Annotated in this window: 50 protein-coding genes (2 of these 50 running past the window's edge); 37 read left to right on the top strand and 13 right to left on the bottom strand. The window is 70.7% G+C overall.

Going from position 1 to position 57,671, the window contains the following annotated elements; translation table 11 throughout:
• From ACFY23_RS27700 to ACFY23_RS27680, 5 genes are all read right to left on the bottom strand, one after another.
• Positions 1-881, bottom strand: partial view of a hypothetical protein gene (locus ACFY23_RS27700; RefSeq protein ID WP_350682226.1) — the 5' portion only. The gene continues 64 nt to the left of window position 1, outside the view; only the first 881 of its 945 coding nucleotides appear in the window; it begins with the start codon at positions 879-881; its stop codon lies beyond the left edge, outside the window.
• The gene (locus ACFY23_RS27695; RefSeq protein WP_350682223.1) at positions 878-1,975 is read right to left on the bottom strand and encodes a hypothetical protein; all 1,098 of its coding nucleotides are present in this window, start codon (positions 1,973-1,975) and stop codon (positions 878-880) included. Before ACFY23_RS27695 ends, ACFY23_RS27700 begins: the two co-directional genes overlap by 4 nt.
• A gap of 11 nt (positions 1,976-1,986) precedes the next feature.
• Positions 1,987-2,433, bottom strand: coding sequence for a DUF4188 domain-containing protein (locus ACFY23_RS27690; protein WP_350682221.1), 447 nt, complete (start codon positions 2,431-2,433; stop codon positions 1,987-1,989).
• The gene (locus tag ACFY23_RS27685) at positions 2,430-3,968 is read right to left on the bottom strand and encodes a phenylacetate--CoA ligase family protein (RefSeq protein ID WP_350682259.1); all 1,539 of its coding nucleotides are present in this window, start codon (positions 3,966-3,968) and stop codon (positions 2,430-2,432) included. The genes ACFY23_RS27690 and ACFY23_RS27685 overlap by 4 nt, the downstream gene beginning before the upstream one ends.
• 244 nt (positions 3,969-4,212) lie before the next feature.
• Positions 4,213-5,424: an enolase C-terminal domain-like protein gene (locus ACFY23_RS27680; RefSeq protein WP_350682219.1), complete on the bottom strand. Its 1,212-nt coding sequence runs from the start codon at positions 5,422-5,424 to the stop codon at positions 4,213-4,215.
• A 162-nt stretch (positions 5,425-5,586) separates the two neighbouring features.
• On the opposite strand from ACFY23_RS27680, the gene ACFY23_RS27675 reads away from it, so the two are divergent.
• From ACFY23_RS27675 to ACFY23_RS27645, 7 genes are all read left to right on the top strand, one after another.
• Positions 5,587-6,699, top strand: coding sequence for a substrate-binding domain-containing protein (locus tag ACFY23_RS27675; protein ID WP_350682217.1), 1,113 nt, complete (start codon positions 5,587-5,589; stop codon positions 6,697-6,699).
• A 96-nt stretch (positions 6,700-6,795) separates the two neighbouring features.
• Entirely contained in the window at positions 6,796-8,115 is a 1,320-nt protein-coding gene (locus tag ACFY23_RS27670) for a sugar ABC transporter substrate-binding protein (RefSeq protein WP_350682215.1), read from the top strand.
• Between the two features lie 37 nt (positions 8,116-8,152).
• Positions 8,153-9,121: a sugar ABC transporter permease gene (locus ACFY23_RS27665; protein WP_350682213.1), complete on the top strand. Its 969-nt coding sequence runs from the start codon at positions 8,153-8,155 to the stop codon at positions 9,119-9,121.
• Positions 9,114-9,974, top strand: a complete 861-nt coding sequence (locus tag ACFY23_RS27660) for a carbohydrate ABC transporter permease (protein ID WP_350682211.1) — start codon at positions 9,114-9,116, stop codon at positions 9,972-9,974. Before ACFY23_RS27665 ends, ACFY23_RS27660 begins: the two co-directional genes overlap by 8 nt.
• Positions 9,975-10,082: 108 nt before the next feature.
• Positions 10,083-11,111: a Gfo/Idh/MocA family oxidoreductase gene (locus ACFY23_RS27655; protein ID WP_350682209.1), complete on the top strand. Its 1,029-nt coding sequence runs from the start codon at positions 10,083-10,085 to the stop codon at positions 11,109-11,111.
• Complete coding sequence (locus ACFY23_RS27650) at positions 11,108-11,923, top strand: sugar phosphate isomerase/epimerase family protein (protein ID WP_350682207.1); 816 nt, start codon at positions 11,108-11,110, stop codon at positions 11,921-11,923. The genes ACFY23_RS27655 and ACFY23_RS27650 overlap by 4 nt, the downstream gene beginning before the upstream one ends.
• Before the next feature lie 199 nt (positions 11,924-12,122).
• Positions 12,123-14,882, top strand: a complete 2,760-nt coding sequence (locus tag ACFY23_RS27645; protein ID WP_350819327.1) for a DNRLRE domain-containing protein — start codon at positions 12,123-12,125, stop codon at positions 14,880-14,882.
• Positions 14,883-15,265: 383 nt separating this feature from the next.
• Here the strand turns inward: ACFY23_RS27645 and ACFY23_RS27640 are convergent, their stop codons facing one another.
• Complete coding sequence (locus tag ACFY23_RS27640) at positions 15,266-15,586, bottom strand: hypothetical protein (protein WP_350680141.1); 321 nt, start codon at positions 15,584-15,586, stop codon at positions 15,266-15,268.
• 344 nt (positions 15,587-15,930) lie between these two features.
• Positions 15,931-16,647: an SDR family oxidoreductase gene (locus ACFY23_RS27635; RefSeq protein ID WP_350680143.1), complete on the bottom strand. Its 717-nt coding sequence runs from the start codon at positions 16,645-16,647 to the stop codon at positions 15,931-15,933.
• 306 nt (positions 16,648-16,953) lie between these two features.
• Here ACFY23_RS27635 and ACFY23_RS27630 point away from each other — a divergent pair, with 306 nt between their 5' ends.
• The 4 genes from ACFY23_RS27630 to ACFY23_RS27615 all read left to right on the top strand — a co-directional run bounded on the left by ACFY23_RS27630 (position 16,954) and on the right by ACFY23_RS27615 (position 20,675).
• On the top strand, positions 16,954-17,661 hold the full coding sequence (locus tag ACFY23_RS27630) for a hypothetical protein (protein ID WP_350680145.1): 708 nt from the start codon (positions 16,954-16,956) through the stop codon (positions 17,659-17,661).
• A 372-nt stretch (positions 17,662-18,033) separates the two neighbouring features.
• On the top strand, positions 18,034-18,912 hold the full coding sequence (locus tag ACFY23_RS27625; protein ID WP_350819328.1) for a LysR family transcriptional regulator: 879 nt from the start codon (positions 18,034-18,036) through the stop codon (positions 18,910-18,912).
• Positions 18,913-19,029: 117 nt separating this feature from the next.
• Entirely contained in the window at positions 19,030-19,182 is a 153-nt protein-coding gene (locus ACFY23_RS27620; protein ID WP_350680151.1) for a hypothetical protein, read from the top strand.
• Between the two features lie 197 nt (positions 19,183-19,379).
• Entirely contained in the window at positions 19,380-20,675 is a 1,296-nt protein-coding gene (locus ACFY23_RS27615) for an MFS transporter (RefSeq protein WP_350680153.1), read from the top strand.
• Between the two features lie 136 nt (positions 20,676-20,811).
• Here the strand turns inward: ACFY23_RS27615 and ACFY23_RS27610 are convergent, their stop codons facing one another.
• On the bottom strand, positions 20,812-22,032 hold the full coding sequence (locus ACFY23_RS27610; protein WP_350680155.1) for a MalY/PatB family protein: 1,221 nt from the start codon (positions 22,030-22,032) through the stop codon (positions 20,812-20,814).
• Positions 22,033-22,343: 311 nt separating this feature from the next.
• On the opposite strand from ACFY23_RS27610, the gene ACFY23_RS27605 reads away from it, so the two are divergent.
• Positions 22,344-22,751 (top strand): YciI family protein, encoded by a 408-nt coding sequence (locus tag ACFY23_RS27605; protein ID WP_350680157.1) that lies wholly within the window; start codon positions 22,344-22,346, stop codon positions 22,749-22,751.
• Between the two features lie 4 nt (positions 22,752-22,755).
• A complete protein-coding gene (locus ACFY23_RS27600) occupies positions 22,756-23,901 on the top strand; it encodes a DUF6596 domain-containing protein (protein ID WP_350680159.1) in 1,146 nt (381 codons plus the stop codon).
• A gap of 301 nt (positions 23,902-24,202) precedes the next feature.
• On the opposite strand, the gene ACFY23_RS27595 is transcribed toward ACFY23_RS27600, so the two are convergent.
• Both ACFY23_RS27595 and ACFY23_RS27590 read right to left on the bottom strand, forming a co-directional pair.
• Positions 24,203-24,532, bottom strand: a complete 330-nt coding sequence (locus ACFY23_RS27595) for a hypothetical protein (RefSeq protein WP_350680161.1) — start codon at positions 24,530-24,532, stop codon at positions 24,203-24,205.
• An 845-nt stretch (positions 24,533-25,377) separates the two neighbouring features.
• The gene (locus ACFY23_RS27590; protein ID WP_350680163.1) at positions 25,378-25,833 is read right to left on the bottom strand and encodes a hypothetical protein; all 456 of its coding nucleotides are present in this window, start codon (positions 25,831-25,833) and stop codon (positions 25,378-25,380) included.
• Between the two features lie 334 nt (positions 25,834-26,167).
• On the opposite strand from ACFY23_RS27590, the gene abc-f reads away from it, so the two are divergent.
• From abc-f to ACFY23_RS27575, 3 genes are all read left to right on the top strand, one after another.
• Positions 26,168-27,805 (top strand): ribosomal protection-like ABC-F family protein, encoded by a 1,638-nt coding sequence (gene abc-f / locus ACFY23_RS27585; protein WP_350680165.1) that lies wholly within the window; start codon positions 26,168-26,170, stop codon positions 27,803-27,805.
• Positions 27,806-27,878: 73 nt separating this feature from the next.
• Positions 27,879-29,498: an ABC-F family ATP-binding cassette domain-containing protein gene (locus ACFY23_RS27580; protein WP_350680167.1), complete on the top strand. Its 1,620-nt coding sequence runs from the start codon at positions 27,879-27,881 to the stop codon at positions 29,496-29,498.
• Positions 29,499-29,736: 238 nt separating this feature from the next.
• Positions 29,737-30,942, top strand: coding sequence for a hypothetical protein (locus ACFY23_RS27575; protein WP_350819329.1), 1,206 nt, complete (start codon positions 29,737-29,739; stop codon positions 30,940-30,942).
• 112 nt (positions 30,943-31,054) lie between these two features.
• On the opposite strand, the gene ACFY23_RS27570 is transcribed toward ACFY23_RS27575, so the two are convergent.
• Positions 31,055-31,717, bottom strand: coding sequence for a response regulator transcription factor (locus ACFY23_RS27570; RefSeq protein WP_350680171.1), 663 nt, complete (start codon positions 31,715-31,717; stop codon positions 31,055-31,057).
• A gap of 76 nt (positions 31,718-31,793) precedes the next feature.
• A complete protein-coding gene (locus ACFY23_RS27565) occupies positions 31,794-32,921 on the bottom strand; it encodes a sensor histidine kinase (protein ID WP_350680173.1) in 1,128 nt (375 codons plus the stop codon).
• Positions 32,922-33,064: 143 nt separating this feature from the next.
• Between ACFY23_RS27565 and ACFY23_RS27560 the strand changes: the two genes are divergently transcribed.
• The 4 genes from ACFY23_RS27560 to ACFY23_RS27545 all read left to right on the top strand — a co-directional run bounded on the left by ACFY23_RS27560 (position 33,065) and on the right by ACFY23_RS27545 (position 37,552).
• Entirely contained in the window at positions 33,065-34,054 is a 990-nt protein-coding gene (locus ACFY23_RS27560) for a carboxymuconolactone decarboxylase family protein (RefSeq protein WP_350680175.1), read from the top strand.
• Positions 34,055-34,063: 9 nt separating this feature from the next.
• Positions 34,064-34,516 (top strand): DUF6220 domain-containing protein, encoded by a 453-nt coding sequence (locus ACFY23_RS27555; protein ID WP_350680177.1) that lies wholly within the window; start codon positions 34,064-34,066, stop codon positions 34,514-34,516.
• A complete protein-coding gene (locus ACFY23_RS27550; protein ID WP_350819331.1) occupies positions 34,513-36,252 on the top strand; it encodes a multicopper oxidase family protein in 1,740 nt (579 codons plus the stop codon). Before ACFY23_RS27555 ends, ACFY23_RS27550 begins: the two co-directional genes overlap by 4 nt.
• A gap of 271 nt (positions 36,253-36,523) precedes the next feature.
• Positions 36,524-37,552, top strand: coding sequence for a LuxR C-terminal-related transcriptional regulator (locus ACFY23_RS27545; RefSeq protein ID WP_350680181.1), 1,029 nt, complete (start codon positions 36,524-36,526; stop codon positions 37,550-37,552).
• A gap of 59 nt (positions 37,553-37,611) precedes the next feature.
• Here ACFY23_RS27545 and ACFY23_RS27540 read toward each other — a convergent pair whose 3' ends face one another.
• Positions 37,612-38,703 carry a hypothetical protein gene (locus ACFY23_RS27540; protein WP_350680183.1) on the bottom strand — a complete coding sequence of 364 codons (1,092 nt, stop codon included), beginning with the start codon at positions 38,701-38,703 and terminating at the stop codon, positions 37,612-37,614.
• A gap of 402 nt (positions 38,704-39,105) precedes the next feature.
• Between ACFY23_RS27540 and ACFY23_RS27535 the strand changes: the two genes are divergently transcribed.
• The 17 genes from ACFY23_RS27535 to ACFY23_RS27455 all read left to right on the top strand — a co-directional run.
• Complete coding sequence (locus tag ACFY23_RS27535) at positions 39,106-40,029, top strand: 2OG-Fe dioxygenase family protein (RefSeq protein WP_350680185.1); 924 nt, start codon at positions 39,106-39,108, stop codon at positions 40,027-40,029.
• Between the two features lie 104 nt (positions 40,030-40,133).
• Positions 40,134-40,367, top strand: coding sequence for a phosphopantetheine-binding protein (locus tag ACFY23_RS27530; protein ID WP_350680187.1), 234 nt, complete (start codon positions 40,134-40,136; stop codon positions 40,365-40,367).
• A 5-nt stretch (positions 40,368-40,372) separates the two neighbouring features.
• Positions 40,373-41,485, top strand: a complete 1,113-nt coding sequence (locus ACFY23_RS27525; RefSeq protein WP_350680189.1) for an aminoacyl--tRNA ligase-related protein — start codon at positions 40,373-40,375, stop codon at positions 41,483-41,485.
• Complete coding sequence (locus ACFY23_RS27520) at positions 41,482-42,279, top strand: hypothetical protein (RefSeq protein WP_350680191.1); 798 nt, start codon at positions 41,482-41,484, stop codon at positions 42,277-42,279. The genes ACFY23_RS27525 and ACFY23_RS27520 overlap by 4 nt, the downstream gene beginning before the upstream one ends.
• A complete protein-coding gene (locus ACFY23_RS27515) occupies positions 42,276-43,013 on the top strand; it encodes a hypothetical protein (protein ID WP_350680193.1) in 738 nt (245 codons plus the stop codon). Before ACFY23_RS27520 ends, ACFY23_RS27515 begins: the two co-directional genes overlap by 4 nt.
• A complete protein-coding gene (locus ACFY23_RS27510; RefSeq protein WP_350680195.1) occupies positions 43,010-44,182 on the top strand; it encodes a beta-ketoacyl-[acyl-carrier-protein] synthase family protein in 1,173 nt (390 codons plus the stop codon). Before ACFY23_RS27515 ends, ACFY23_RS27510 begins: the two co-directional genes overlap by 4 nt.
• 1 nt (position 44,183) lies before the next feature.
• Positions 44,184-45,938 carry a carbamoyltransferase C-terminal domain-containing protein gene (locus tag ACFY23_RS27505; RefSeq protein WP_350680197.1) on the top strand — a complete coding sequence of 585 codons (1,755 nt, stop codon included), beginning with the start codon at positions 44,184-44,186 and terminating at the stop codon, positions 45,936-45,938.
• Positions 45,923-46,174, top strand: a complete 252-nt coding sequence (locus ACFY23_RS27500; RefSeq protein WP_350680199.1) for a hypothetical protein — start codon at positions 45,923-45,925, stop codon at positions 46,172-46,174. Before ACFY23_RS27505 ends, ACFY23_RS27500 begins: the two co-directional genes overlap by 16 nt.
• Entirely contained in the window at positions 46,171-47,049 is an 879-nt protein-coding gene (locus ACFY23_RS27495; RefSeq protein WP_350680201.1) for a hypothetical protein, read from the top strand. The genes ACFY23_RS27500 and ACFY23_RS27495 overlap by 4 nt, the downstream gene beginning before the upstream one ends.
• The gene (locus tag ACFY23_RS27490) at positions 47,046-48,572 is read left to right on the top strand and encodes an MATE family efflux transporter (protein WP_350680203.1); all 1,527 of its coding nucleotides are present in this window, start codon (positions 47,046-47,048) and stop codon (positions 48,570-48,572) included. Before ACFY23_RS27495 ends, ACFY23_RS27490 begins: the two co-directional genes overlap by 4 nt.
• Positions 48,572-49,582: a hypothetical protein gene (locus tag ACFY23_RS27485; protein ID WP_350680205.1), complete on the top strand. Its 1,011-nt coding sequence runs from the start codon at positions 48,572-48,574 to the stop codon at positions 49,580-49,582. Before ACFY23_RS27490 ends, ACFY23_RS27485 begins: the two co-directional genes overlap by 1 nt.
• Positions 49,579-50,796 (top strand): ATP-grasp domain-containing protein, encoded by a 1,218-nt coding sequence (locus ACFY23_RS27480; RefSeq protein ID WP_350680207.1) that lies wholly within the window; start codon positions 49,579-49,581, stop codon positions 50,794-50,796. The genes ACFY23_RS27485 and ACFY23_RS27480 overlap by 4 nt, the downstream gene beginning before the upstream one ends.
• Positions 50,793-52,058: a glutamate-1-semialdehyde 2,1-aminomutase gene (locus tag ACFY23_RS27475; RefSeq protein WP_350680209.1), complete on the top strand. Its 1,266-nt coding sequence runs from the start codon at positions 50,793-50,795 to the stop codon at positions 52,056-52,058. Before ACFY23_RS27480 ends, ACFY23_RS27475 begins: the two co-directional genes overlap by 4 nt.
• Positions 52,055-52,582: a hypothetical protein gene (locus tag ACFY23_RS27470; RefSeq protein WP_350680211.1), complete on the top strand. Its 528-nt coding sequence runs from the start codon at positions 52,055-52,057 to the stop codon at positions 52,580-52,582. Before ACFY23_RS27475 ends, ACFY23_RS27470 begins: the two co-directional genes overlap by 4 nt.
• Positions 52,583-52,599: 17 nt before the next feature.
• On the top strand, positions 52,600-56,544 hold the full coding sequence (locus tag ACFY23_RS27465; protein ID WP_350680212.1) for an amino acid adenylation domain-containing protein: 3,945 nt from the start codon (positions 52,600-52,602) through the stop codon (positions 56,542-56,544).
• A 30-nt stretch (positions 56,545-56,574) separates the two neighbouring features.
• Positions 56,575-57,276, top strand: a complete 702-nt coding sequence (locus ACFY23_RS27460) for an SDR family oxidoreductase (RefSeq protein ID WP_350680214.1) — start codon at positions 56,575-56,577, stop codon at positions 57,274-57,276.
• A 77-nt stretch (positions 57,277-57,353) separates the two neighbouring features.
• A protein-coding gene (locus ACFY23_RS27455; RefSeq protein ID WP_350680216.1) for a hypothetical protein crosses the window boundary here: on the top strand, positions 57,354-57,671 show its 5' portion. 108 nt of this gene lie beyond the right edge of the window; the window shows 318 of its 426 coding nt (coding positions 1-318); it begins with the start codon at positions 57,354-57,356; its stop codon lies off the right edge, out of view.

The following is a 57,671-nucleotide window of genomic DNA, read 5'->3' as shown; positions in this document are numbered from 1 at the left end:
GAGCGGGTCGGCTCGGTAAGGGGCCGGCCGACTCGGAACGCCGCGAGCGGCTGGCCACCCACCCGTTCGGCGAGCCGGGCAGCGGTCACTGGACAGTCGATGAGCTGGCTGAGCGGATGGACCGCCAGGTAGTGCCGGGCGAGGGTCAGCCAGCTGCGCAGGAGACGCCGTCCCGCGGTGATGTGGTCGTCGCCGTCAGCCAGCATGACCAGGACGCTGCCGTCGTACCGCAACAGGCCCCGGCCGCTGGCGGCCAGCAGCGCCGCGAGGCCCAGCCGGCGGGTGACGGGGTACGCGCGCAGCGCGGCGGCCAGGAACCGCGCTTCGAACCGGGACAGGACGAGAGCCCGGTCGGTGAGACCGTCGAGGTGGTAGCGCGGATGGTGTGGGTCGAGGCGCAGCCAGTCACGTAGCTCGACTGCGACGGCCGGGGTGCCGAACTGCCAGCGGTCGGCGACCACCAATTCGCTCGCGAGATCCCGGGTGGGAAGGTGAACGAAGCCGGGTTCGAGGTCGGCGAGCGCGGCCGCGTTGATGGGCCCGGTCGCGTACCGGCCACGGGCGACCCGGCGGGCCTCGATGTCCTCGATCGTGAACGGGGTTGGATACGGGTGCGTCGCGGCGACCAGGTGGGGACCGGGCGCCGCGGTGACGTTGAGGCCGAGGTCGGCGGCGACGATGAGGCACGTCTCGACGAACGCGCCGATTCCGAGGCCGAGGTCACGCCCGGTCGGGTCGGAGTCGGGCAGAGAGCGGGCCGGGTCGACGTTGATGACGATCCGGTCGGCGTGGTACTCGGGCTGCCATGGCTGCGTGTTGTGGGCGCTCGGCGCCCGGCGGCAGACCGCCTCGTGCGCCCGTAACTGCTCGACCCAGGTCATGCTGGCGCCTTCTCGTAGAACGTGTGTCCGTGCAGCGGCCGTCCGCCGGCCCGCCGGTACTGGGCGGCCGAGGCGGCGTTCTCCCGCTCGACGAAGGTGCTGCGCAGGGTCCGGTATCCGCCGGCGGCGAGGTTGCGGTGCAACTCCCGCGACAGCAGCGTCAGGTACCCCTTGCCCTGTTCCTCGGGCACGGTGCCCTTGATGATGAGCACCGCGTCGCGGCGGTACCGGGCGCGGGTGGCCAGCAGGCGAAGTTGGTTGAGCAGGCCGAGCCGGCCACCGACTGCCATGAGGAACTCGGAGATGTCGGGCACCGTCACGACGAACGCGATCGGCCGGCCCGCCTTCTCCAGCCACAGCAGCAACGCCTCGTCGAGCAGGTACGCGAGGCCGTCGGTCTGCTCGGCCAGCTGCTCGGCGGAGATCTCGGTGTAGTAGCCGAGCTGCGCGAAGCTGGCGTTGAGCAGCTGCCGCAGGATCGGCAGCTGCTCGCGGAAGTGCCGCCGTGAGCCGCGCCGGATGACGAGCCGTTCGGTGGCGATGCGGGCGTCGTCGAAGGCGAAGCCGTGATCACGGTCGGCGGAGATCGAGGCGGCGGTCGGGCCGGCCCCGGAAGCCCTTCCGTGGAGGTCGACCAGCCAGGTGTCGGCCTCGAAGCGACGCCGGAAGCCGTGCCGCTCGTACATCTCCGGGTAGTAGGCCGGGTTCCAGGCCGAATCCACGAAGCCGCGATCAGCGAAGCCGGAGGTGATCACCCCGCCGGTCTGGTTGGGTAGCAACGCGACCGGTCCGAACAGCGGCCGACCGTCGGCCCTGGCCTCGACCGTGTCCAGGATGGCGGCGAAGACCGCGTCGTCGTCGACGAACTCGGTGTGCCCGAACAGTTGCCGCGGGCCGACCTTGGCGTCGAAGGCGGGGCTGCGGTGCACGCTGGTCCGCCCGACCACCACGCCGCGTTCGTCGCGGACCAGGAACATGTCAGCGGTACGGCGGTGCGCGGCGATCACCGACGACAGCAGGGGCACGTACCGGTTGGTCGGATGCAGTCGAAGCGGGAAGTCGACAAACGCTCGCAGGTCGGCGCGCGACGTCACCGGAGTCACCTTCATGCGCGGTGCACCGGCGGGCCGGCCGTTTCGGTGGACAGCGGGGTGAAGGTCGGGATGTGCGCCATGCCGTCGGCCTCGGCGCGCCAGACGCCGTTGCTGTAGCCCTCGGGTTCGGCGTTGTACAGCCGGATGTAGCCGCCGGTCGCGTTCCGCGTGCCGTGGTCGGTCACCCAGCACATGAGGTCGCGGTGGTGGCGGCTGCGCGCGAATTTCAGCAGCGCGTCGCGGTCGCTGAAGAACGCGATGGTGCCGAGCGTGAACGGGAACTGGTAATACACGGTGTGCCACCGGTATCCGTCCATCCGCTTCATCTGCTTCACCATCTTGAACCAGGTGCGGGTGAGGGTGAGGATCGAGCGTGGCCCCCGGTATCGGGTGGCGCCGACGAACATGGCGGTCGCTTGGCCGACCGGCGGCGCGGCGGAAAAGTCGGAGGTCCTCACGTCGTCGCACCCTTCACCAGGTACACATTCTTGATCTTGGAGGTGGTGCCGGCGAACGGGCCGGTGCCGTAGTCGTGAACCCTCACCCGGAGGTCGGCCGCGGACGGGTCCTCGGCGAGAGACTCGGCGAAGTCGCGGCTGGCCTCGGCGAGGTAGCGCAGCACCCCGTCGCGGCAGGTCTCGGCGAGAGTGAGCCGCTCGTCGGGGCCGAGCGCGAGATCCTCGCGCAGCTGGAGGTTGATCGCCGGCCGGCTCTCCAGGTCCGCGTGCTCCTCCAGCTCCAGGCAGAAGCTCTGCAGCAGGTGCGCGAGGGGATTGCCGGCGTAGAGGCCGTACTCGACGTCCTGCGGGTAGATGTTGGCGCCCATGTACGAGATCGTGCTGTCCTTGCGGCCGAACAGGAACAGCAACGGCAGCCGCATCCGGTCGGTCCGCGCGGCGCGTTCGGCGTCGAGCCGCGCGGCCGGGTCGTCGATCGCGGCCAACACGTCCGGGTACGCGATCAGCCGGCCCTCGTCGCCGATGTTGTAGCGGACCTTGGGGTTGAGCACCGCCGTCGAGTTGATCGTGCAGATCACCTCGTGGTCGGCGTTGGTCTCCAGGTACGTCTCGAGCGGGTTGTACTGGAATATCATCGGCAGCCGGTGCTCGTCGGGGCCGAGCAGGGCGGTCCGCAGGGCGGCGTCGGTGCGCAGCCGGCGACGGACCCAGACGGTGAAGTCGGTCTCCCCGGCGATACCGATGGTGAGGTCGCTGGCGCCGTAGCCGGAGCGCACCTTGAGGAAACGTTCCTCCAGGTAGTCGCGCAGCGCCTCGGTCATCCCCTCGCCGCCGACCAGACCGTTGATGCGGTACTCGTCCCAGGGGAAGTCCTCGGCGTCGAGCTTGTCGCGCAGGTGCTTGAGGAACGGCGGGTACGCGGTGACGATGTACTCGAAGCCGGGCCCGAAGTACCGCAGGGTGTCGGCAATCTTCTGCAGGTCAGGGCCGGTGTTCTTCACCATCGCGATCTTGGACATGGCGATGCCCGTGTTGGTGCCCGTGGCCCAGGCGCCCATCGAGTACGCGTTGATGACGAAGCGCCGTTTCGACGGGAACACCATGGTCGCGTAGCCGGCCAGGTTCTTGTGCACCGAGCGCAGTTCGCGGCGGCTGCGAATCCAGTTGAATGGTTGACCGGACGAGCCCGAGGACTCGTCGACGACGCTGCCGGCGATCTCGATCTCACCATGCCAGCAGCGCTCGGCCTCCGGGTATGCCTTCACGTACGACTGCTTGTCCGTCGGTGGGTACGACGACAGGTCGAACCAGCGGAACCGCCATCCGTTGCGGCGCAGAAAGTCGCCGTACGCGGGCACGTCGATCGCGGCGAACTGACAGGTCATCCACGCGTGTAGCCGAGCGAAGCGCCCCATGTATGGACGGTAGTTGCGCGCCATGAACCGCCACACCGCCGGATGGATCTGGTGCAGCGTATAGATGCCGGTCAGCGAGAAGCTCGCGACCCGCAGCGTCCACTGGCGCAGGAAGGTCATCACGCGTCAAGGATAGGAACGTTCGCAAGTCGTTCACCTGGTCACGGGTACTCAGCGGCCCTGGGTGCCGCGACTCAGCGGCTCCCACCCACGCGTACTCCTCTCGTGGGTCGTGCCGACGAAAGGATGCCGGCCGGTTGACCCCCGGCCGATAGGGATGCCGTGCGGCGACGATCCGCATCGGCTCGCTGGCCAGTGCGACGGGCGCCGCAAGTCGTCGGTCCCGGCCTGGACCTGCTCGGCATCACCTGACCGATTTCGCCGGGATCCTTACGGGCGGAGCGGCGCGGAGCACGTCGACGGCCAGGGCGCGTACGGCGGCTTCGTCCACGTCAATGCCCAGGCCGGGGCCGGTGGGTACCGTGGCCATCCCGTCGCGTACGTCGACCGTGTGCGCTCCGACGTAGGCGGACTCGATGAACTGCCGGCCGTTGAGGTCGACGGGCGTGTCGATGCCGAAGGCCGCGAACAGGTGCAGGGAGGCGGCGAACCCGAGGTCGGAGTCGGTCAGGCCGGAGCCCATCAGGCGTACCCCGCTGTCCTCGGCGAGGGCGCACAGTCGGCGGGAGAGGGCGAGACCGCCGCTGCGTTGCACCTTGGCGATCGCGACGTCGACCGCGTCCAGGCGTACGAAGGTGGCGAGGTCGCTGGGATGGCGCAGGCTCTCGTCGAGCGCGACCGGCACGGGGGAGTGCTCCCGCAGCCGACGCAGGCCGGTGATCTGGTTGGCGGGCAGCGGTTGCTCGAAGGCGGTGACGTCGAGTTCGGCGAGCCGGCGGGCCACCTGTAATGCCTGGTCGACCTGGTACGCCTGGTTGGCGTCCACCCAGATCGCCGCGTCCGGTGCCGCTCGGCGTACGGCCTCGACGAACGCGAGGTCCTGGTCGATTCCGGCGAGCCCAATCTTGATCTTGAATGCTGTGTGCCCGAGGGCGTGGCCCTCCGTGACGCTGTCGGCGACCGCCTCGGGGGTCTTGGCGGAGATGATCCAGCCGAGGGGGATCCGTTCGGCGCGACGTTGCCCCCAGAGCGTGCCGAGGGGGACGCCGACGGCCCGTCCGACGAGGTCGTGCAGCGCGATGTCGATCGCGGACTTGGCGATCGGGGCGCCGATCGTGAAGCCGCGGTTGATGACCCGGTCGAAGGTGGCGGTGACCGCGTCGAGGTTCCATGCCGCGGTGCCGAGAACCGCGGGCGCGAGGTAGCGGTCGATCGTGGTGGCGATGCTCTCGGTGGTCTCGTAGGTCCAGGACGGCGTCGGGGTGGCTTCGCCCCAGCCGACCACTCCGCCCGCGGTCACCTTCACCAAGACCCGCCGGCTGGGCTGCCCGGCTGTCGCCACGGTGCCTCCGGCGATCTCGAACGAGCGGATCGTCGGCAGCTCGACCACGAAGGTCTCCACCCGCTCCACCACGAGGCCGTCCAGTCCGGTGTGCGCGTGCCCGCGATTCGCCATGCCGTGCCCATCCCCTCGATGGCATCTATTTAGGAATGAATTCATCCCCCATAGTCGCTGCAATTCGAGAGCTTACCGCCCGCGTCGCCCGTGTAAAGCGGGGAAAATTCCTGTCGACAGAGGATTGACGTAGGCATGTCAGCTGCTCAAGAATCATCAGCCATGACCGGCATCGATGGTTTGGATTCATTCCCTCAAGGGACGAAATTCCGAGCCCTGGCAGCCTATCTTCGGCAGCAGATCACCGAAGGTCGGTGGCCGGTCGACGCACGCCTGCCCACCGAGCAGGAGTTCGCCCACACCCACGAGGTGGGGATCAACACGGTCCGCCGCGCGATCAACCTGCTGGTGGACGAGGGGTTGGTACGCCGCCGCCAGGGATCCGGCACCTATGTGGTGGCGGTACCGGCGCAGGTCGGCCGACGCGCCCGCTTCGTCGGGGTGCTCGTACCGTCCACCTCGTACTTCTACCCGCGGGTGATCGAGGGAATCGAGCGGGTGATGACCGCCGCCGGCGTCCGGATCATCCTGTCCAGCTCCGAGTACGACCCGGATCTGGAGGCGGAACAGCTCAATCACCTGCTTGCCGCCGACGTCGACGGCCTGCTGCTCGTGCCCAACCTGCACCTGATCGAGAAGCCCCAGCAGTATGTCGACCAGCTGCACCGGCTCCCGGTTCCGTACGTGCTCGTGGAGCGGCGGCCGCCGGATCCCGCGCCGGACGACGCGACGCCGTACGTCTGCACCAACCATCTCGGCGGGGGCTATGCCGCGGTACGGCACTTCGTCGAGCTGGGACACCAACGGATCGGCCACCTTGGCCGGATCCGGACCGCGACCGCCGACATGGTCGCGGAGGGCTTCGACCGCGCAGTCGGAGACCTCGACCTGCCACGGGTCCCGGCCGCCGTGGTCCGCCGGGAGGAATGGACGTCCGACCAGCTCGCGTCGTACGCACAGATCTGCCGGGACAACGAGATCACCGCCGTGTTCTGCCTCGGCGACCGGGACGCCGCGGGACTGCTGCCCCACGCCCGCCGGCTCGGACTGACCGTGCCGGACAGGCTGGCGGTGATCGCCTACGACGACGAGGTCGCCGACCTCGGCGAGGTGCCGCTCACCGCCATCTCCCCGCCGAAGACCGAGGTGGGCAAGCTCGCCGCCGAGGTCCTGCTGCGACGCATAGAGCAGGGCGCCTCGGCCCCCGTGCACCAGACCCAACTGCAACCACGCCTGGCGATCCGGGCCTCGTGCGGCGCCGCCCGTGACCGGTAGTCCCTGACCGGCCGAAGCCCGGGCGCACCGTCGGGCGGTGACAGCCGTTACGCCGAGACCGCTGTCCGCCGGGCGACCAACACAAGGAGGTCCACGATGAGGATGCAACGCTTCTCGCCAGGCCGGCGTCTCGTCGCCCTGGCAGGTATCGCGGCGCTCGCGGCGACGACGCTCGGCTGTGGCGCGGGCTCCGAGGACAGCGGCGGCAAGGTGACCATCAGGCTGGGCTACTACGCGGAGGCGGGCGGCCCGGCCGACAAGACGATGCGTTCGCTCGCCGACGAGTTCATGAAGGCGAACTCCGGCATCAAGCTGGAGCTGGAGTCGGCGCCGTACACGGACTTCTTCAAGCGGCTGCGTACCCAGCTCGCGGGCGGTCGGGGGCCTGACGTGTGGCTCTCCGACGGCGTGCTGGTGCAGGAGTACGCCGGCCGCAACAGCCTGCGCGACCTCAGCGACTTCGTGAAGACGGTCAACACCGACGACTACTACGGCGTGGACCTCAACCGTGACTCCGACGGCCACGTCTACGGCTTCCCGCAGGGCGCGCAGACCCCGGTGCTCATCTACAACAAGAAGATGTTCGCGGACGCGGGCGTCGCTGAGCCGACCGCGGACTGGACGTACGACGACCTCGCCGCGGCCGCGACGAAGCTGACCCGGGACACCAACGGCGACGGCAAGCCCGACGTGTGGGGGATGCGCGTCTACTCGCCCGGCTTCACCGAGAGCTGGTGGCCGATGATCAAGGCGTTCGGCGGGGACGTCGTCACCGAGGGCGGGCGGAAGGTCGTCATCGACAGCCCCCAGAGCCGCGCGGCGCTGGACTGGATGGTGAAGGCGATGTACGCCGAGAAGGCCGGCCCCGGCGTGGTCACCACCAAGGCTTTGGGCAGCCCGCACACGATGTTCGCCAGCAACCGCGTGGCGATGCAGTTCGGCATCTACGCCCGCACCATCCCGGCAAACGCGGCGAAGATCGACTTCGGTGTGGCGCCGATGCCGAAGGGGCCGGCAGGTCGGGGCCACGTGGCGGTCGCGAACTCCTGGGTCGTCAACAAGGCCGCGAACCAGCGCAAGGCCGAGGCCGCCTGGAAGTGGATCACGTACTTCGCCTCCGAGAAGCCACAGACCACCTGGGCCGGGATCGGCGAGGCGATCCCGATCAACAAGAAGGTGGCCGCGTCCGACGTGTTCCTGAAGCCGGGCACCCCGCCGGCCGACCGGCAGGCATTCCTCGACGCCCTGGCCGACGCAGACGACCTCGGCCTCAACCCGGTGTGGACCGAGTACACCACCGCCGTCGCGAACCAGATCGACCGGGCGCTGGCCAAGGAGAAGCCCGTCGGTGACGCGCTGACCGAGGCGCAACGGGAGGCACAACAGATCATCGACCGCTTCTACGCGAACAAATGAGTCAGCCCCGACCGGCCGGGAAAGGAGGTGGCGCGCTGTGACGACCATCGAGGACCGGGTGGAACAGGGGCGCCGCCCCTCCCTCGGTGACGGTAGGAGAACCGGGGGCGAGCGGCCGGGTTTCGGTCAGCGGGCGTGGGCAACCGTGTTCGCCTTCCCGTACCTGGCACACCTGGTGGTGCTGACCGCGTGGCCCGTACTCGCCCTGCTCTACTTCAGCCTCACCGACTACGACACGCTCTCCCCACCGACGTGGGTCGGGCTGGACAACTTCCGCCGCCTCCTCGGCGACGAGGCGTTCTGGCGGTCACTGCTCAACACCGCCTACTTCGCGGTGCTGTTCGTGCCCACCCAGACGATCCTCGCGCTGCTGCTCGCGGTCGCGCTGAACCAGCGCCTGCGCTGGATCTCGCTGCTCCGCAGCGCGTACTTCGTGCCGGTCATCTCGTCGTGGGTCGTCGTGGCGTACGTCGCCGACGCGGTCTTCAACCCGCAGTTCGGGATGGCCAACACCGTACTGGGTTGGCTCGGCCTGCCCCCGGCGACCTGGCTGCAGAGTCCGGCGCTCGTCATCCCCACCCTCGCCCTGGTCGCGGTGTGGAAGGGCGTCGGCTACATGATGGTGCTCTTCCTCGCCGGCCTGCAGAACATCCCGGAGGAGCTGTACGAGGCCGCCAAGATCGACGGCGCGTCGGCCTGGCAGCGGTTCCGTCGGGTCACCCTGCCGGGGATATCCGGAACGACCTTCCTCGTGCTGGTCCTCTCGACGATCACCACCTTGCAGGCATTCGAGCAGGTCTACGTGATGACCGGACCGATGCGTGGACAGCCCGCGGGCCAGCCGAACGGGGCGAGCGAGATGACCGTGCTGTTCATGTACCAGCAGGGCTTCGAGTTCTTCAACATGGGCTACGCGTCCGCGGTCGCGTGGGTGCTGTTCGCGCTGATCTTCATCCTGACGCTGGTCCAGCTCCGCCTGCAGAAGAAGTGGGTGCACTATGCCTGAGACCGGTCAGCTCAGCGGGGTCCGGCGACGGCGGAACCGACGCGGTAACCCAGCCGCGTACCTGTTCGTCGGCCTCGGCGCGGCGGTCATGGTCGTCCCGTTCGTCGCCTCCGTGGCCAACTCGCTGAAGAGCTTCGCGCAGTACGTCGCGGTGCCGCCGACCTGGATCCCGGACCCGCCCGAGTGGTCGAACTACACGCAGGTGTGGGAACGCGCGCCGTTCGGCCTGTACGCCTGGAACAGCTTCCTCATCGCGAGCCTCGCCGTGATCGGCAACGTGATCACCAGCGCCATGGTGGGTCACGCGTTGGCGCGGATGAAACTGCCGGGCAAGGACGTGCTGCTCGCCGCGGCGCTCGGCACCCTGATGCTGCCCACCGTCGTGACCATCATCCCCAACTTCATCCTGTACAAGCACCTCGGTTGGCTCGACACCATGCTGCCGCTGGTGGTGCCGTACTGGCTGGCTACGCCGTTCGGCATCTTCCTGATGCGCCAGACGTTCCTCGCGATCCCGCGCGACTTCGAGGAGGCGGCGGCCATCGACGGGGCCAACCCGTGGCAGGTGTTCTGGCGGGTGCACATGCCGCTCGCCAAGCCGGCACTCGCGACGCTCGGCGTCTTCACCTTCATGGCGTCCTGGGGTGCGGTGCTCGAGCCCACCATCTACCTCACCTCACCGGAGAACTACACCCTGCCCATCGGCGTGATGAGCCTGCAGGGCCAGTTCATGGGCAACGACCAGCTCGTCACCGCCGCCGCGCTGATGTCGCTCGTGCCCATGCTGCTGTTGTTCCTGCTCGCCCAGCGCTACTTCGTCCGCGGCGCGATGGCCAGCGGCCTCAAGGGCTGACCACAGCGTCGCGTGCCGCCCGACGCCGCCGGCCGTCCGGGCCTCGGCGGTCGCACCGGCCGCCCTCGTTCCACCGATGACACCCGTCCTGACTGAGAGGAACGTGCAGTGACCGAAACATGGGGGAACCGACCATTCCGCCTGGGGATGGTCGGTGCGGGCAGCATCGCCGCACTGCACCTCGACGCGGCCGCCGGCCTGCCCGAGGTCGAGGTCGCAGCGGTCTGCGACGTGCGGCTGCCGGCCGCCGAGCAGCTCGCGGCCCGGTTCGGGGCCCGCGCATACGCCGACCACGCCGCGATGTTCGCCGCCGGTGAGCTGGACGGGGTGCTGGTCACCGCGCCGCACTCGCTGCACGCACCGATCACCGTGGACGCCGCCACGGCCGGGCTGCACGTCCTGGTGGAGAAGCCGATGGCCACGACTGTCGCGGACGGCCAGCGGATGATCGACGCCTGCGCGACCCGCGGCGTACGACTCGCCGTGGGGCACGTGCTGCACTTCCTGCCGACGGTACGCGAGGCCTGGCGGATACTGCGCTCGGGAAGCCTCGGCCGGCCCGTGGTGATCAATGAGCGGCGCACCGCGCGGTACGAGCGGGGTTCCCGGCCGGACTGGTTCTTCGACCCGGTCATCGCCGGCGGCGGGATCGTGATGAACGTCGGCACGCACAGCATCGACAAGGCCCAGTGGCTCGGTGACGCACCCGCCACCAGGGTGCACGGGTACGTCTGGCACCAGCCGGGCGTCGAGGTCGAAACCGAGTCGGTCGGCCTGCTGGAGCTGGCGAACGGGGTACGGGTCGTGCTCTCGGTCACCGGGACCGGCCTGCCGTTCCAGGACGAGACCGAGGTGGTGTGCGAGCACGGCGCGCTGCGACTGTCCCGCCGCGACGGGCTGTGGACGTACCAGGGGGACGACGCGGTGCAGGTGGTCACGCCCGAGCAGGACGACATCCTGGTGGCGTTCCGGGAGCAGTTGGCGGACTTCGTCGCCAGCTGCCGCGACGGCCGGGCGCCGACGGTCGGCGGGGCGTACGGGCAGTCGGTCGTGGCCACCGCCCTCGCGCTGTACGAGTCGGCCGCGTGCGTCGACGCCGTACGGATCCCGGGCCCGACCGTGGAGGTGACGGTGTGAGCGACGTCGACACCGTGCCGGCCTGGGCGGCGGGCCGGCTCGCCTTCAGCACCCTCGGCTGCCACGCCGAGCCGGTCGAGTCGGTGCTGGAGTTGGCCCGGCGTACCGGCTGCCACGGCGTGGAGCTTCGCTGCGCCGAGGGTGAGCCGGTCGCGCCCGACACCCCGGCCGGGACGCTGCGGGAGACCGGGAAGCGGTTCGCGGACGCGGGGGTCGAGCCGATCTGCATCGCCTCGTACGTGCGGATCGCGGCGCCGGATGGTGACCCGGTCACCGACCTGCTGCACCACGTCGAGATCGCCGAGCAGGTGGGCGCCCGCTACGTGCGGGTCTTCGGCGGCCGGGACGGCCAGGCCGACCCGCATCCGGTGGCGGTGCGGCGGTTCGGCGAGGTGGCCCGGAGGATCGAGGGCGGGCCGGTGACGGTCCTGCTGGAGACCCACGACGTGTTCTGCTCGGCGCGCGCCGTCGCGGCGGTGCTCGCGGAGGTTGACTCGCCCGTGGTGGCCGCCCTGTGGGACGCGGTGAACCCGTGGCGGGTGGGGGAGAGCCCCAGCGAGGCGGCCGACGCGCTGGCGCCGTGGCTTCGACACGTACAGCTCAAGGACGTCCGGGCGACCGACGACCTGGCTCCGGTGTTGCCGGGGCACGGCGCGGTCCCGCTGGGCCAGATCCTCAGCGAGTTGGACCGCCTCGACTACCGGGCCTGGCTGTCCCTGGAGTGGGAACGGGCCTGGTTCCCCGAGGCGCCGCCGCTGGCCGACGCGCTCGGCGCGTTCCGGGCGGTGCTCGCCGCGCACCGGGCGGCGTGACGACCTCGTTCGTCGCCGCTTTGACCCGATCGTCAATCGATGACAGCAGATCCTGGCCGACCTTGCCGGATCATGCGCCGACAGCCGCAAGCGTCGTCACGGATCACATGAGAACCCCGCCCCGCAACAGTGTCCCTCCTGGCCGTGGACGGCCAGGATTCCGGCCCCACCTGATGCCTCACCCGGAAGGAGCACCCCCGTGTCCCTGATCCGAAGCAGGTCCTGGCCCTCGCGACTGACGCTGTCCGCCGCCGTGCTGGCCGCTCTGTTGCTGCCGCCCTGGCAGCCCGCCTCCGCCGCCGCGCCCGCGGTCACCATCGACTCGCACGCCAGCGGCGCCCCGGTGCCGGTCGGGACCGTCCGCCTGTCGGGCAGCTACACCGACGCGTACGACCTGACCGTCATACTCGACGGCCGCAGCACTCCCCGCGTGCACACCGTGGACCCGGACGGCGACGACACCGGCATCTGGTACTACGACCTGGACACGACCGGCGTCGACGGTGAGATCGAGATCGCGGTGCGCGCCAAGCGGACCGACACCCGCTACGGCGTCTGGTCATCGTTCGTCACGCTGAAAGTCGACAATCCGGCCGCCAACGTCCCGGTCGTGACCGTGACCAGCCCCGCTGACGGCGGCACGGTACGGCAGCCGACACCGGTCCGCGTCTCGGTGGCCGCCCGCAACACCCTGCGCGAGGTGTCGGTACGCGTCAACGGCGGAGCCTGGCTGCCGGCGCTCGGGAAGCAGGGCACCTATACCTACCTCTGGGATCCCCGCGAACTCGGCGACGTGACGGCCAGCATCGAGGCCAGGGCGGTCGACGCGAACGGCAACACCGGACACAGCCCGACCGTCTACGTCACGGTCGGCGCGGGCGCTGCCGAGCCGGTACGCGTCGGCCCGCAGGACCGGGCGATGTGGATCTGGGAGCGGGCGTCGTACGGCCTGATCCTGAACCCCGGATCCCGTCGGCTGCTCGCGTCCACCGCGCGCGACGCCGACACCTTCGGCTCGCGGCCGATCACCACGCTCTATCTCGGCGTGGACCGGTACGGCGACCTGGACATGCTCTACGACAAGCGCCCCGAGGTGCGGGACTTCGTGAGCTGGGCCCATGCGCAGGGCTTCACGGTGTACGCCACGATCGCCGGCGGGACCCAACCACCGTTCCTCGGCGGTCTGGAGCGTTACCACCCCCGCGCGGTCCGGGAGCTGGAGAAGATCCTCAACTACAACCTCGCCTCACGGCCGGGGGAGCGGTTCGACGGCGTCAACGTCGACATCGAGCCCTACATCTATCCCGGGTTCGCGGCCGGAAAGCCGGCCCTGCAACTGCAGTGGCTCGAGATCCTGGAGAAGATGATCCAGCGCCGGGACGCCGCGGGCTCGGCAATGGCGATCGGCCCGGCGATTCCCCGTTGGCTGGACGTCAACACGTGCTGCACCGACATCACCTGGAAGGGCGCCACCAAGCCGCTCAGCGAACACATCCAGGACATGAGCGACTACATCTCGATCATGGACTACCGGGACACCGCTGATGGCTCGGTCGGCATCATCGCCCAGGCGCAGTCCGAGATCGCGTACGCCGAGGCGATCGGCAAGCCGAACTCGGTGGTGATCGGGGTGGAGACGCTGGACATCGCCTGGAGCGGCGACCCGGAGACCATCACCTTCCGCGAGGAGGGGCGCGCCGTCGCCGAACGCGAGCTGCGGAAGGTGTACGACGCCTTCGCCGGCAGTCCGGCATTCGGCGGCATCGCGATGCACCACTACGACTCCATCCGTTGGCTCCCGTCGGTGTGGGGACCCAACGCCGTCTACCCACCGATGCCCGCCGACTCCGGCCCGCCCGGCGCGGTCAGCTCGCCGCCGACGGCGGAGGCGTTCGACCACCAGAGCATCGATCTCGCCTACGGCCGGGCCTTCGACGACACCGAGGTGGAGCACTACAACATCTACCGGTCCACCGATGCGGGCTTCACCCCCGGCCCGGAGAACCTCGCCGGGCAGTCGCGCGGCCTGACCTTCACCGACTCCGGCCTGCTGCCGGACACCACCCACCACTACCGGGTCGCCGCCGTGGACGCACACGGCAACGTCGGGCCGGCCTCGCCGGCGGCCTCCGCCACCACCGGCGGCACCGAGCTCCGTCCGCTGATCATCGACGAACTGACGGTGACCGCCGCCGGGGGTCCGGCGACCGTACGGATCCGGGTGACCGACCTGGCCACCGGCGAGCCGGTGGCCGCGGCCATACATGGCCGGTTCACCAAGATGGCGGGCCGGTACCTGACGATGAACGCGAACTCGGACGGCCAGGCGTCCGGCGTCTCGGAGACGATCGGCTACCGGGGCGGCGAGGTGGGCTTCCAACCACTGCGGATCACCGCCCCCGGCTACTACTGGGCCTCCGCTCACGACCGGGCCCGCAACGTGGAGACCAGGTGGCAGACCACGACGCCGGTGGTCGCCGACACCTTCGTACGCGCTGGTGCGTATGCGGACACCACCTACGGCTCCGCCAGCGAACTGGAGGTCGCCGACCTGCCCGACATGCAGAGTCCGGACGGCGACCGGATGGCCTACCTGAAGGCCGGACTGGGCGGCCATCCGGGCACTGCCACTGTCTCCGCCCGGCTGTACTTCCATGTCAGCTCGGTGTCGCCGGGCAGTGGCGCCGTACCGGTGACGGTGCGGGCGTTGGCCGACGACTCATGGTCGGAGAACGGCGTGAGCTGGCACAGCCGCCCGTCCAGCGCGGGCGCAAGCGTGCTCGGGACCGTCCGGGTGGACCGCCCCGGCTGGCACTCGGTCGACGTCACCGGCGCGGTCAACGCCAACCTGGCCGACGCGGCCCTGACGCTCCGACTCTCCGACGACACGACCGCCGGGCGACTGGTCGCCATCGACAGCCGGGACAGCGACCGGCAGCCGTACCTGATCATCTACTGACAACGGTGGTTCTGGCGCCGGCCCTTCTCGATATTGATCGGCGCCAGAACCGGGCTACGCCGGTACACCGATCCGGCACCCGCCCGCGGTGGCGGGAATCAAATCGATCGACATCTTGACGGGTGGGGGCGGGATGTGACGTAGTTGATCGAGCGGTTCGGATCGATATCGGCCGGGCCGCTACGGTTCGTGATGTCTCAGGGCTGGTCGGCGTCCGGCGGCCCCACGTAGCTGTTCTGCGCTTCCGACACGGCGATCATCGTGCCAGCGTCGTGCCGACGAATCCAAAATTGCTCATATCGCCAACGGCCCATGCGTAAGGCGCGGACGGCGGCTGCATTGTGCCCGCGGCGGTCGTGGCCTGCGGGCGTCTTCGTCCGTCGCTATGACGCGAACCCCGGATAGATGCGGGCAATCAGCGATGGATCCTGCACTCCGCGCTGGAAGCTCTCCCAGGCCACCGGATCCTTGTCGGCAGGTGGGCAATTCTGCGGATTACGCGTGGCGGCCCGCACCAGCCCACCAGCCGTGCGCTCGCAGGCGAACTCCGCGTCGTCGGCCGAAAGCCCGAACTCGGCCCCGAGAACGCCTTCGATCTCCTCCTCGGAGGCGTTCCTGAGCATCAGCGACAGCGTGACATCGACGAGGTCAGCGACTGTCCGCCCCTCCGGCAGCGGGATCGAGAGATGGTCGGTCCATCCCATCGCAACCTCCTTCACGAGACCGGCACGGCACGACCTGGAACGGCCCGCCGGTGGGCACGTGCGGGGGCGCGTTCACCGCCCCGCTGCCCACCACGGCGGCTGATTTTCCCTCGATCAGCACGTCGGTGCCGCACCAGTCTGGCGGTTCGGGGTCAGGTGTCCATGATCCAGCGGAACCTACCAGCGGCCACAGTGCAGAGTGGACGGACCGAGCACGCAGCGTGGACCATCCGCCCGGTAGCCGTTCTGCGGCCGGCCCGGACGCCCGGGAGGTGGCCACCCGGCTCAGCTACTCGGAGCGGACCGTCAAGAACGTGCTGCACGACGTCACCACGCGGTTCCAGTCAGCGGAGGTTCAGACCGCCGTCCAGGAGAACCACCTCACCGGTGACGTACGAGTGGTGAACAAGCATGGAGATCAGGTCCGCGACGTCAGAAGGCTGAGCGGCCCGGCGCATCGGGCTCGAGGTTCTCCACAACTCCTGCGCCTCGGTCCAGTCGGCGGTGAGCGGCGTGTCGACGAGCCCGGGAGCCACCGCGTTGACGCGAACATCGGGTCCGAGCGCCGCGGCGAGCAACTTCGTCACGTGGTTGAGCGCGGCCTTGCTGGCGGCGTACGCGATCGAGCTTCCCTTCGGCCGGACCCCGGCGTGGCTGGTCACGTTCACGACGCATCCGCCCGACTCCCGCAGCGCCGGCAAGGCCGCCGTACACAACAACCAGGGAGCGATCAGGTTCACGTCGAGCAGCCGGCGCCAATCCTCAGCGGTCAACCCCGACAGCTCCGCATGTGGCACCGGCCAGCTGATGCCGGCATTGTTCACCAGCACGTCGAGACGCCCATGCTGCTCCACCACGCGCGGCACCAACCCGGCGGCGGCCACGTCGTCAGCGAGATCAGCTTGGTGATACGACCCGCCAAGCTCCTCGGCCAACGCGACCCCGGCTGAGCGGCTGGACCGCGAATGGACCGCTACCGTCATCCCGTCCGCCGCCAACCGCCGTGCCGTCGCCGCCCCGATCCCCGACACCGACCCCGTCACCAACGCCACCTTCTGCATAGGCCCAGCCTAGAAGCGACTCATCAGGGGGTCGCGGGCTCGGTCGGCCTCGCTGGAGGCGGACCGGGAGGACAACGGGGGAGCGGCTCTGCAATCCAGTCGGCTGACCCAATTCCCGGGCCAACTGTTCGGAACAGCCGATTCCCGGACCCGTCGTGATCTTCGGCGCGGGCCTCATCGACCCCTACGCAGGCCGACAGCCCGCCTTCGACACCGTCAGCTACGTCGGACGACGCAACGTGACGGCGGGTTAAGTTTTGCTTATCGCGTGGCTGATCAACGAGGGAAGATCGGTACCTTGCCCGAATGCGACACATCAAGACCGTGATCGCGGCGCTCGTCGCGGGTCCGCTGGCCTGGGTCCTGCTCGCCGCCGGACAAGGCCGGTCCCTGCGCGTGTTCGGGGATGCACAGGAAAGCGGTGGTGCCCTCGACCCTGACGCTCTGCTGAAGCCGTTGCTGGTGCTGGCGGCTGCCGGCCTTCTTCTCGGACTCATCGCCACCGTGCGGATCTCCCCGCTCGGCTCGGTGCTGACCGGACTCGGGTACTCGGCCAGCTACGTAGGCCTGTTGTTCAGCCCGGAACGGCTGTTGGACCTACTGGGTCACAAGCTGGGCGTGGCGGGTTACCAGATCGACCTGCTCACCCCCGTACGGACCGGGACGACGCTGCTGCTGGGCTCGCTGCTCCTGGTCGGGGTCGCCAGTGTCCAGCGGTGGCGGCGCTGGCCGCAGCCGGACGCCGACGAGCCGGCGGCCGTTGTCCCAGACAAGACCGTTCCGCCGGCATCGGAAGGAGACCGCCCGCTCGGCGCGGATGGACTCCGTCCGCTCGGCGCCGACGGGCTCGGGTTGACGAATCAGGCTGAGGATCCGACGAAGCCGGGTAAGGCCGACGAACCGGAGCCGGTGATGGTCGGCGGTTCGCCCTGGACCGAATCGCTGCACGGCGATTCCAGGAACGAGCCCTGGCAGTCGGGCTTCCCCGCCACCAACCGACGACCTCGTCGCTGACTTCGAGGTCACCCTCGATCTGCTCGCCAGCATCATCGACGCCGTTGACTGGCGGAGGGTGCGCCAAGGCCGCCGCGACACCTACCTGCACCTGTACGAACACTTCCCCGTCGGGTACGACCCGGAGCTGCGGAAGGCTCCGGCTCGTACCCGACGACGACGCCCGGCGCGAACTGACGGCGGCGGGTTGCCCGACGTCCCGACACCGCATCTGCCGGTACGGAGCCGCCAGGCCCCGGAGTTGCAGCAGAAGTGGCCCAAGCGGCACGGAAAGATCCGCTCGGCCGCCCCAAGGTGGTCTCCTCACAGACGGTAATGGCGATCCGTTGGCACGGTAGCGGGACGATGTGAGTCCGGTGATATCCTCCGGTTATGGCTGACCGGCTGAACCCGGAGGCGTTGCGCTACGCGCGGTCGGTGGCGCACGCGCGATCGTTCACCGCAGCCGCACGCGCCCACGGCATCACCCAGCCGGCGTTGTCGAACGCGGTCGCGAAACTGGAGGAACGCCTCGGGGTGCAGATGTTCGAGCGGTCCACCCGGGGCGTGAGGTTGACCGCCGAGGCGGCGAGCCTGCTCCCGCTGATCGACACCGCCCTGTCCGCGCTGGACGCGATCACCGCCGAGGCGCGGCGGCTGACCAACACGGAGGCGCCGCGCATTCACCTGGGCGTGTCGCCGCTGATCAGTCCTGACCTGGTGGCCCGCGCCTTCAGTGCCGTGCGCCAGCTACCGGTCCCGGGTGAACTGGTGCTGCGGGAGGCGAACATGGCCGACCTGCACGAGGCGCTCGGCGAGGGGGATCTCGACATCATCCTGGTCCCGTCGGTGAACCCGCTGCCGCGCTTCGAGCACCGCATCATCCATTCCGAGCGGGTTGTCGTGATCGACACCCATGCGCAGGATCCCTCGGCGCTGGACTTGAGCGACACCGCCGACGCGCAGTTCATCCTGGTTCCGGACGCGTGCGGCCTGACCAGGTTCACCCACCAACTGTTTCGCGACCACGATCTGCCGCTGCGCGCCTACCCGGGCGAGGCGGCCAGTTACCAGGTCCTCGAACAGTGGGTCGGCCTCGGCCTGGGCGCGGCGATCCTGCCCGAGTCCAAGCTGTCGGCCACCGGCCTGACCGCCCGTCCGCTACTCGACGACGGCCTGCCTGTCGAGCTGTTCTACGAGGCCGTGTGGGACCCCACCTCCCGCTACGTGGCCGACCTCAACCAGATCGTCACCGTACTCAGCGATAACTAACGGCTATAGCCGCATTCGCGTCGGCGGTCTACCGGCCCCTCGGCCGCGGGCATAACTTCGGTGCATCGTCACGCTCCGTGCGATGACCACCGATCTTGGTCCCGAGACGAGGAACCTGTGGCCTACCTTCAGATCACCCTCGACGTCAGCGCGGACGCCCGTGCCGCCGCAGCCGGCGTCTACCGGCAGTACAAGCAGCAGTTCCTGGAGACGGTCGCGGGCGCCACGAGCAAGGAACTGCTGGTCCGTGACGAGGACGAGACCGCCTGACCCTGCCGCCAGACAGCCGCGGTGGCGCCGACCGCCATGCCGGCGCCACCGCATGCGCAGCCGGACGCCGCCCCTCTCGCCAGGCGCGCTGGCTTTCCCACCGGCCTCGACACCGCCCTGACCCCCGACCCTTACCTGGTTCCTCTGCCAGGCCCCTATCCCGCCTTGGCCGCGAACCCGCGCAGACAAGGACCGCTGTGCCCGAGCTTCAACACCCCGCCAGCACCGCCCCCGTCACCCTCAGGCCGACCCGGCCGGCCGTCGACGCCGTCCAGCGGCGCACCATGACCGTGCTGGTCATCGCACAGATCGTCGGCACCGTGGGCGTGGGCGTCGCGCCCTCGATCGGCGTGCTGCTGGCCGGAGCGGTCACCGAAAGCGAAGCCTGGGCGGGTCTGGCCCGCACCGGGAGCACGCTCGGCGCGGCGCTGGTGGGCCTGCCACTGGGCAACCTCGCCGCACGCCGCGGACGCCGGGTCGCGCTGGCCACCGGCTGGTGGACGGCCGCCGCCGGCGGCGTGCTGCTGGTCGCCGCGGCGCAGTGGAGCATGATCGTTCCGCTGTTCGTCGGTCTGCTGCTGATCGGCGTCGGCTTGGCGGTGAGCCTGCAGTCCCGCTTCGCGGCCACCGACCTCGCGCAGCCGCACCACAAGGCCCGCTCGCTGGCTCTGGTCGTCTGGGTGGGCACGCTCGGCTCCGTGCTCGGCCCGAACCTCGGCGCGCCCGGCGAGGTCATCGGCGCCGCCACCGGGCTCACGGTGTACGCCAGCGCGTTCCTCATCGCCGCGGTCTGCCTGGCCATCGCCGGTCTGATCGTGTTCGTCTGGCTGCGTCCCGACCCGCTGTTGTTCCTCGGGCGTAGCACGCCCGCCGCAGCGGCAGTTTCCGGCGGCAAACAGCCGGGCCGCATCCGCAAGGTGTTTGCCGAGTTGCGTGTCAATCAGCGGGCCCGGGTGGCGGTGATCGCGATCCTCACCGCGCAGGTGGTGATGGTCGCGATCATGACCATGACGCCGGTCCACATCGCCCACGAGGGCGGCTCGATCGCCATCATCGGCATCACGATCAGCCTGCACGTCGCCGGCATGTACGGCCCGTCCCCGCTCGTGGGTGTCCTCGCCGACCGCTACGGCCACCGGGCGGCGATCATCGCCGGGATCGGCATCTTCCTCGCCTCGCTGCTGATCGGCGCCGCCAAGCCCGACAACACCGGATGGATCATCGTGTCGCTGATCCTGCTGGGCATCGGCTGGTGCTTCATGAACGTCGCCGGATCCGCGCTGTTCAGCGTGGTCGTCTCCGCCGAGACCCGCGCCTCGTCCCAGGGCGGGGTCGACGCGCTGGCCAACCTCTGCGGTGCGACCGCCGCGTTCGCGGCCGGCCCGCTGCTGGCCGCCACCAGCTTCTCCGTGCTGTCCCTGCTGGCAGCAGTCGCGCTCATTCCGCTGATCGCCGTGATGGCCGGCCGGTCCCTCACCCGGCAGACCGCGTGAGCCCCACCAGGTCGCAGACGCCGACGTCCACCCGGCGGCGTGATGCCCCCTCATCCTCGGCCGGACATGCCGACGACGGTGATCATGGAAGGGTCGGTTGCCGCTCGGGCATGGGCGTCGTGGCCGATGTCATGGTTCAGTGGCGCGGCTGCACCGTTCCCATCCGGGTGACGGCCTCGGTGAGGACGGCCTGCGAGGTGGCGAAGTTCAGCCGGACATGGCCGGCTCCGCCGGAGCCGAAGACATGCCCGGAGCTGAGCGCCACCCGTGCATGATCAAGGAACGCGCGTGCTGGACCGGCGAGTTCGGTGACGATGCCGGGGCCGTCCGTGTCGCCGGGCTCGTCCAGACCGAGCGCGCGACAGTCCAGCCAAGCCAGGTACGTGCCTTCGGGCGGCGTGTGACCCACGCGGGGCAGGTGCTCGGCGATGAGCCGCCCCAGCAGGTCACGATTCGCGGACAGGCCGGCCAGGAGCGCGTCGAGCCATGCCTCACCTTCGTTCAGGGCGACGGTGTGCGCGAGCACGCCGAGATGGCTGGGGCCGTGGCCGACTTCCTCGGGCATCCGTGCGAGGTCGTCTGCCGCCTCGGTACCGGCGATCACGAGCGCCGCCTTGAGTCCGGCGAGATTCCATGCCTTGGAGGCGGACGTGACCGCGAAGGCGTCCTCGGCACCCTCGACGCTGAGATACGGCGTGAAGCGTGCTCCGGCCAGCACCAACGGGGCATGGATCTCGTCCGAGACAACCCGTACGTCGTGTTCGCGCGCGAGCGCGGCGATGGCCGCCAGCTCGTCCGCGGAGTGCACCGCGCCGGTCGGGTTGTGCGGGTTGCTCAACAGGTAGGCCACCCGCTCGCTCGTCCTGCGCGCGGACGCGAACGCCGCGCCGAGTTCCTCCAGGTCGACCCGCCCGGTCGCGCCGAGCCGCGCCTCGATGATCCGGCGATCGGCGTGCGTGACGAATGCATAGAACGGTGGGTAGACCGGCGCGTTGACGACCACCGTGTCGCCGGGCTTGGTGATCAGCCGGAGGACTTCGACGATGCCGAGCATGACGTCCGGGACGATCGCCGTGCGCTCCACGTCCAGCCCGTCCCAGCCCCAACGACGTGCCGCGAACCCGGCGAGCGCCTGGGCGTAGGCGTGGCCTCCGATCGGATAGCCGGTGTCGCCGCGGGCGACCGCCACGTTCAGCGCGTCAGCGATCGGCTCGGCGAGCGGCACGTCCATCTCCGCCACCCACAACGGCAGGACGTCCTCGGGATGCGCCCGCCACTTCATGCTCGTGCGCTGGCGCAGTTGCTCGACCGTCAACTGCTCCAGCGGGTTGAAGATGCTCGCGCTCTGATGAGTCATCCTCGTCCTTCCGTCATCGCCTCGACCGCCGCAGGTGCACCGGTTCACACTAGCGCCCAGGTTGGATTCATCTTGTATACGAGATGAGTGAGGCTAGCAGCACCAGTCGGCGCAGATGCCGCAGGGCGTCAGCCCCGGACAGCGCGTGGGTGCGCTTGTTGGCGCGCGGCTTCATGAGTCCGTCGGGACGTCGCTCCACCGGCACGAGAGCCAGAAAAAGTTTGGACGGCGATGTCGAGAACTCGGGACTGGCTCCGTCCCTGGGGTGAACGCGACCAAGATGGGTCGCACCAGCATCGAGGAGAATCACGATGGCCAAGTACTTGCTGCTCAAGCACTACCGTGGCGCTCCGGCTGCGGTCAACGACGTGCCCATGGACCAGTGGACGCCGGAGGAGATCTCGGCGCACGTGCAGTACATGCGGGACTTCGCGACCCGGCTCGAGGGGACCGGCGAGTTCGTCGACGGTCAGGCACTCGCCCCCGAGGGTACGTTCGTCCGGTACGACGGCGAGGGGCGCCCGCCGGTCACCGACGGCCCGTTCGCCGAGACCAAGGACCTCATCGCCGGCTGGATGGTGATCGACGTCGACAGCTACGAGCGTGCCATCGAGTTGGCCGGGGAGCTGTCGGCCGCCCCGGGGGCGGGCGGGAAGCCGATCCACGAGTGGCTCGAGGTGCGCCCCTTCCTGACCGAGCCGCCCACCGTCACGGAGTGACCTGATGGACGAGGCACTGCTCCGGAGCCTCACGCCGAGCGTGCTCGGCATCCTCGTCCGCCGCGGCGCCGACTTCGCGGCGGCCGAGGACGCCGTGCAGGACGCGCTGGTCGAGGCGGTCCGCGCCTGGCCTGCCGACCCGCCGCGGGACCCGAAGGGCTGGCTGGTCACCGTGGCCTGGCGCAAGTTCCTCGACGCGACCCGCGCCGACGCCGCCCGACGCCGGCGTGAGGACCTCGTCGACGAGGAGCCGGCGGCCGGGCCCGGGCCCGCGGTGGACGACACGCTCCAGCTCTACTTCCTGTGCGCCCACCCGTCACTGACGCCGTCGTCCGCGGTCGCGCTCACACTGCGCGCCGTCGGCGGGCTGACCACCCGCCAGATCGCCCAGGCCTACCTGGTGCCCGAGGCGACCATGGCGCAACGCATCAGCCGGGCCAAGCGCACCGTGGCCGACGTGCGGTTCAACCAGCCCGGCGACGTCGCCACCGTGCTGCGCGTGCTCTACCTGGTCTTCAACGAGGGCTACTGCGGCGACGTCGACCTCGCCGCCGAGGCCATCCGGCTCACCCGGCAGCTCGCGGCCACGATCGACCACCCCGAGGTGGCGGGGCTGCTCGCCCTCATGCTGCTGCACCACGCCCGCCGCGCCACCCGGACCGCGCCCGACGGCAGCCTGGTGCCGCTCGCCGAGCAGGACCGCCGCCGCTGGGACACCACGTCGATCGCCGAGGGCGTCGAGATCCTGCAGGCGGCCCTCGCCCGCGACCGACTGGGCGAGTTCCAGGCCCAGGCCGCCATCGCGGCACTCCACGCCGACGCGCCCACCGCCGAGGAGACCGACTGGGTGCAGATCCTCGAGTGGTACGACGAACTCACGCGCCTGACCGACAGCCCGGTCGTCCGGCTCAACCGCGCGGTGGCCGTCGGCGAGGCCGACGGACCGCGCGCCGGCCTGGCGGCCCTCGCCGCGCTGGACGACTCACTGCCCCGCCACGCGGCGGTGGCGGCATACCTCCACGAGCGCGACGGCAACCTGACCACGGCGGCACGGCTGTACGCCGCGGCGGCCCACAAGGCACCCAACCTCGCCGAACGCGACCACCTGACGCGCCAGGCCGCCCGCCTCAACGCCCTCCGGCGTCCCTGACGGGCAGGGCTGGATGGTGACACCGGCAATGGTCGGACGCTGGCGAGTGCGAGGGATCTGGTCGTGGGGGCTCGGCGCACTCGGTGTGCCAGAGCTTCAGCCGGAGCCGCGGCAGGTGTGGCGACCGGCGAGGCCAGCGGCACGCCACGGGAGACCGTGGCGTGCCGCTGGCGCTCCTGGCCGCCTCAGACGACGGTGCTGTTGCCGGACCGGCGACGATTCGGCGGTGCGATACCACCGAGTGCGGCCCCGCCTGTCATGTCGGCACCGGTCGGCCGGCAGAGCACCGCAGCTCCTGCCCCTACTCCACGTCCACGTCCACGTCGAGGTCGCCGATGCAGACGACGACGTTGTTGGGCTGAGTCCGGTTGTCGTTCGTCTGCTCGACCGTCGCGGACTGATCGAAGGTGACGTCGCTGTCCCGGATGGTGTTGTCGCTGATGATCTGGGCGATGAGCGCCCTGTTGCTCTGCTCGTTGGTCGCGCAGACAACCTCGCTGCGGTCCGAGGCCCCGGGCTCCGTGGGGTACCCGAAGGGCGCGGCGAGCGCGGCGGCGGGCGTACCGAGCAACAGGGCGGCGCTGCCCAGCGCTACCCCGCCGGCGAGCCGGGTCAGAAACCTCTTGGACATGTCCCTCACTCCCTTCTGGTCGGCTCAGGAAGACGAGCCACGACGAACATAAGAAGAGTTCATGTTCGGTCGGAGTGTTTTCTAGGTTTCTGAGGCGAACGCGCCTTCGGCTGCTATGGGTGGCTGTTACATCTTTCCGGGCGGTAAGCCCGGTTCAGGTCCTCCGGTGGCGGGCTCGGTCGGCCTGCCCGGCGAGAGCAAACCCGAACGGGTGGACTGGCGCCGAGGCGCGGGCAGTGCGTGGCGGCACCAGTCTGGCCGAGCGCGTCCCTGCCGAAGATCATCGGTCGGGAAGCCGGCCGCCACGGCGTCACCGCTCGGCCGTTCCCGACCCCACCCGGATCAAGGTCCGGTGGGCGCCCCTGCAGGGCGGATCGCCCGTCGCCTGCCTCGCTGACCTGGCCGGAGGGGTAACACAGCCCGACTGGCCAAGTTCGGCCTCGCCGGGCTGGTCAAGGGACGTCGCGAGGGGACGTTCGCCTGCCACCCCACGTACGTCGCGAGGGGACGTCCGCCTGCGACCCCGCGTGCGTCGCGGAGAGACGCTCGTCTGCTACTCCGCGTACGTCGCGAAGGGACGCTCGTCTGGTACTCCGCCGCCGAGGAGCACGTTCGGCGACTACTTCGGCAATCCCTGTTCCACCCCGATCGACCGAAGGCTGTCCGGATCCGACTGGCCACGTGAGAGCCGCGGCGACGGGAAGCCGCCGGGTGGCTCCGCGACGTACGTCCAACGTGCCCTACGTCATTCCGGAGCGCTGTCCGGTCGCGTCGCCGGGCGGACGGGTCACACCGGTCGGTCGAGGTCGAGGTGAACCGAGGGCGAGCGGGTTCGGCCGGCTCGGTCAGCGGCGATACGTCATCTCGAAGTCGAGCCGCCAATCGACACCGTTCTCGGACATCTCCCATTGCCCGTCGATGGTGGCGCCGTCCGGGCTGAGCGTGCCGGTGAAGCGTTGGTTGAAGCCGGGGGCCTCCCGCGCGAGCCGCCAGACGCTGTCGGCGAAGGTCATCCGGTAGACCCGATGTACGCCGCGCGCGTCGGCGTACAACATGGTGAACTCCTCGCCGGCGTCGTCGAGCCCGATCAGCGATGCCGTGGGCAGTGGGTTGTTCTCTCGCCAGGCTTGCGGTGCGGTGGCCGGCAGTGGCTCGGCGTCGGTGACCTGCCGCAGGAACTTGCCGTCCTCGACCCAGGAGAAGTCCGTCCACCCGGCACCGAGCCCTTCGACCTTCGGCTGCACCGTCCACCGGCCGACGAGCACGTCGAGCCGCGCGAGCGCGGGATGCCGCTCAGCCATTTCCGTACCTCCTCCTCTCGGCGATGGCCTCACGGTAGCCGCGAACGCGCGGGCAGGAAACGATGATCACGCCGGGCACGTCAGCAGACAGCCCGTCGGTCACGCCTGCCGTACCGGTGGCGCTGAGGAAGTTGTTAGGCTGGTGGCTGCGCGGCGGAGACCGCGATGAGGGTGCGAGGGAGCGGATCGTGGTGACGGGGGACGACGACATCTCGGGGTGAGCGGCCCTGGCCGCCTGCCGGCCTGCGCCGGTGCGGCCTGTCTCGTCGTAGAGCTGTCTGCCCGACCGGGGCGTCTGTCGCGTCCCCGGCTCTCCTTCTGAGGGTGTCTCCCGATGTCTGATGCCTGCATCATTTGTACGAACCTGTCCTTTTCCTGGCCGGATGACACTCCGGTCTTCCAGGATCTGTCCTTCACCGTGCCGCCCGGCCGTACGGGCCTGGTCGCGCCGAACGGCGCTGGCAAGACGACCCTGCTCCGTGTGATCGCCGGCGACCTCACCCCGACCGGTGGCAACGTGACGGTCGAGGGTGTCCTCGGCTACCTGCCGCAGAACCTGCCGCTGGCCGGAGACCTGAGCGTCGCGGAGGTGCTCGGGATCGACGCGACCCTCGCGGCACTGCGGGCCATCGAGGCGGGTGACGCGGCGGAGGAACACTTCACGACCGTCGGGGACGACTGGGACGTGGAGGAGCGCAGCCGCGCCGAACTTGACCGGCTGGGCCTCGGTGACGTGGGGCTGGACCGGCGCCTGCGCACTCTCAGTGGCGGGCAGGTGGTGTCGCTCGGCCTGGCGGCGCAGCTGCTCAGGCGTCCGGACGTGCTGCTGCTCGACGAGCCGACCAACAACCTCGACATCGACGCGCGGCACCGGCTGTACGCGGTGCTGGAGGGTTGGTCCGGGTGTCTGCTGGTGGTCAGCCACGACCGGGTCCTGTTGGACCGGATGGACCGTGTCGCCGAGCTCGACCGTGGTGAGGTGCGCCTGTTCGGCGGGAACTTCACCGCGTACGAGGAGGCGTCGCGCGTGGCGCGCGAGGCGGCGGAGCGGACCGTGCGCAGCGCCGAGCAGGAGGTGAAGCGGGAGAAGCGGGAGATGCAGCAGGCCCGGGAGCGGGCCGATCGCCGGGCCAGCAACGCCGCCCGCAACCTCGGCAACGCCGGCCTGGCCCGCATCGTCGCCGGTGGGCTCAAGCGCAGCGCCCAGGAGTCGGCCGGCCGGGCACAGCAGGCGCACGCCAACCGGGTCAGCGAGGCCCAGACCCGCCTCGACGAGGCCAGTCGCGCGCTGCGCGACGACCAGGCCCTGACCCTGGACCTGCCCGACACCACCGTTCCCGCCGGCCGCACGGTGGTCGCCGGCGAGCGTATGCAGGTCTACCACGGCGACCGGGCCGTCTTCGCCGGCGACGGCGCCGACCTGACCATCCGGGGACCGGAGCGGATCGCGCTGACCGGCCCCAACGGCGCCGGCAAGTCCACCCTGCTGCGCCTGTTGCAGGGTGACCTCGAACCGGACGCCGGGCAGGTGCACCGCGCCGACGGCCGCGTCGCGTACCTGTCGCAACGCCTGGACCTGCTGGATCTGGACCGGACGGTCGCGGAGAACTTCGCCGCGTACGCCCCCGACCGGCCGCAGGCCGAACGGATGAACCTGCTCGCCCGGTTCCTGTTCCGTGGCGCCCGGGCCCACCTCCCGGTCGGTGTGCTCTCCGGCGGTGAACGGCTGCGCGCCACCCTCGCCTGTGTCCTCTACGCCCAGCCGGCACCCCACCTGCTGCTGCTCGACGAACCCACCAACAACCTCGACCTGGTCAGCGTGGGCCAACTGGGCAGCGCCCTCACCGCCTACCGGGGTGCGTTCGTGGTGGTCAGCCACGACGAACGGTTCCTCACCGACATCGGTGTGCAGCGGTGGCTCCGCCTCGACGGCGGCCACCTGCGCGAGATCCCCGCACCCGACCGCGCCTGACCACCGACTCCGCCCCGCTCCGGGCCACCGGCCGTACCGGCCCGTGGCCCGGAGCACCCGAAGGTGACCTTCCATGCCCAATGCACTGCTCGCTCACGACCTCGTCCACACCCTCGGCAGCCGTCGCGTGCTGGACGGGGTATCCCTCACCGCGGCCCCCGGCCGCCGGATCGGCCTGATCGGCGAGAACGGCGCCGGCAAGTCCACCCTGCTGCGTCTGCTCGCCGGCGCGGACGAACCGGACGCCGGCACCGTCGTTCGCCCACCAGACCTCGGATACCTGCCGCAGGAAGCCCCCTACGACCCGACCGCGACCGTGGCGGACGTGCGCGACGACGCCCTGCGCGAGGCCCGTGCCGTCCTCACCGATCTCGATCGGCTCGCCGACCAGCTCGCCCGTACCGCCGACGACACGCCCGAGCGCGAACGGCTGCTCGCCGATTACGGTGGCCTGCTCGACCGCGCCCAGGCCATCGACGCCTGGGACGCCGAGCGGCGCGCCGGCCTGGTCCTCGCGGCGCTCGGTCTCGGCGATGTGGCCCCGGAACGGGCGCTCGCCGCGCTCTCCGGCGGCCAGCGCGGCCGGCTGGCGCTCGCCGCCCTGCTCATCCGCCTGCCCTCGGCGCTGCTGCTCGACGAACCCACCAACCACCTCGACGACGCGGCGGCGGCCTTCCTCGAACAGCAGTTGCGCGACCTGCCCGGAGCCGTCGTCGTAGCCAGCCACGACCGGGCCTTCCTCGACGCGGTCTGCACCGACCTGATCGACCTCGATCCCGCTGTCGCCGGCCCGGTCCGCTTCGGCGGCACCTACCGCGACTATCTGGCTCACCAGCGCAACGAGCGGGAGCGCTGGCAGCGACGCCACGCCGAACAGCAGGAGGAACTGGCCGAGCTGCGCCGGCAGCTCGCGGTGACCGCGCACGAGGTCGCTCCGGGCCGGGACCGGCGCGACAACGAGAAGATGGGATACGGCCACACCGCCGGCCGGGTGCAGAACCAGATCGCCCGACGGGTACGCGCCGCCAGCCGTCGGCTCGACGACCTCGAACGCACCGCCATCCCGGCACCGCCCGAACCGCTGCGGTTCCGCGCCGCCGCGCTCGCCGCCGCCACCGCCACCGCCGACGGGATGCTCGTCAGTCTGCGTGACGTGCGGATACCCGGCCGACTCGCCCTCGACCACCTCGACCTCGCCGCCGCCGACCGGCTGCTGGTCACTGGCGCCAACGGCGCGGGCAAGTCCACGCTCCTCGCCGTCCTCGCCGGCCGGCTGGACCCGGCCGGTCACGTCCGGCGCCGCCCCGACCTGCGGATCGGCGTACTGACACAGGACACGGTGTTCGACCGGCCCGAGCGCACCGCCGAGGAACTCTACGCCGACGTCCTGGGCTCCGTGCGCGCCGACGCCGTACCGCTGGACGACCTCGGCCTGCTCACCGCCCACGACGCGCGCCGGCCGATCGGCGAGCTGTCGGTCGGCCAGCGACGCCGGCTCGCCCTGGCCCTGTTGGTGGCCGACCCACCCGACCTGCTGCTGCTCGACGAGCCCACCAACCACCTCTCACCCCGACTCTGCGACGAGCTGGAGGACGCCCTCGGCGGCAGCCCCGGCGCAGTCGTGGTCGCCAGCCACGACCGGTGGCTGCGATCCAGGTGGCACGGACGCGAGATCCATCTGCGCGGCACCTGAACGTGTGCCTGCCACGACGTCCGTCCGCGTCCGGGCTGCGGGCGCGGTCGTGCGCCGGCGAGCAGGGCCGCCGGGGCGGCTTCCGCTGCGCCGGTCCGGCCCTCGCCCAGATAGTGGGCGAGGGGTGGATACCAATGTCAGCCCATTGCGGATAGTGTCTTCGGCCACACCCTCCGCTCACCTGAAGGGTTCTGCCATGGCCTCTGGTCATCGATGGCTGTCGCGAACTGTCGCCGCTGTGCTGCTCGTCCTTGCCGGGACCGCTACCCCCGCCGGTCCCGCCTCGGCAGCGGACACGGATGCGAAGTTCACGTTCGACCTGACCGGTACGACGATTCCGCTGGGGGCCGAGAAGAAGCGAGTCCACTTGAGACTCACCAATCTTACCGACGAGGCCCCGAGAGAGATTGGTTTCTACGTCCGCCCCTCCGAGCTGGACTGGGCGACCAAAGCCTCACTCATGTGGCCGGAGGGCGGTGGCTCCGGCGAGTGTGACGGCGACCTCGCGGGCTGGTACTGCCGTATCGAATCGAGCCTGTTTCCGGAGCTGCTGCCGGCACCCGGCGGGACTGTGGATCTTCCCATCGACATCCACGTCCACGAGAGTCAGGAGCCCTACGAAGGCAGGTTCTACGTCCAGGCCGGCATGGCCTGGGGTGAGGACGGGATGCAGCTCAGTGCCAGCAGATGGTTCACGCTCACGTTGGTCGACGAACCCGAAGCCGACCTGTCGGTGGTGGCGCCGGACGTGAAGCAGTCCGTGCGGGTCGGTGCGGACGGCCGGCCCGAACCCACCGGGACGTTGAACCCGGGTGAGACGGGCGCGGTGCGCTACCGGGTCGTCAACCAGGGCAGGAGGGCGGTCAGCGGGGTCAAGGTCACGCTGCACCTGCCCAAGGGCGCGAGGTTCACCCGACCGCCGGAGGAGTGCGCGGTCGGCGACGACGAGCGGTCGGCGGTTTGCACCTACGACACGCTCGCGCTCGTACCGGCCGGTGAGGACACCGACCCGAACGACCGCATCTACTCCGCTGTCGAGATGCACAATCTGGTGACGGCGTCGGCCGCCATCAAGGCACCCGCGACATTGGAGGGCGGGACCGTGCAGGTCGAGGGCCTGGCCGAGCGGACGGATGCCCGCTCCGGCCCGGAGCGTGCCGAACTGCCGGCGAACGCCGTCGCCGTACCGGCGGTCGACGTGGACGACAGCGACAACGAGGACGGGTTCGCCGTCGTGGTCGCCGCGAGCGGCAGCGGCGGGAACGGCGGCGATGACGGCGGCAGCGGTGGCGGCGACGGTGGCTTGCCGGTCACCGGGCCGCGGGCCGGGCTGATTGTCGGAACCGGTCTCGCCACGGTGGCGGGTGGCGGCATCCTGGTGCTCCTCGCCCGGCGCCGCCGCGCGGTTGCGGCGATCGGCGGGGACGAGACGCCCGCTGTCTGACGTGTCCTCCACCGGCCCGCGAGGCCGGTCACGTGGAGGGGCGGGATGGTTTCCCATCCCGCCCCTCGCTTGCGTCCGAAAGGCAACGCCCTGGCCTGCCGCCGACCGGCTGTCACCGGCGACGCGGCGTGATCAGCCCCGACTCGTACGCCCACACGACCAGCTGGGCACGGTCGCGGCAGTGCAGCTTCGTCATCGCCCGGTTGACGTGCGTCTTGGCGGTCAACGGACTGATCACCATGCGCTCGGCGATCTCGTCGTTGCTCAGCCCCCGGGCGACGAGCTCGACGATCTCCTGCTCGCGGGCGGTCAGCACGTCGCGTCCGGCCGCCGGGTCAGCCGGCGGCGGGCCGGCGACGAACTCGCTGATGAGCGTACGCGTGACTGTCGGGGCGAGCAGCGCATGGCCGCGAGCCACGACGTCGACGGCCTGCAGCAGGTCGGCGGGGTCGGCGTCCTTGAGGAGGAACCCGCTGGCGCCCGCGCGCAGTGCGGCGAAGACGTAGGAGTCGAGCCCGTAGTTGGTGAGGATGAGGACACGGACCGCGGCGAGGTCGGGATCGGCGGCGATGCGCCGGGTGGCTTCGATGCCGTCGAGCCCCGGCATCTGCACGTCCATCAGCACGACGTCCGGCCGCAGGCGTCGCGACAGGTCGACGGCCGAAGCGCCGTCGGCGGCCTCGCCGACGACCTCCAGGCCGTCCTCGGCGTCGAGCAACACCCGGAATCCGGCCCGCATCAACGCCTGATCGTCGGCAAGCAGGACCCGGATCATGCCAGCTCCTCCCTCCGGTCGGAGCCGCCACGATCCGTGGCGGACTGAGCTGGTGGGACCTCGCGCAGGCGCTCGGTCATGCCGGACCGTCCAGCGGGAACGTGGCCCGTACCGCGAACCCGCCGCCGTCGCGGGCGGCGGCGTGCAGCGTGCCGCCCAGTCCGGTGACCCGTTCCCGCATGCCGCGCAGGCCCACCCCCGGTGTCACCGGGGCGGGCGACGCCTGACCGTCGTCGTCCACCGAGACGGTCAGCTGTGTCGGGGCGTACGCGACGCGGACCTGGGCGGTGGCAGGGCCGGCGTGGCGGGCGACATTGGTCAGGGCCTCCTGGACCACGCGATACCCGGCCTGGTCGACCTCGACGGGCAGGTCCCGGGGCGTACCGGTGACGGTCACCTCCACCGGTACGCCGGCCGCCCGGGTCCGCTCGGCGAGCTCACCCACCCGGGCCAGTCCGACGCGGTCCCCGTCGGAGGGTGAACGCAGCACGCCCAGCGTCGCCCGAAGTTCCCGCATCGCGGCGCCGCTGGCCTCCTGGATCGCCAGCAGCGCGGCTGATGGTTCCTCGTTGTGCTTACGGGCCAGGTGCACGGCGATCCCGGCCTGCACCTTGATCACGGAGATGCTGTGGGTCAGCGAGTCGTGCAGGTCCCGGGCGATGCGCAGGCGCTCCTCCCCGGCGCGGCGCAACGCCATCTCCTCGCGGGTGCGTTCGGCCTCGATCGCCCGCTGCTCGACCTGTTCCAGGTAGGCCCGGCGCTGCCGCGCGACGAGTCCGGCGACGTTGGCCGCGAAGAACCAGCCCAGCAACAGGGCGGTCCGCTCGGTGATCTGCTGGCTGGGCCGGTCGGCGGGGGAGACCGAGACGTCGCGGGCCAGGAAGCCGCCGAGGAAGACGAGGCTGGACAGGGCGGCGGCCGCTCGGTGCCCCCGCCAGGCGGCCAGGTAGACCGTGCCGAGGACGGGGAACGCGGCGGACACCCCGGCGTGGACCCGGACGTGGAGGGCCAGCATGGCGGCGGTCACCACGCTCAACGCCACCACCGGGTAGCGCCGGCACACCGTCAGGGCCGTCGCCATGACCAGGACCAGGGCGACGTCGATCGCCCGCACCGGTGCGGCGTCCGGCGCGAGCGCGGCGTTGCCGAGCAGGAGACCGCCGAGGGCGAGGCCGCTGAGGGCGTACGGCAGATCGCGGCGCATGATCGAACTGTAGAGCGGCCGTCATCGGGGAGCATCCCCCTCCCGCGGTAGATGAGGCGTACCGCAGACGCGGTATCGGCGGCCGGGCAAGTGCCTGCGGTGGCACGACGACTTCCCGGCCCGTCGCGGCAAGCATCGAACCCATGACATACCGCTTCTTCACCCCGGTCCCGGCGAAGGCCGCGACCGGTCTCACCGCGGAGGTCCACCGGCAGCTACGGGACGAGTTCCTCGGGCCGGTGCCCACCTTCCAGGCGCTCTCGGCCGTGCCGGAGGTGCAGGCCGCGACGTGGGCGCTGATGCGCGAGGCCCTGCTCGCCGGGGACGCGTCCCGGGTCGACCGCGAGTTCGTCGCGTCGGCGGTGTCCCGGGCCAACCGCTGCCAGTTCTGCGTCGACGCCCACGTGATGCTGCTGCACGCCCTCGGCGAGCACGAGCTGGCCGAGGTCGCCGCCCGGGACGGGACGCCACCGGAGCCGAGGCACGTCGAGCTCCTCGGCTGGGCCGAGACCAGCCGGAGCCCCCGGGCCACCGGCTGGACCAGCCCCTACCGCCCCGAGCTCACCGGCACCCTGCTCGCCTTCCACTTCATCAACCGGATCGTCTCGGCGCTGCTCGACCCGGATCTGCTGCCCGGCGGCCTGCAGCGCTCCCCGCTGGTGCGGTCGGTCGGGGGCCGGCTCTACGCCAGGGCGGCCCGGGAGCCGAAGGAGCCCGGCCGCAGCCTCGCGCTGCTCGACGCCGGCACGACGGCGCCACCGGCCTGGGCCGGGGACAGCCCGGTCGGCGTCGCGTACGCGGCGCTGAAGGACGCCGCCGTGCGAGGCGGAGACCTCCTGGGTGACGTGGCTCGCGAGACCGTCACGGCCACCGTGCGGTGGGAGGACGGACGGTACCCGGTCCGGCCCTCGGACTGGGCCGTCGACCTGGTCCGGGACGTGCCCGGCGCCGACCGCGTCGGCACGCGGATCGCGTTGCTGGCGGCCTTCGCGCCCAGCGCGATCAGCCGGGGCGACGTCGCCCTCTGGCGGCTCTCCCATCCGGACGACGCCGACCTCGTGCGACTGGTCGCGTACGGCGCGATCACGGCCACCGATCACGTCGCCCAGGCGATGTCCCCGGCTCATCACTAGGAGTTCACCATGCGTAAGGCTTTCGTCATCGTCAGCGCCCTGTTGCTCGCCGTGTTCACCCTGCAGTTCGTCTTCGCCGCCGTAGGCGCCTTCACGAAACCCGCGGGCGACGACGCGTTCGCGCTGCACACCGTCACCGGGACGGCGGTCATCCCCGCCCTCACCCTGCTCACCATCCTGTTCGCCGTGCTGGCGAAGGCGCCGGGCCGGACCATCGGACTGGCGGTCCTGCCGCTCGGCCTGGTCGTCGTGCAGGCGCTCCTCGCGGGGCTCGCGAACGGGTCCACCGACGCCGCGGGCGCCAGCACCCCGTTCGGCCTGACCATCGCCGGGCTGCACGCGCTCAACGGCATCATCGCGGTGCACGTCGCGGTCAGCGTCCACCAGGCAGCTCGAAAGCTGGCCAACCCGCCGGCGTCCGACGCCGCCCCGGTGGCCGTCCGGGCAGGGGAGCCGGCATGACCACCGGCTCGCTGCTCGCGGCCGACCTGGTGATCGCGGTCCTCGCGGCCGCCGCGTGGCTGGGCGGCGGCGCCGCGTCGGCCGCCCGGCGCCGGCCGCTCGCACTGGGGCTGGCCGCCTTCGCGCTGCTCGCCACGCTCGCAAGGGCGATCACGATCACGGCGCTCGCCCGCGCCGGGTGGTGGTTCGCGGCGGAGAAGGTCCTCATCGCCGCCCCACTGTCACTCGCGGGGGCGGTCGTCGCCGGGCCGCGGCTGCTGCGGGCCCCGCGCGACATCCGCTCCGTCGCGGTCCCGCTTCTCTTCGCCGGGTACGCCGTGAGCGGCGGCCTGCTCGTCACGGTCCTGCACGGCTATCCGGCGTCGGCGGGAGTCGGACTGCTGGCGGTCGCCGGGGTCGTCGCGGCGACCGCGGTCACGTGGCGCGTCCTCGGCGCACGCCCGTCGGGGACGGTGTCCCGGGCGACCCTCGCGGTGGCGGTCGCGGCGCTGGTGACCGGAACGGGGCTGGCCGTCACTCCGGGCGCCGCTCCCGGCGTACCGCATGATCATGAAAATCGGGATGTGCGGACCGCCGGCGAACCGACCCGGCGGTTCACCCTGACGGCCGGGACCGCCACGGTGAGCGTGAGCGGCCGGGACGTCGAGGCGTGGGCGTTCAACGGGCAGGTACCCGGGCCGGAGTTGACCGCCACCGTCGGCGACGTCCTGGAGGTCACGCTCCGCAACCGGGACATCCAGCGGGGGGTCACGCTGCACTGGCACGGGTACGACGTGCCGAACAGTCAGGACGGGGTGCCCGACGTGACGCAGGCGGCGGTGCTGCCCGGACAGGAGTTCGTCTACCGGTTCCTCGCCGACCAGGTCGGGACGTACTGGTACCACACGCACGCGGTATCCGACCTCGGCGTGCGGAAAGGGCTCTACGGTGTCCTGGTGGTGCGCCCGGCGCCGGTGACCGGCGTCGACGTCACCGTGCCGGTGCACACCCTCTCCGGCCTTCCACTGCCCGCACCGAGAACGGAGCCGGTCGAGGCGGGGATGCCCGTGCGGCTGCGGCTGATCAACACCGACAGCACGACACACCGGTACGCCCTGGCCGGGACCCCGTTCCGGGTCGCCGCGATCGACGGATCCGACCTGCGGGGCCCGACGCCGCTCGTCGACACCGCCGTGGTGATCCCGGCCGGGGGACGCTACGACCTGGTGTTCACCGCGCCCGCCACGCCGGTGGCGCTGTTCGTCGACGGACGCGAGGTCTACTCGACCGGACCGGTGTCGACGGCGACCGGCGCGTGGCCGGTGCTGGATCCGCTCAGCTACGGCGTCGCCTCTCCGGTGCCGTGGTCCCGGCTCGACAAGGAGTTCACCCTCGTCCTCGACCGCGGCCTCGACCTGCGCGGACTGCTTCCGCGGTACGCCCACACCGTCAACGGCGCGGCCGATCCGGACATCCCGACTCAGGTCGTACGCCTCGGCGACATCGTCAAGTTCACGATCGTGAACCGGTCCCAGGTCGTGCACCCGTGGCACCTGCACGGGCACCACGTCCTTGTGTTGACCCGCAACGGAAGACCGGCGACCGGGAGCCCCTTGTGGCTGGACTCCTTCGACGTACGCGCCGGCGACGTCTGGGAGGTGGCGTTCCGGGCCGACAACCCCGGAATGTGGGCCAACCACTGCCACAACCTGGCGCATGCCGACGCCGGGATGACGCTGCACCTGATGTACTCGTGACGGTCGGCGGTGAACAAGGGTGACCGCGCGGGTGACCCGAAGGCGTGACCCAGGTCGGCGCGGGGCGGTGGAGCCGTCAGCCTGCGTCGGGTCGGAAGACGACGGCCAGCCCGACTCGCTGGGCCGGCACGCGGACGCCGTCCATCAATTCGGCTTCCGCGTCGTCCCGGACCCGCCTTGTGAGGTTCATATCGGCGCAGACCAGAACGGCGGGCCGCCGTACTAACCTCTCCCTTCGGCGTGGTGGCGCTGGGGGAGAGGGGAAGTCTTGATGCTGGCGGAAGTCGGCGTGGACGAGACGTGTGAGCTGGTCTACCGGGCTGCCCTTCAGCGCCGGGTGTGGAGTCTGGAACAGCTCCGCGACGCCGTGGACCTGCCGGCGGTGAAGGCCGACGTGGCGGTGCGGCGTCTCGTGGAAATCGGACTGCTCCGGCAGCCCCACGCCGACCAGATCCGACCGGTGAATCCGGCCGTCGGGTTCGCGCCGCTGCTGTCGTACGCCGAGGCACGGCTCGCTCGCCGGACGCGGGCGGTGGAGCTGACCCGGGCAGCCGTCGCGGAGATGGCGGCCAGCTTCCGGACCAGCCCCGCGCTACTGCACGACGTCGAACTGCTCGACGATCGGGACGCCGCCTGGCTGTGTCTGGAGGAGATCGCGGCGAAGGCGACGACGAGCATCCAGTGCCTGGCGGCCGCCGGAGCGGCGCCGGGGATGGGGACCAGCGCCGACTACGACCCGGCGTACCGGCTGGCGGAGTGCGCCGCCGCGCGTGGGGTCCGGGTGCAGCTGATCCTGCTGGACAGCATCGTCAACGATCCGCGGCTCCTCGCGGGCGCCCGGCGGGTCCGTGAGAACGGTGTGGAGGTCCGGACCACCCCGACCCTGCCGGTCTGGACGTTCGTCGTCGATGACCGGTACGTCGTGCTGGCCGTCGACCCGGCGGACAACCAGCGGGGCGTCATCCGGGTCTCGCACCCGGGCCTCGTGGCGGCCGCCGCCGACCTGTTCGGCCGGCACTGGCCCTCCGCGGTGCCGATCGAGCAGCAGGCCTCCCCGCCCCCAGGCGAGCTGACCCGGCAGCAGCGGCACCTGCTCCAGCTTCTCGCGGCGGGAGCCAAGGACGAGAGCATCGCCCGGCAGTTCAGCGTCTCCGCCCGCACCGTTCGGCGGATGATCGCCGACCTGACCGATCGGGTCGGCGCGACCAGCCGCTTCGAACTCGGCGTCCAGGCGGTACGCCTCGGCTGGCTCGACGACGCACCCCAGCCGGCATCGGAAACCGCACCGCTCCTCACCTGAACCGCAGGGTTCGGGCGGGGAGCGACAGCGCGGGGCGGCCCGGCCCTTCTCGCACGATCTCAAGCTTCGGGGAACAACGCCCGGTAGGCGTCGCTGGACCGAAACGTCGGCGCGTGGTGACGGGACACCCATTCGACCGGTACCGAGGAGCGGCCGGGGCGGATCACCTCGCCGGTGATGCGGTAGTCGGGGTGCAGCCCGTCGTCGCTCGTCGTGGCCAGCCAGTCCAGGCTGATCGTGTCGCCTGCCTCGACCTTGATCCCGTCGACGGAGACCGGCGCGATCACCGGCATCCAACTGGTCGACTGGCGGAGGCTGTCGACGACATCTCCGCCGGGGTGGCACTCCAGGCTGATCCACAGCACCAGCGCATGGACGTGGGCCGGTTCCAGGATTGTCAGATCGGCGTGGGTTCCCGCGCCGAGCCCGAGGTCGCCGTTGAAGTCCAGCGTCTCGACCGGGGCGGCCGACGAGACAATAAGCGAGTCGACCGGCCCGTCGAGGCAGAGCCGTACGTCGAACGGGTACCCGACGGCCGTGAAGATCTTCTTCACGTAGCGCGTGGTGGTCCGGTGGAACGCCAGCCCGTCGGGGAATGCCTCATCGAGGCGTACCGCGGCCACCATCGTGGTGCATCGGGACGGAACGCAGACCCCTTGCGGGACGAGGAAACGCTCCCGAGCGTCGGCGATGACCGCCGCCGCTCCCTGGGAGCTGCCGATCGGCCCGATGACCTCACATATGCAGACGTCAACCCGTTCGGGAAGGCTGACGCTCGCCGAGGAGCCGCCGATCACCGTGACCCGGTCCGCCAGCCCGGCGTCATGCACCGCCTTGTCCGCCTGAGCCAGCGGACCGGGGAGCTCCTCCACGGCGTACACGTGCCGGGCGCCCGCGTTGGCGGCGGCCACGGCCCACAACGCGTCCTTTCCCGTGCCGATATCGGCAACGAGGGCGCCGCCCGCGAGTTCGCGGATCGCCGCGTGGAAGGCGTCGTTGCGGACGGTGTCGCGGGCCATGACCCAGTAGGTCACGTCGTCCCAGACGGGGTACTCACCGACCGCGGGCCACAACCGGAACTCGCCGGGCTCCCGGTCCAGGGTCGCCATCGCGATCGTGGTGCCGTTGACCTTCAGTTCCCTGACTTCCACGGTTTCTCCGTTCGCATCCGGTGCGGGGCGACACGGCGTCCAGCCGCTGGATGGCCGGTGCGAAGATCCACGCGACGAGGGGCAGGCCCTGGCCGACGCCAGCGCTAGCTTGCACGGACATGAACTGTGGCGCAATCCCGGCGACGAGCACGCCGGAGGGCACTGCCGCCAGGCTCGTCACGCAAGCACGTCATCCTGGGTGGAGCCTGGACAGCGTCGACTTTATCGGTGATCAGCTGGGAGTCGAGACGGCCGACCTTCGTCGGTGCTGCTGTCCGCAACCGGTGTGATACCGGCAAATCTCTTCGAGCTCGGCCATTGCGTGTCCCGCGCGTACGAGGGGCATGCACCCCGTGCCCTGGCTGTTCGTGCGAGGATCCGCGCAGCTCAATGTGTCTGATCATGAAGCTCGATATCCCCGGGCGACGCCGCGGCCGCGCTTCGGCCGGTGTGACCTGTTTCACAGTTGGGGGTGGGGGGTTGATGGTTGCCGATCATACGACGACGATCGGCACTCGACACGCTCATGTCCACGGGGGAAAAATGTCCATCGCAGTGCAGCCTGCCTCAAAACTGGTGGAGCAGGGATTCGCGCGCTATGACCTGGCGGCCGAGCTCGGTGTTTCGGACTCTGACGAAAATCTGCTTGCGCTGCTGGCCGAATACGACGACCTGCCGCCCGATCCCTACGCTCCCGGCACCCGGCGGTACCGGCGGTACGCCCGCGGCATGATCCTGCCGTGGTCCGGCGAGTTCACCTGGATCCCCGACACCCGGATCGGCGAGGGTGGCGAGCGGCTCAACGGCTACTACCAGGGCGACCACAATCCCGAGTACGTGGGCGTCGTCCGGGCCCTGCCGGCCCTCCGGGAGTCGGCGCTGTCGAATCCCCTGCTCCGCGACGTCGTCCGGTTCGACTTCGAGCAGACTCGCTGGAACGAGGTGGACTCGGCCTGGCCGCTGCACGTCGGCGTGCACCTGATCAAGCTGATGGTCGACGAGGACGGCGTCGAGGCCGTGTCGTCACCGAACGAGCTGCACCAGGACGGCGAGCCCTTCGTGTTCGCCCACCTCATGTATCGGCGCAACGCCGTCGGCGGACGGAACATGATCGCGACGCCGCGCTGGCGTGGTCGGCAACCCGATGACGTCCCGGCCGACGAGGTGTTGGCCGATTTCGAGTTGGTCGACACGCTGGAGTCCTACGGCGTCACCGACGTGCGGTGCAGCCACTACGTCGGTCCCATCTGCAAGGGTCCGGCGTCCGAGCCGGGTGAGCGGGCGGTCATCCTCACGGATTTCACGCCCATGACGCAGCGGATCTGACGACACCTCTCCGATTTCGGATTCGATCGGGAATCCAACCGTTCGGCGCGGGCGATCCCGCGCAAAATGCCGCTGCGTGCACTCGAAGAATAGGTGCAGACACCATGGACAAGTGGTTTCAGGAACTGATCAAGTCCGTCGCCGAGCTCGACGAATCCTTCGAATTGCGGCCTGATCACACCCTGCGCGAGGACCTCGACATCGATTCCCTCAAGATGATCGACGTCGTCCTCGGCGTGGAGGAGGAGGTCGGATCGGAACTTCCCGAGGAGGCGCTCGCCAAGCTCACGACGGTCGGCGAACTGTACGTCGAGACGCAGAAGGCGTCAGCGGGGTGAACGTCGTGGCGCTCCCGTTCCCGCGCCCGATCGACGACGCCGCCCTCGACGAGCTCCGCAAGGCACTGCGCTTCTTCTACCCGGCCGCCATCGTGGAAAGGGCCGACACGGACACGGGATCGGGTCCGGCTGGCCTGACGGTCACCGCCCCGGACGCCTCCCCCGACGCCCTGCGCGACGTGGTGGAGCACTTCCTGCGCGGTCACCGGCCGGTCGACACGCGGGTGGTCAGCGAGCGTGCCGGCAGCGTCTCCGCCCGCCCGCAGCCGGACGACCGCGTCCCGGTGGCCGACGGCGTCTACCTGCACGGCCCGCGGTGGGGTGCCGCCGTCGCCGCCGTTCGCGCCGCGGTGCGGCGCAGCTTCCGCCGGGAGTACGCCGCCCCGCTCATCGTCGGGTCGGCCCTCATCCCGCGATCGGTTCTGGTCCGGGCCGGTTACTACCGGAAGTTCCCGCACCAGGTGAACGCCGTCGCACGGATCAGGAACGACTACTGGGACAGCGTGACGGTCGCGGCACTGCGGCCGGACCAGACCGCCGCGCTGGCCTCCTTCTACGAGCCGTCCGACCTGGTCCTCAACCCGGTCACCTGCTACCACGTGTACTCCCGGGCGCGGGAGCTGGTACGGGAACACGGCTCCCGCCTGTTCGCCGTCGAGGGTCCGGTCTTCCGCCACGAGTCGGCCAATCACGACCCGACCCGGCTCGCCGAGTTCACGATGCACGAGCTGGTGTGGATCGGGCCGACGGACGAGGCGGATCGCCAGTTCCAACGGTTCGTGGCGTCGTTCGAGGCGTTGTTCGACAGCTTGCGGCTGCCCTTCCGGGTGGTCACCGCCGCCGATCCGTTCTTCGGTGCCGAACCGGCGTTCGCCCGGGACGCGCAGCTGCTCGCCGGCAGCAAGTACGAGATTCGCGTGCCGCTGCCCGGCAACGACGGCAAGGAAATCTCGGTGGCCAGCGTGAACGCCCACGGATCCGTCTTCGTGACGGCCTTCGAGCTGTCCCAACTGGACGCGGTGGAGGCGACCTGCTGCGCCGGTATCGGGATCGAGCGGGTCGTGTACGCGCTACTGGCGTACGGACTCCCGCTCCCGGTCGAGGAGCAGGAGACATGAGCGCCGTCACCCTGTCCTTCGGGCTCGTCGGTGCCGATCTGCACCGGCCGTCCCCGGACGCGGACGCCGTTCCGTCCGATTTCGCCAGCGTGGTCTCGCCCAAGGGCGACCGGTTCCGCGACGGCTTCACCCGCGCCTGCCTCTACCTCGCCGGCCGGAACATGCCCGACCCCCCAGCGGCCGACACGACGGTCGTGGTCGGCACGGAGTACGGCAACCTCGATGCGATGCTCCGGCTGCAACGGCTGGCGGTCGCCGGAGAACGGCGCATCTCAGCGCAGCAGTTCCCGCACGCCACCACCAGCTCGGCCGCCGTGTTCCTCAACCTGGAGCAGGGTGTGCGGGGCGGGAACATGACCCTCAACGCGGGGCCCCGCACGCCGGTGGTCGCGCTGCTGCAGGGTCTGCTGCACGTCAACGCGTACCCGCAGGCCGCGAGTCACGTCCTGATCGGGGACGTCTACTGCCCGGAGGCGCGGGACGACGTCCGCAAGAAGGCCGGCCCAGAGATGGCGGTGACCTCCGCGCTGTGCTGGGTGGGCCTCCGTAGCGGTGACTCCCACCGCGCCGTGGTGAGCTTCCGCCCGGGTCCGGACGACGTCGACAGCGGGAGGGTCTTCGCCGACGACGCTCATGGGCCCCAGCCGGTCGACTGGAACCGCGCCCTGGTGACGCACCGCTTCCTGGCCGCGGTGGGCGAGCTACCTGTCGGCGCCGCCGCCACCTTGCGGGTCGGGGCCGGAGACCGGGTCGCCCGGCTGACCATCCAGCGGACGTCGGGTGGCGTCCGGTGACCGCCGTCCAGTGTCTCGACCCCGGGTTGGAGCTCTTCGCGCACCACTTCCCGGGGTACGGCGTCGTGCCGGGTGCTCTCCTGCTGGCGGGCCGGCCGATGGCCGACCCGCCTCCCGCGGTGGTCTCCGTGCGGGACGTCCGCTTCACCGACTTCGTGCGGCCCGGTGAGCCGTTCGAGTACCGCTCGGGTCCGGGCGACGTGACGCAGGTCGTCGCCGGCGCTGGCCGACTCTGCTGCCGTTTCCTCGTCGACGCGGCACCCGGGCCGGACGTCCTGGGGACGCCCGGCACCCTGGCACGTCTCGGGGCGGGAGTGCCCACCATGCCCGTCCGGCCTCGGCAGTTCTGGTTTCTCCCGGAACGGCTCGACCTCGATCCGGTCGCCCGCGTGGCCCGCTGCCGCGTGGACGTTGCGGCCGTCGGTCGGGCGTTGCCCTACCTGCGATCGCTGGCCGCCTGGCCGGTGCTGGTGCTGGTCGAGGCCCTGGGCAATCTCGCGCTGGCCCTCCAGGCGGCGATCTCCGCTCCGACCCCGATGCCGTCGTACGTCTTCGCCGGCTTCGGCGGGGTCACCTACCGCGGGGACGTGCTTTCGCAGGCACCCGCCGTGACCGTGGAGACGAGGCTCCAACGCGGCGGCGCGTTGCTCGTATGGGAGGGCAGGGCGTACGACGCGGACCGGGTCCTCCTCGCTGTGCGCCGCGCCGTTTCGAAGGTCAGGGAGGCGCCATGACATCCGCGTTCGTCACCGGCCTCGGGGTGGTGAGCCCCGTCGGCGTCGGCATCGCGGACTTCTGGTCCGCCCTCCGATCGACCCGCAGCAACTTCCGCCCCATCGACCCCGTGTATCCGGCGATGAAGCCGGATCACCTCGCCGGTCTTCTCGACCCAGCTGACCGGGCGCTGGTGACCGAGCGGGTACGCGGCGCCGTGGGACGCGACCTACCGGACTCCTCGCTGTTCGCGGTGGACGCGGTGGGCCAGGCGATCCGGGACGCCGGGCTGCGTCCGGGTGACGCCGCGCTGCGCGACGCGCTGGTCTGTGTGGGAAACAACGAGGCCGAGGCGGACCTGCTGGACGACCTGGTGGAGGGTCGCGACGCGCGCTGGCGGGAATCCGTCTACTCCAGCCACGTCGTGGCGGACAACGTGGCCGCCGCCATCGGGTCCCGGGGCCCGGCGTTCACCATCCACAACACCTGCGCCTCCGGCAACACGGCCCTGGAGTTCGCGCTGCGGATGATCCGGGCGGGCGCGGTCGACACCGCGGTGGTTGGCGGGGCCGACGTCTTCGCCAAGAAGGTGTGGACCGGCTTCTACACCCTGAACGCCCTGGGCCCGGAGCGGTGCCGGCCGTTCTCCCGGCACCGGCGCTACATCACCATTGCCGAGGGTGCCGCCTTCCTGGTCCTCCGTGCGGGCCGGGCGACGGAGGGGCGCCCGTACGCGGAACTGGTCGCGGCCGTGAGCAACAATGACGCCACGCATCCGACGAACCCCGATCCGGAGGGCGTACTGGCCTGCCATCGGCGCGCCCTGGCCCAGGCGGACCTGACTGCCGACCGGATCGACGGGATCTTCGCCCACGGCACGGGAACCCGCGCCAACGACGAGGTGGAGGCCGGCATCTTCGGCCGGCACTACGGTCGGGCCGCCGTGTCCGCGATCAAGGGAACCACCGGCCATCTGATGGCGACGGCGGGCGCGTTGGGCGCGGTCGCCTCCTGCCTCGCCCTGCGGCACCAGGAGCTACCGCCGACGAACATCGGACCCGACGAGTTCGAGTACGACTTCGACCTCGTCACCGACGGTGTTCGCCGGCAACCCCTGCGGCACGTGCAGAACAACGCCTTCGGCTTCGGGGGCAACAACGCTATCTCGGTGTTTAAGGCGGTGGACTGACATGATCGTGCTCGGTCTCAGCGGGTTGCCGAACGCCCAGGACCATCTCCGGCGGACGACCCCCGGGCTGACCACCGTGGACGAGCGGATCTGCCAGGGATTGGACAGCGCGGCCGCCCTGGTCGTCGACGGGCGTGTCGTCGCGGCCGCCGCCCAGGAGCGGTTCTGTGGTGACAAGGGCACCGGGCGGCTTCCCGTCGACGCGATCGACTACTGCCTGAGGACCGCCGGCGTGAAGCCGGAGCAGGTTCAGGTCGTTGCCCACGGTTTCAACTACGACCGGTTCCGGCGGGCCTTCGCGGGCAACCTCGGCTTCCTGGACGAGGTGCTCAGCGGACGTACCGTCGTGGATGGACTGGAGGCCGCGGGCTGGCGGAACGTCGCCGACCGGTTCCATCCCGTGGACCACCACCTCGCGCACGCGGCATCCGCCTACCTCCCCAGCGGTTTCGACTCCGCCCTGTGCGTGGTGTCCGACGGCATGGGGGAGACCACCTCGCTCTCCGTCTACCGTGCGCGGGACGGCCAGTTCGACCAGCTGCTGACCCAGCCGATCTCGGCGTCGCTCGGGCTGCTCTACTCGATCTGCACCCGGTTCCTCGGCTTTCAGTTCAACTCCGACGAGTACAAGGTCATGGGACTCGCCGCGTACGGATCCCCCGAGCGGTACCGGTCGCTCTTCACCAAGCTGGTCCACCTGGACCCGGAGCGGGGGGCGGTCCGCGTCGACTGGCCGCGCGGCTGCCTGGTCGACCCCGAGCGCGGCTACCCGGCGGCCCGGGCCTGGCTCGAGAGCGTCGCGTTCACCCCGCGGCCGCCCGACGGGCAGGTCCACCGGGAGGAGGCGGACTTCGCGGCGGCCCTCCAGGCCCGGCTCACCGAGGTGCTGCTCGGCCTCGTCGCCCACTGGCAGCAACGGACGGGCGAACGCGATCTCTGTCTGGCCGGTGGCACCTTCCTCAACTGCCGCGCCAACCAGGAGCTGTGCGATCTGCCCTCGGTGGACCGGGCGTTCGTGCAGCCGGCCGCCGGCGACGACGGTACCGCGCTCGGCGCCGCCCTGTACGCCGCCAACGCCAAGGGCGACCGGTACGCGGACCCGCTTCCCTTCGACCCGTACACCGGTCCCGCGTACACCTCGGACGAGGTCGGCGCCGCCCTGGAGCGCCTGCGCGGCCACGGCGTGGCCTGGCGGTACGTGGGCATGACGGACGAGTACTTCCGGGCTGCCGCGGAAGACATCGCGGCGGACCGGATCATCGCCTGGTTCCACGGGCGGATGGAGTTCGGGCCACGGGCCCTGGGCAACCGCTCCATCCTCGGGCTGCCGAGCGGCGACCAGATCAAGGAACGGATCAACAGCCTGGTGAAGTTCCGTGAACCGTTCCGTCCGTTCGCGCCAGCGGTGCTCGACGAGGACGTCGAGTCACTGTTCCAGACCCGTGCCCTGAGTCCCACCAGCTACATGCTGTGCACCGCTCCGGTCCGCCCCGAACGGCAGGACTCGATCCGGGGCGTCGTGCACGCCGACGGTACGGCGCGACTGCAACGGGTCGACCGATCCCTCAACGAGACGTTCTGGCGGCTGCTCCGGCAGATGAAGGAGGCGACCGGCGTCGGCTGCGTCGTGAACACCTCGTTCAACGTCAAGGGACAGCCGCTGATCATGGATCCGGACACGGCCCTGGACACATTCGTCCGCACCTCGCTCAACCGGCTCTACATCGAGGGATATCAGGTATGGAAGACGTCGTAGCCGCCGTCGACGACCTGCTGGCGCAGCTCGCGGCCGCCCGTTCGCTGCCGCCCGAGGCACCACCGGCCGAGATCATCTCCGACTCGATGGGGCAGCTGCGCCTCCTGGTCGGTCTGGAGGAGCGTCTCGACGTCGTGTTCGACACGCTCGAACCGATCGTCTTCGACCTCGGCAGCCGGGAGGCGCTCGTCAAGAGCGTGCAGGATCTGCTGCACCGGCAGGAGGCGAACCCGTGATCGGCGAGCTGCGGGAGGCCGGCCTGATCTCGGTCACCGAGTACACCGGTGGCCTGGTCGGTTACCTCTTCTCCGGTTCCTTGTACGAGGCGTACGAGGAGCTTGACCGGGCGCTCGTCACGGTCCTGACCGCGGGGCTGCCCACCACGGCGCACTCCGCCGCCACCCTGCTGGACCGGTCGGTGCTCGACCGCATCGGGTTCTTCGACAAGCTGCCCTCCATCCCGTTCCGGGCCGTGCCGTTCCCGCACCAGAGCGACGTGCCGCAGGACGCCCGGGACCGACTGCTCCTCTCGCCGTCGACCTGCTACAGCACGTTCCAGCACATCGCGGGTACGCCCGAGGCCTGGCAGTTGCGGGCGTTCGCCGCCCGCGGACGGTGCCACCGGTTCGAGCCGACCCGGCCCGGCGCGACCCGCCTCGGCGCCTTCGACATGCGGGAGATCGTCCTCGTCGGGGATGCCGACGAGGTGGTCGACCGCTGTGACGATCTGTTCAATCGGGGCGTCGAGCTGCTGCGAGCCCTGGGCGTCGAGCCGACCGTCGAGACGGCCAACGACGTCTTCTACGGCGAGCGGTCGGAGGTGACCCGCCGGGTCCAGCGCATCATGGGCGTGAAGCGTGAGGTGCTCATTCCCGGATCCGACGACATCCCGGTCGCCGTCGGATCGCGGAACCTGCACCGCAGCCTGTTCACCGGGGCGTTCCGGATCGGCCCGCAGGACGGCACGCTGGCTCTCCACTCGAGCTGCGTGGCCTTCGGCCTCGAGCGGCTCGTCCTCACCCTGCTTCACCAGACGCCCGGGCACGACCCGGAGCTGCTCAGGAAGCGGATCGACCGGGCGGTCGGACCTGTCTCGGCGGGCGCGCTATGACCACCGCGACCCCCACCCGATGGTCCACCGCGCGGGACGTCGTCATGGTCTCCGTGCCGCTGCTGCTCAGCATGGTCGGCAACCTCGTGATGATGCTCGTCGACCGGATCACCCTCGCCCGGTATTCGCCGGAGACCCTGGACGCGTCCGGCCCCGCGGTGTTCACCGCGATGACGATCGTCACCTTCTGCACCATGACGGTGGCGATCTCGCGGTCCTACGTGGCCCAGGCCAACGGGCGGGGTGACAGCGCGGGAACGCTCACCGAGACGGCCCGAGGGACGGTCGTGGGCCTGGCGGTGGCTCTGCTGCTGCTCGTGACCGCGCCCCTGGTCGCGCTGATCCCGCAGTTGAGCAGTCGACCCGACGAGGTGACCGACCTGGAGTCGGTCTACCTGGTGTGGGCAATGCGGTTCGGCGCGATCATGGTGATCAACACCTGCCTGTCCTCGTACTTCAACGGCCTCGGCAGAACCAGGGTCCCGATGGCGGTCGGACTCACCGGCCAGGCCGTGGACATCTTCTTCACCGTCGGTCTCGTCTTCGGCTCGTTCGGCCTTCCCGAACTCGGCATGAGCGGTTCCGCGATCGGGACGCTCATCGGCACCGGCGTGATGATGGTGCTGTACCTGGTGATGCTGCCCCGAGCCTTCTACCCCGCCCTGGCGCACGCCCTACGGCCGGACCGGGCCGAACTGCGGCGTCTCGGCGCCCGGCTGCGCCGAGGTGCACCGTCCGGCGGTTCGGCCGGGGTGGACGAACTGGCGCAGACCGCGTTCGTCTGGGTCGCCGCGCTCCTCGGGCCGGCCGCTCTGGCGGCGAACAACATCGCCGTGTCGATCAACTACGTCGGCATCATCCCGCTCATCGGGCTCGGCATAGGATGCAGCATCCTGTGCGCGAACGCGCTGGGCGAAGGCGCTCACGAACGGGTGCCGCACATCGTGCGGATCACCGTGGGCATCTCGGCCGTCTACGTCGTGATCATCTCGCTACTCCAGATTCTCGCTCCGTCGCTCCTGCTGGGCCCCTTCGGCCTGGTCGGCAGCGACCGGGAGACGGTGGACACGGCGGTGGCCACGACGAGGGTGCTCTGGACGTACTCGGTGACGTTCATGTTCTCCATGATCGGTTCGGCGGTCCTGGAGGCCTTCGGACTGACCCGGTACGTGTTCACCGCCCGCGTCGTCGTGATGTGGCTGTTCAGCGTCCCCGCCATCCTCGTCGTGTCGTTGCTCAACCCCGGTGAGGGCGATTTCCTCGTGGTCATCTGGGTGATCGGGTCGGTCTTCGAGGGCATCCTGGGTGTGCTCTTCTTCCGCCGTCTGCGCCGGGCCACGGTCGAACGGGAGAACCTGCTGGCGGAGCCGCCCGAGCCCGCCGCTCCCGATCCCGCGGGCGGGGCGCCGGTCGCGGCCCAGGTGCCCGTGGCGGTCACCGACGAGACGCCGGTGGGTGTCAAGGGCGGCACGGTCCACGGCGTATCCGGTCCCGACGGGACGACCGGAACGGAGAGATCCTGATGTCTTCGGCGGCGGAGGTGCTGCGCCGCTTCGACGCTCCGGCCATCAACTGCTTCACCGGCAGCTTCGTGCAGTTGGCGGACCGGCACGGCTGGTCCGTGGACGAGTCGGCGATCCTGGAGCGCGGCGACGGCTTCCTGCTGCGGTGCGGTCTCGACGAGTGGGGCTTCCCGGAGTACGGGTTCCCCGTCGAGGAGATCGGCCTGCGTGGGCTGGACCGGCTCGGCGCCGCGGTGGAGAGCGAGCCGCTCGACGCCGCGGATCCCGTCCGCCACCTGTCGGCGGTGGTACGCGCACGCCGTGGCGCGGTCGTCTGGACCAACTCCCACCACCTGTCGTACGCCGAGATCTACGTCCGCAACCCCGGCTATCTGCACGCCCTGCTGGTGACCGACGTCTCCGACGACCTGGCCCGCGTGCGGGTGTTCGACTCGCTCATCGTCGACCGGGAACGGCACGGGTGCGAGGCGTGGCTGCCGGCGGACTCCTTCCGGGCCGCGATCACGGATCGGGTCGCCACCGAGACGTACGACCACATGGGATTCCTGCACAGCCTCACCGGTAACGCGGCCGGAGCCCTGCGCCGCGAGGTGGCGGCTGATCTGCGGCGCCAGGCCGAGCTCTTCCTGTCCCGGCCCGAGTACCGCGGGGCCGTCACGCAATACCAGAAGCTCTGCGCCGACGCGTTCGCCGTGGGCGGCGACCACTCCGCGAGGGCCGCGCGTCGGCTGTTCGATCACATCAAGGTGCTCTACGTCGTGCCCAGCCTGGTCCTGCTCCGCAGGTCGATCGAACGGATCGACGGGTCCGACGACATCGGCCGGCGCTGCGGCACGCTGACGGACCACTGGCGCACGCTCGCGGTGCTGGCTCTCAAGTTCGAAGCGACCGGTTCGGCCGCCGTGCGCGGCCGCATCGACCAACGGTTTGGCGACATCGACGCCGGCACGACGGAGCTGTGGCGGGCGATCCTGGCCGCCACGACGGGCCGGAGTGGGGATACGGCGTGAACGTGCTGGTGCTGGGCAGGGCGGAGGACACGACGGACTACATCCGGTACGCCCACTCGCGGGGTCTCGCGCTCACCTTCGTCGAGCCGCCCCCACTGCCGGCCGGCGATCCGGACGCGCACCGGCGTGGGCTGGTCGAGGCCGTCGCGAAGGAGGTCGACCTGGCCGGGTTCGACGACGTCGTCTCGTTCCATGACGGGCTCCAGATCCACGTCGAGCTGCTGCGCGCCGAGTTGGGCCACCGGACCCGCCCGCTCGGGGCCGTCGCGACCCTGACCGACAAGACGCGGTTCAAGGCGCATCCGGCACTCCGGGGGCACATCGCGCGGTACCTGGAGCTGCCGGTGACCGGCACGGCGGCGGACGCGCTGAACCGGACTCGGGAGGTGATCGACTTCCCGCTGGTGCTCAAGCCGTCGAACGGCTTCTACAGCGCCGGGGTGGTCCGGGTGGAGGACGAAGCCGGCTTCGCCCGGGCCCTGTCGGCCACCCGGCGGGTGGTCAACCTGCTGGACGCCGGTCGCGGCAGCGGCCGGGTGCTGGCCGAGGAGTACCTCGCCGGTGACGAGTACGCCGTCGACGGGATCGTCAGCGGCGGACTGGTGCAGCCGCTGATCCTGCACCGCAAGCGACCTCCACTCGTCGGGCCGTACTTCCACGAGACCGCCTACCTGACCGAGCCGTTCGATCCGGACCGGGGCGCGGGCTTCGCCACGGTGCTCGACGCCGTGCTTCCCGCCGTCGGCCTGGACGACTCGCCGTTCCACGCCGAGTTCCGCTACGGGGGCGACGGGCGCCTTCGGTTGCTCGAGATAGCGCCACGCCTGTCCGGCGGTGGCGCCACCGCAGCACACCTACTGGACATCTGCACCGGGCTGGACGCGTACGGGCTGCTGCATCGGCTGAACGGCGGCGCCGGGCCGGTCCGCGCGGAACCGACCCGGCATCGCACCGGCCTGGAGTTCGACGCGTCCGCGACGCAGAGCGGATTTCTGCACGGCATGGATTCCGCGGTCGCCGTCTGTCATGCGCACGGAGCCACCGCCGTCCTGCGGCACCGGGCAGACGGCGAGTTCGTCCTGGCGCCACCGCTGAACCTCGAAACCGTCCTGACCGCCTTCTTCGAGCAGTCCTCGCTCGACGAGGCCGAGAGTCTGTTGAGCACCCTGATCCACGAGTGCGTGATCCGCACGACGAATGGAGTGAGCGCATGAGATCTGAGATCGAACGGGCGCAGGCGGTGCTGCCCGCCGGAGTGAGCTCACCGCTACGCGCCTGCCGCAACGTCGGTGCGGAGCCCCTGGTGGTCGCCGACGCCAGCGGTGAGGAGCTGCGGGACGTCGACGGCACGACCTACATCGACTTCATGTACGGGTTCGGTCCGCTGATCCTCGGCCACGCGCCCGCTCCGGTGACCGAGGCCATCCGTGAGCAGGCCGGGCGCGGCACGCTGTACGGGACGGTGACCCCGCTCGAGGTCGAGCTGGCCGAGCGGATCGTCGCCACGGCCGACCACCTCGAGCAGCTCCGCTTCGTGTGCAGCGGCACCGAGGCCGTCATGTCGACGGTCCGGCTTGCTCGCGCGTACACCGGCCGGACTCGGGTGCTGCGCTTCGCCGGTGGCTACCACGGCCACTTCGACCTGGTGCAGAACAAGGACGAGAGCCGCATGCGCGAGGCCGGCCTCGACCCGATGGCGATGGCGTCGAACCTGCTGGCGGAGTACAACGACGCGGACGGCGTGGAACGCGCCTTCGCGGCGCACCCGGGCGAGATCGCCGCGGTCGTCGTCGAGCCCGTGGCCTGCAACATGTCCCTGGTGCTGCCGCACGGCGACTTCCTGGCCCGGCTGCGGGAGATCTGCAGCCGGGAGGGGGCGGTGCTCATCTTCGACGAGGTGATCACCGGCTTCCGGCTGACGTTCGGTCCGGCCAGTACGGTGCTCGGGGTCGAACCGGACCTGACCGCCTTCGGCAAGATCATCGGTGGCGGTACACCGGTCGGCGCGTACGGGGGCAGGCGGGAGATCATGCGCCTGCTCGACGAGGAGCGGGTCCTGCAGGGCGGCACGTTCGCCGCGAACCCGCTCACCATGGCAGCCGGTCTGGCGACGCTACGGGAACTGGCCCGACCGGGCTGCTACGAGGAGCTGGAACGCAAGGGCCAGCTCCTCGAGGAGCACCTGTCCGAGCAGCGGCGGGCGTACGGGACGGACTTCATCCTCAGCCGGATCGGCAGCATCTTCGCGTTCATCTTCCGCCCGGACGGCACGCCGGTGCGCAACCTCCAGGATGTCCAGAAGCAGGACGAGGAGCGCTACAACGCCCTGTACCGGGCCGCACGTGGCGCCGGGTACCACCTCGCCCCCGACGCCCAGGAGGTGTTGTTCCTCTCGACCGCCACGCCCGACGGGACGATCGAACGCTTCGCCCGGGACGCCTGTCGGCTGCTCGCCGAGATGGACGGCGGGTCGTGATCACACCGGAGTCCCTGCGCGAGATCCTCGACACCGTCGAGGAGAAGATCGAGTTGTGCGGGCAGTTGGTGGCCGCGGGCGACTGCGACTGGGACTGCTGCCGCTACAGCGACTCGTACATCCTGCTGCTGCCCGGCGAGTGGGAGAGCGCGCAGGCCCTCGGCTACACGGTCGACCACTACACCGTGCTCGACGACAACTATCTGGGTGGTGTGAAGGTGGTCCCCCGCAGCATGGGCTGCTGCGTCGACCCCGCCCTGGGCGACCGGGCGTACAAGTCCCTGGACTGCCGGGTGTTCCCCTTCTGGTTCCAGATCGACGACGACGAACTGGTGCTCACCCAGGGCCTGTCCTGCCCCATCGTGCGGCTCGGCCTACCCATCGACAAGCAACGGGACCAGTGCGCGCGGGTGGCGCGGATGGTGGCTCAGGACCCCGAGCTGGTCACGTTCCTCCGGGCTGCCCGGATGGTGAACTACGAGGTCGTGACCGGCGTCGAGCCGGTCGCGGTGCTCGGCGGCTGAACCTGAGGAGTCGCCGGATGACGGATCCAGCCACGCCGGTAACCGTGCCGCTGCTTCCGGTGCAGGAAGGGCTGTGGTTCGTGGAACTGGTCCACGGACGGCCCGGGAGCCACAACGTCGGGCTTGCCCTCGCCCTGCACGGCGAGTTGGACGAGGACGCGCTCGAGCACGTCCTCACCGAGCTGAGCGAGCGGCATGCCGCGATGCGGGTCCAGCTCGCCGAGGAGGGCGGCAAGCCGTACCAGATCGTGCTGCCCACGGTCCCGGTGCCGGTGCGCCGGGTCGCCGTGGACCCGACGAAGGACCTGGCGGCTGCGTTCGACGCCGAGCAGGCGGTCCCGTTCGACGTCACCGGGGAACGGCTGCTGCGGGCCACGCTCTTCGCGGTCGGTCCGCGCCGCCACGCCCTGCTCGTCGTGATGCACCACAGCGTCACCGACGGAGCGTCGATGGACGTCCTCGCCGAGGACTTCTGCACCCTCTACGACGCGGTCGTCACGGGCGCCGCCCTCCCCGAACCCGCCCCCGGCAGCGACTACCTGAGTTACGTCCGGCGCGACGGGGACCGGCACCAGAGCCGGCGTGCCGAGCGGGCTCGGGCCTACTGGATGGCCGAACTCCACGACGCGCCCCGGCTGCTTCCGCTCCCCGGGGCCGAGCGGAGTGGCGTCCACGGGAACCGCCTCGTGACCCTGTCGCGTGAGCTGCCCGCGCCGCTGGTGGCGGCGGTGAACGGGTGCGCCGCCGAGGTCTCCGCCACCCCGTTCATGGTGATCTCCGCCGCGGCGGTGACCGTCCTGTCGCGCTACGGCGGCGGCGCGGACATGGTGCTCGGCGTTCCGCTGCTGAACCGGAACGCACCCGGCCGAGAACGGTTGGTCGCGCTGACCGCGGACACGCTGCCGATCCGGCTGCGTTTCGACCGGACCACCACGTCGTTCACCGACCTGGTCAACCTGGTGCGTGGCAGGGTGCTGAACGCCATGCGGCACCAGGATCTGCCCTTTCACCAGGTGGTGCGGCTGCTCGGCGGTCCGCCGCAGGGCGACGCGCACCCCGTCTTCCAGGTCGCGCTCAACCACGGTCGTCGGCGTACGGCGCCGGTCGGCGCAGGTGGACTACGGGTCGAACGACTCGCGGTGGCCAACACGACGCCCGCCCTCGACCTGATCGTCAACATCACCGAGCACGACACCGGGATCACCGTCTACGTCGAGTACGACCCGGACGTGCTGGCCCTCGACGACGTACGCCGGATGGCCGACAGCCTGGTGCTGGTGCTGGGTGAAGGGGTCCGCCGGCCGGACCTGCCCGTGGTGGACCTGCCCCTCATCACCCCCGAGGAGCGCCGCCGGCTGGTGGCGCTCGCGGCTGGTCCCGCCCTCACGGTGCCGGCGGCGTCGTTGCCTGACCTGTTCGCGGCGCAGGTCGCCCGGCAACCGGCCGCTCCCGCCGTGCGGCTCGGCGAGCGGGTGGTGTCGTACGGCGAACTGAACGCGGCGGCCGAGGGCGTGGCGAACTCCCTCCGCACCGCCGGTCTACGGTCTGGCGAGCCGGTCGCGCTCCTGCTGGACCGCTCCGTCGAGGCCGTCGTCGCGATCCTGGGGACGCTCAAGGCCGGCGGGGCCTACCTGCCGCTGGACACCCGGCACCCGGCACCTCGTCTGCGCCACATCCTGACCGACAGCGGGGCCCGGCTCCTGCTGACCGACCGGCAGGTCGACGCCCTGGGCCTGCCCGGCGAGGTGCGGGTGCTGTCCCCGACGGCCGCCGCACCGGCCGGGGGGCCCCTGCCCTCGGTCGATCCGGCCGGGCCCGCCTACATCATGTACACCTCCGGGTCGACCGGCATGCCGAAGGGCGTCGTGATCAGCCACCGGTCGGTCGCCGCCTTCGCCGCGGACCCCGCCTTCGCCGGCCCGGCCCACCGTCGGGTCCTGCTGCACGCCTCGCTCGCCTTCGACGCGTCGACCTACGAGCTGTGGATCCCCCTGCTCTCCGGGGGCGAGGTCGTCGTCGCGCCCGCCGGAGGAGCCGATCTGGACCTCCTGCTCGAGACCATCCAGGTGCACGGCGTCACCGCCGCGCTGTTCACGACCGCCCTGTTCAACCTGCTCTCCGAGCATGTTGCACGTATCCCGTCGACACTTCGGGAGATCTGGACCGGCGGGGAGGCGGCCGCGCCGGAGAGCGTTCGTCGGGTCGTCACCGGTTGTCCGTGGCTGACAGTGGTGAACGCGTACGGGCCGACGGAGGTGACCACGGCAGCGACCGTCCACCACGTCCGCGGTCCGAGCGGGTGCGACGGTGGTCCCGTGCCGATCGGCGTGCCGCTGTCCGGCACGCAGGTCCACGTCCTCGACGAGCGCCGGGAACCCGTGCCGGTGGGCGTGGTGGGCGAGGTCCACGTGGCGGGTGAGGGCCTCGCCCTTGGATACCTCAACCGCCCGGACCTCACCGCGGAGCGCTTCGTCGACGACCCCTTCGGGCCCGCCGGGAGCCGGATGTACCGGACCGGCGACCTGGCCCGCAGGGACGGCGACGGGGTCCTGACGTTCGCCGGACGAGTCGACGACCAGGTGAAGATACGCGGTTTCCGGATCGAGCCGCGTGAGGTCGAGAGCCTGCTGACCGCCCATCCGGCCGTGGCGCGAGCGGCCGTCCAGGCCCGGCCGGTACGCCCCGACCGGCCGGACGAGCGGCAGCTCGTCGCATACGTGGTACCCGCTCCGGAAGCTCCTGTGCGCACCGACGCCGACCTGACCCAGGTGCTTCGGAACGATCTGGGTCGACAGGTGCCCGACTATCTCGTGCCGGGCGCGGTCGTGCAGATACCGGAGCTGCCGTTGACGGCCAACGGCAAGCTCGACGTCCGGGCCCTGCCGGACCCGGACGTCGCGGTGCCGGTGGGGCCGCGGCAGGGCCGCGATCCGCAGGAGGAACTCCTTCGTGCGGTCTTCGGCGAGGTACTCGGCTGCCAGGTGGGCGTGGACGACGACTTCTTCGCCCTCGGCGGCCACTCCCTGCTCGCCGTCCGGCTCGTCGAACGGATCCGGGTCGACGTGAGGGGCGCCGCCCTGACCGTGCGCGACCTGTTCGAATCCCGTACGCCCGCCAACCTTTCCGCGCGGCTGCGGGGCGGGACCGGATCGGTCGACGCGATGAGCCCTCTGTTCGTCCTGCGACCGGCCGGAGACGACGTGCCGCTGTTCTGCGTGCATCCCGCCGCTGGCCTCGGTTGGCCCTTCGCCCGCCTCCTGCCGGTCGTGCCGCCGGGCCGCCCGGTGTACGCCCTGCAGGCGGTCGGCCTGACGAGTCCCGGGCACCTGCCCGCGACGCTGGCCAACATGGCCGCCGACTACGTCGAACGGATCCGCGCCGTGCGTCCCGAGGGGCCTTACCACCTGCTGGGGTGGTCCTTCGGTGGCCTCCTTGCCCACGCGGTGGCCGTCCAACTGCAGGAGGCGGGGCAGGCGGTCGGCATGCTGGCGGTCCTCGATTCCTACCCGCAGGTCCAGGGCGACGAGGATATCGACGACCTGGCCACCGTGCACCGGCGTCTCCTGGCCGAACTGGGCGCACCGCAGGAGGTCACGGCGGGTTTCGGCGGCGACCGGACAGAACTGCGGCGCCTCCTGTTGTCGGGCGCCGCCACGCTGACCCGGACGCTTCCGCCGGAACGCGTCGACGCGCTCATCGACGTCTTCGTGCACAACAGTGGACTCGCCCTGCAGCCTCCCGTCGGAACGTTCCGGGGGGACCTGCACATCGTCGCCGCCGAGGAGTCCCTGGCCGCAGGCTGTTCTCCGAAGCTGTGGCAGCCGTACGTCGATGGCGCGGTCCTGGTGCGGCAGTCTGCTGGACGGCACGAGGACCTGCTGTCGCCGGAGTCCGTGGCCTCGGTCGGTGCGCTGTTCTGGCCGGCCACCAGAGATGGCGCCGAGGTCGGTGACCGGCGCTGACGTGCCCGCAGGGCGGAAGGAGGACGAGGCGTGTCACGCTCAGTGCTGGTGACGGGTGGCAACAGGGGCATCGGGCTTGCCGCCGCGCGGCGGCTGGCGGCCCGGGGCGACCGGGTCGCCGTCACCTACCGGGCCGGTGAGCCGCCGGAGGGTCTGTTCGGGGTCCGGTGCGACGTCACGGACGCCGAGCAGGTGGGTGCAGCGGTGTCCGAGGTGGAGCGGGAGCAGGGCCCGGTCGAGATCATGGTGCACAGTGCCGGCATGACCCGGGATCGTCTCCTGTTCTCCATGCCGGAGGAGGACTTCCGCGCTCCCCTCGAGACCAACCTCATCGGCGCGTACCGGCTCACCCGTCTGGTGCTGCGGGGCATGCTCCGGCGTCGGTGGGGCCGGCTCGTCTTCGTGTCGTCCGTGGTGGCGCTTCGGGGGGAGGCGGGTCAGGCGAACTACGCGGCGAGCAAGGCCGCCCTCATCGGCTTCGCCCGCTCGGTGGCGCGCGAGGTGGGAACCAAGGGAATCACGGCGAACGTCGTGACTCCGGGTCCCGTCGACACGGACATGCTTGCCGTCCTGTCCGAGGAACGTCGGACGGAACTGGCGCGTACACCGGTGGGCCGTCTCGGCCGCCCGGAGGAGGTCGCCGCGGCGATCGCATTCCTGACCGGGGAGGACGCCGGGTTCGTGACCGGCGTGGTGCTGCCGGTGGACGGCGGGGCGGGGATGGGGGCCTGACGGTGGATGGCGAGCACAGACCGATCTGGCGACCGGACCGGGCGCCGGCACGATGCGGAACGACGAGAGAGCCTTCGTTGGGTGTCAGGAGCGACTTCAGGACGTTGGAGTCCCGCACGCGGGCCGTCTCGATCCGATGTCCCCCAGATGTCGTCTGGGACACCGCGTCCGACGTCTCGATGTGGCCGAGGCTGTTGGGGTGTGTGCATCGGGCGGTACCGACCGCCAGCGGTGAGTACCGGCTGACCACGCAGCAGGGAGTCGTCCTCGTCCGGACCAGGTTCGACCGGGACCAGTTGCTGCTCGATCATCTCGTCGTACTGCCGGTGCGGTCGGTGCATCTGAATGTCTGCAGGCTCTTTCCCAACCACCACGGCACCGAACTCGTCGTGTCG

The sequence above is a fragment of the Micromonospora sp. NPDC000121 genome (genome assembly GCF_042899165.1).
In the GTDB taxonomy this organism is placed as follows: Bacteria; Actinomycetota; Actinomycetes; order Mycobacteriales; family Micromonosporaceae; genus Micromonospora.
The sequence above is the reverse complement of the archived record's forward strand: the minus strand, read 5'-3'. Positions and strand labels throughout refer to the sequence as shown.

What these genes read in the sequence shown, in the direction of transcription:
- ACFY23_RS27535 (WP_350680185.1), top strand. Translation starts at nt 39,106, where the DNA reads ATGAAGCTCGATATCCCCGGGCGACGCCGCGGCCGCGCTTCGGCCGGT.
- ACFY23_RS27550 (WP_350819331.1), top strand. Translation starts at nt 34,513, where the DNA reads ATGACCACCGGCTCGCTGCTCGCGGCCGACCTGGTGATCGCGGTCCTC.
- ACFY23_RS27570 (WP_350680171.1), bottom strand. Translation starts at nt 31,717, where the DNA reads ATGATCCGGGTCCTGCTTGCCGACGATCAGGCGTTGATGCGGGCCGGA.
- ACFY23_RS27465 (WP_350680212.1), top strand. Translation starts at nt 52,600, where the DNA reads ATGACGGATCCAGCCACGCCGGTAACCGTGCCGCTGCTTCCGGTGCAG.
- abc-f (WP_350680165.1), top strand. Translation starts at nt 26,168, where the DNA reads ATGTCTGATGCCTGCATCATTTGTACGAACCTGTCCTTTTCCTGGCCG.
- ACFY23_RS27595 (WP_350680161.1), bottom strand. Translation starts at nt 24,532, where the DNA reads ATGTCCAAGAGGTTTCTGACCCGGCTCGCCGGCGGGGTAGCGCTGGGC.
- ACFY23_RS27640 (WP_350680141.1), bottom strand. Translation starts at nt 15,586, where the DNA reads ATGGGATGGACCGACCATCTCTCGATCCCGCTGCCGGAGGGGCGGACA.
- ACFY23_RS27505 (WP_350680197.1), top strand. Translation starts at nt 44,184, where the DNA reads ATGATCGTGCTCGGTCTCAGCGGGTTGCCGAACGCCCAGGACCATCTC.
- ACFY23_RS27675 (WP_350682217.1), top strand. Translation starts at nt 5,587, where the DNA reads ATGACCGGCATCGATGGTTTGGATTCATTCCCTCAAGGGACGAAATTC.
- ACFY23_RS27685 (WP_350682259.1), bottom strand. Translation starts at nt 3,968, where the DNA reads ATGACCTTCCTGCGCCAGTGGACGCTGCGGGTCGCGAGCTTCTCGCTG.
- ACFY23_RS27605 (WP_350680157.1), top strand. Translation starts at nt 22,344, where the DNA reads ATGGCCAAGTACTTGCTGCTCAAGCACTACCGTGGCGCTCCGGCTGCG.
- ACFY23_RS27680 (WP_350682219.1), bottom strand. Translation starts at nt 5,424, where the DNA reads ATGGCGAATCGCGGGCACGCGCACACCGGACTGGACGGCCTCGTGGTG.
- ACFY23_RS27485 (WP_350680205.1), top strand. Translation starts at nt 48,572, where the DNA reads ATGTCTTCGGCGGCGGAGGTGCTGCGCCGCTTCGACGCTCCGGCCATC.
- ACFY23_RS27490 (WP_350680203.1), top strand. Translation starts at nt 47,046, where the DNA reads ATGACCACCGCGACCCCCACCCGATGGTCCACCGCGCGGGACGTCGTC.
- ACFY23_RS27660 (WP_350682211.1), top strand. Translation starts at nt 9,114, where the DNA reads ATGCCTGAGACCGGTCAGCTCAGCGGGGTCCGGCGACGGCGGAACCGA.
- ACFY23_RS27670 (WP_350682215.1), top strand. Translation starts at nt 6,796, where the DNA reads ATGAGGATGCAACGCTTCTCGCCAGGCCGGCGTCTCGTCGCCCTGGCA.
- ACFY23_RS27500 (WP_350680199.1), top strand. Translation starts at nt 45,923, where the DNA reads ATGGAAGACGTCGTAGCCGCCGTCGACGACCTGCTGGCGCAGCTCGCG.
- ACFY23_RS27545 (WP_350680181.1), top strand. Translation starts at nt 36,524, where the DNA reads ATGCTGGCGGAAGTCGGCGTGGACGAGACGTGTGAGCTGGTCTACCGG.
- ACFY23_RS27565 (WP_350680173.1), bottom strand. Translation starts at nt 32,921, where the DNA reads ATGCGCCGCGATCTGCCGTACGCCCTCAGCGGCCTCGCCCTCGGCGGT.
- ACFY23_RS27630 (WP_350680145.1), top strand. Translation starts at nt 16,954, where the DNA reads ATGCGACACATCAAGACCGTGATCGCGGCGCTCGTCGCGGGTCCGCTG.
- ACFY23_RS27635 (WP_350680143.1), bottom strand. Translation starts at nt 16,647, where the DNA reads ATGCAGAAGGTGGCGTTGGTGACGGGGTCGGTGTCGGGGATCGGGGCG.
- ACFY23_RS27610 (WP_350680155.1), bottom strand. Translation starts at nt 22,032, where the DNA reads ATGACTCATCAGAGCGCGAGCATCTTCAACCCGCTGGAGCAGTTGACG.
- ACFY23_RS27555 (WP_350680177.1), top strand. Translation starts at nt 34,064, where the DNA reads ATGCGTAAGGCTTTCGTCATCGTCAGCGCCCTGTTGCTCGCCGTGTTC.
- ACFY23_RS27510 (WP_350680195.1), top strand. Translation starts at nt 43,010, where the DNA reads ATGACATCCGCGTTCGTCACCGGCCTCGGGGTGGTGAGCCCCGTCGGC.
- ACFY23_RS27475 (WP_350680209.1), top strand. Translation starts at nt 50,793, where the DNA reads ATGAGATCTGAGATCGAACGGGCGCAGGCGGTGCTGCCCGCCGGAGTG.
- ACFY23_RS27580 (WP_350680167.1), top strand. Translation starts at nt 27,879, where the DNA reads ATGCCCAATGCACTGCTCGCTCACGACCTCGTCCACACCCTCGGCAGC.
- ACFY23_RS27625 (WP_350819328.1), top strand. Translation starts at nt 18,034, where the DNA reads ATGGCTGACCGGCTGAACCCGGAGGCGTTGCGCTACGCGCGGTCGGTG.
- ACFY23_RS27600 (WP_350680159.1), top strand. Translation starts at nt 22,756, where the DNA reads ATGGACGAGGCACTGCTCCGGAGCCTCACGCCGAGCGTGCTCGGCATC.
- ACFY23_RS27560 (WP_350680175.1), top strand. Translation starts at nt 33,065, where the DNA reads ATGACATACCGCTTCTTCACCCCGGTCCCGGCGAAGGCCGCGACCGGT.
- ACFY23_RS27530 (WP_350680187.1), top strand. Translation starts at nt 40,134, where the DNA reads ATGGACAAGTGGTTTCAGGAACTGATCAAGTCCGTCGCCGAGCTCGAC.
- ACFY23_RS27590 (WP_350680163.1), bottom strand. Translation starts at nt 25,833, where the DNA reads ATGGCTGAGCGGCATCCCGCGCTCGCGCGGCTCGACGTGCTCGTCGGC.
- ACFY23_RS27520 (WP_350680191.1), top strand. Translation starts at nt 41,482, where the DNA reads ATGAGCGCCGTCACCCTGTCCTTCGGGCTCGTCGGTGCCGATCTGCAC.